Origin of the sequence: Synechococcus sp. MIT S9509 (genome assembly GCF_047303035.1) — a bacterium.
Lineage (GTDB): Bacteria > Cyanobacteriota > Cyanobacteriia > PCC-6307 > Cyanobiaceae > Synechococcus_C.
Genome location: NZ_CP138940.1, coordinates 843,886 through 900,991, shown reverse-complemented (window position 1 = coordinate 900,991; position 57,106 = coordinate 843,886). Strand labels below are relative to the sequence as shown.

The 57,106-nt window shown below is 56.8% G+C and carries 55 protein-coding genes (2 of these 55 running past the window's edge); 34 read left to right on the top strand and 21 right to left on the bottom strand.

Annotated elements, in window-relative coordinates:
* Window positions 1–656: the 5' end (the start) of a type I glutamate--ammonia ligase gene (glnA, locus tag SIB73_RS05020; protein WP_413402429.1), read on the bottom strand. It extends 766 nt beyond the left edge of the window; only the first 656 of its 1,422 coding nucleotides appear in the window; its start codon is at window positions 654–656; its stop codon lies beyond the left edge, outside the window.
* 212 nt (window positions 657–868) lie between these two features.
* Between glnA and SIB73_RS05015 the strand changes: the two genes are divergently transcribed.
* Window positions 869–1,393 (top strand): allophycocyanin subunit beta, encoded by a 525-nt coding sequence (locus SIB73_RS05015; protein ID WP_413402431.1) that lies wholly within the window; start codon window positions 869–871, stop codon window positions 1,391–1,393.
* Between the two features lie 111 nt (window positions 1,394–1,504).
* Complete coding sequence (locus SIB73_RS05010) at window positions 1,505–2,683, top strand: pyridoxal-phosphate-dependent aminotransferase family protein (RefSeq protein WP_413402433.1); 1,179 nt, start codon at window positions 1,505–1,507, stop codon at window positions 2,681–2,683.
* On the opposite strand, the gene SIB73_RS05005 is transcribed toward SIB73_RS05010, so the two are convergent.
* A complete protein-coding gene (locus SIB73_RS05005) occupies window positions 2,625–3,098 on the bottom strand; it encodes a nucleoside deaminase (protein ID WP_413406405.1) in 474 nt (157 codons plus the stop codon). The two genes, SIB73_RS05010 and SIB73_RS05005, sit on opposite strands and share 59 nt — an antisense overlap.
* Before the next feature lie 96 nt (window positions 3,099–3,194).
* On the opposite strand from SIB73_RS05005, the gene SIB73_RS05000 reads away from it, so the two are divergent.
* The gene (locus SIB73_RS05000; RefSeq protein WP_413402435.1) at window positions 3,195–4,643 is read left to right on the top strand and encodes a pyridoxal phosphate-dependent decarboxylase family protein; all 1,449 of its coding nucleotides are present in this window, start codon (window positions 3,195–3,197) and stop codon (window positions 4,641–4,643) included.
* Between the two features lie 90 nt (window positions 4,644–4,733).
* Here SIB73_RS05000 and SIB73_RS04995 read toward each other — a convergent pair whose 3' ends face one another.
* From SIB73_RS04995 to SIB73_RS04980, 4 genes are read right to left on the bottom strand one after another with little or no spacing between them, the layout of a single operon-like run.
* A complete protein-coding gene (locus SIB73_RS04995) occupies window positions 4,734–6,332 on the bottom strand; it encodes a DUF697 domain-containing protein (RefSeq protein WP_413402437.1) in 1,599 nt (532 codons plus the stop codon).
* Window positions 6,329–8,488 carry a transglycosylase domain-containing protein gene (locus SIB73_RS04990; protein ID WP_413402438.1) on the bottom strand — a complete coding sequence of 720 codons (2,160 nt, stop codon included), beginning with the start codon at window positions 8,486–8,488 and terminating at the stop codon, window positions 6,329–6,331. Before SIB73_RS04990 ends, SIB73_RS04995 begins: the two co-directional genes overlap by 4 nt.
* Window positions 8,469–8,975, bottom strand: coding sequence for a signal peptidase II (lspA, locus tag SIB73_RS04985; protein ID WP_413439728.1), 507 nt, complete (start codon window positions 8,973–8,975; stop codon window positions 8,469–8,471). The genes SIB73_RS04990 and lspA overlap by 20 nt, the downstream gene beginning before the upstream one ends.
* Entirely contained in the window at window positions 8,972–9,544 is a 573-nt protein-coding gene (locus SIB73_RS04980) for a biotin transporter BioY (protein WP_413406407.1), read from the bottom strand. Before SIB73_RS04980 ends, lspA begins: the two co-directional genes overlap by 4 nt.
* Before the next feature lie 56 nt (window positions 9,545–9,600).
* On the opposite strand from SIB73_RS04980, the gene SIB73_RS04975 reads away from it, so the two are divergent.
* Complete coding sequence (locus SIB73_RS04975; RefSeq protein WP_413402442.1) at window positions 9,601–9,918, top strand: NAD(P)H dehydrogenase assembly family protein; 318 nt, start codon at window positions 9,601–9,603, stop codon at window positions 9,916–9,918.
* Here the strand turns inward: SIB73_RS04975 and SIB73_RS04970 are convergent, their stop codons facing one another.
* Window positions 9,919–11,199: a M16 family metallopeptidase gene (locus SIB73_RS04970; protein WP_413402444.1), complete on the bottom strand. Its 1,281-nt coding sequence runs from the start codon at window positions 11,197–11,199 to the stop codon at window positions 9,919–9,921.
* Window positions 11,196–12,485 carry a M16 family metallopeptidase gene (locus tag SIB73_RS04965; RefSeq protein WP_413402446.1) on the bottom strand — a complete coding sequence of 430 codons (1,290 nt, stop codon included), beginning with the start codon at window positions 12,483–12,485 and terminating at the stop codon, window positions 11,196–11,198. Before SIB73_RS04965 ends, SIB73_RS04970 begins: the two co-directional genes overlap by 4 nt.
* A gap of 24 nt (window positions 12,486–12,509) precedes the next feature.
* Here SIB73_RS04965 and SIB73_RS04960 point away from each other — a divergent pair, with 24 nt between their 5' ends.
* The 11 genes from SIB73_RS04960 to SIB73_RS04910 all read left to right on the top strand — a co-directional run bounded on the left by SIB73_RS04960 (window position 12,510) and on the right by SIB73_RS04910 (window position 23,308).
* Window positions 12,510–13,244 carry a phycocyanobilin:ferredoxin oxidoreductase gene (locus SIB73_RS04960; protein WP_413402447.1) on the top strand — a complete coding sequence of 245 codons (735 nt, stop codon included), beginning with the start codon at window positions 12,510–12,512 and terminating at the stop codon, window positions 13,242–13,244.
* Window positions 13,245–13,312: 68 nt separating this feature from the next.
* Window positions 13,313–14,152 carry an HlyD family efflux transporter periplasmic adaptor subunit gene (locus tag SIB73_RS04955; RefSeq protein WP_413406409.1) on the top strand — a complete coding sequence of 280 codons (840 nt, stop codon included), beginning with the start codon at window positions 13,313–13,315 and terminating at the stop codon, window positions 14,150–14,152.
* Window positions 14,149–15,321, top strand: coding sequence for an ABC transporter permease DevC (gene devC, locus SIB73_RS04950; protein ID WP_413402449.1), 1,173 nt, complete (start codon window positions 14,149–14,151; stop codon window positions 15,319–15,321). Before SIB73_RS04955 ends, devC begins: the two co-directional genes overlap by 4 nt.
* Window positions 15,322–15,325: 4 nt before the next feature.
* The gene (locus SIB73_RS04945) at window positions 15,326–16,051 is read left to right on the top strand and encodes an ATP-binding cassette domain-containing protein (RefSeq protein ID WP_413402451.1); all 726 of its coding nucleotides are present in this window, start codon (window positions 15,326–15,328) and stop codon (window positions 16,049–16,051) included.
* Between the two features lie 35 nt (window positions 16,052–16,086).
* Window positions 16,087–16,242, top strand: a complete 156-nt coding sequence (locus SIB73_RS04940; RefSeq protein WP_006850288.1) for a hypothetical protein — start codon at window positions 16,087–16,089, stop codon at window positions 16,240–16,242.
* Window positions 16,243–16,332: 90 nt separating this feature from the next.
* A complete protein-coding gene (locus SIB73_RS04935; protein WP_413402453.1) occupies window positions 16,333–17,265 on the top strand; it encodes a glycosyltransferase family 2 protein in 933 nt (310 codons plus the stop codon).
* 135 nt (window positions 17,266–17,400) lie between these two features.
* Window positions 17,401–18,117, top strand: a complete 717-nt coding sequence (gene rpsB / locus SIB73_RS04930; protein ID WP_114992991.1) for a 30S ribosomal protein S2 — start codon at window positions 17,401–17,403, stop codon at window positions 18,115–18,117.
* 87 nt (window positions 18,118–18,204) lie between these two features.
* On the top strand, window positions 18,205–18,864 hold the full coding sequence (tsf, locus tag SIB73_RS04925; protein ID WP_413402455.1) for a translation elongation factor Ts: 660 nt from the start codon (window positions 18,205–18,207) through the stop codon (window positions 18,862–18,864).
* Between the two features lie 2 nt (window positions 18,865–18,866).
* Window positions 18,867–20,021 (top strand): hypothetical protein, encoded by a 1,155-nt coding sequence (locus SIB73_RS04920; protein ID WP_413439727.1) that lies wholly within the window; start codon window positions 18,867–18,869, stop codon window positions 20,019–20,021.
* Complete coding sequence (gene recG / locus SIB73_RS04915; RefSeq protein ID WP_413402458.1) at window positions 19,982–22,519, top strand: ATP-dependent DNA helicase RecG; 2,538 nt, start codon at window positions 19,982–19,984, stop codon at window positions 22,517–22,519. The genes SIB73_RS04920 and recG overlap by 40 nt, the downstream gene beginning before the upstream one ends.
* 60 nt (window positions 22,520–22,579) lie before the next feature.
* A complete protein-coding gene (locus SIB73_RS04910; RefSeq protein ID WP_413406411.1) occupies window positions 22,580–23,308 on the top strand; it encodes a M15 family metallopeptidase in 729 nt (242 codons plus the stop codon).
* Here SIB73_RS04910 and SIB73_RS04905 read toward each other — a convergent pair.
* Window positions 23,281–25,038: an NADPH-dependent assimilatory sulfite reductase hemoprotein subunit gene (locus tag SIB73_RS04905; protein ID WP_413406413.1), complete on the bottom strand. Its 1,758-nt coding sequence runs from the start codon at window positions 25,036–25,038 to the stop codon at window positions 23,281–23,283. The genes SIB73_RS04910 and SIB73_RS04905 overlap by 28 nt on opposite strands.
* A gap of 127 nt (window positions 25,039–25,165) precedes the next feature.
* On the opposite strand from SIB73_RS04905, the gene glyS reads away from it, so the two are divergent.
* A complete protein-coding gene (gene glyS, locus SIB73_RS04900) occupies window positions 25,166–27,325 on the top strand; it encodes a glycine--tRNA ligase subunit beta (protein ID WP_413402460.1) in 2,160 nt (719 codons plus the stop codon).
* A 30-nt stretch (window positions 27,326–27,355) separates the two neighbouring features.
* Here glyS and chlP read toward each other — a convergent pair whose 3' ends face one another.
* A complete protein-coding gene (gene chlP, locus SIB73_RS04895) occupies window positions 27,356–28,729 on the bottom strand; it encodes a geranylgeranyl reductase (protein WP_413402462.1) in 1,374 nt (457 codons plus the stop codon).
* Window positions 28,730–28,836: 107 nt separating this feature from the next.
* Between chlP and SIB73_RS04890 the strand changes: the two genes are divergently transcribed.
* The 7 genes from SIB73_RS04890 to ccsB all read left to right on the top strand — a co-directional run bounded on the left by SIB73_RS04890 (window position 28,837) and on the right by ccsB (window position 35,351).
* Window positions 28,837–29,589, top strand: a complete 753-nt coding sequence (locus tag SIB73_RS04890) for a M15 family metallopeptidase (protein ID WP_413402463.1) — start codon at window positions 28,837–28,839, stop codon at window positions 29,587–29,589.
* 199 nt (window positions 29,590–29,788) lie between these two features.
* On the top strand, window positions 29,789–31,591 hold the full coding sequence (gene typA, locus SIB73_RS04885; protein ID WP_413402465.1) for a translational GTPase TypA: 1,803 nt from the start codon (window positions 29,789–29,791) through the stop codon (window positions 31,589–31,591).
* Window positions 31,588–31,947: a DUF309 domain-containing protein gene (locus tag SIB73_RS04880; RefSeq protein ID WP_413402467.1), complete on the top strand. Its 360-nt coding sequence runs from the start codon at window positions 31,588–31,590 to the stop codon at window positions 31,945–31,947. Before typA ends, SIB73_RS04880 begins: the two co-directional genes overlap by 4 nt.
* Window positions 31,948–32,070: 123 nt before the next feature.
* Window positions 32,071–32,457, top strand: coding sequence for an LptA/OstA family protein (locus SIB73_RS04875; protein ID WP_413406415.1), 387 nt, complete (start codon window positions 32,071–32,073; stop codon window positions 32,455–32,457).
* Window positions 32,454–33,182: an LPS export ABC transporter ATP-binding protein gene (gene lptB, locus SIB73_RS04870; protein ID WP_413402469.1), complete on the top strand. Its 729-nt coding sequence runs from the start codon at window positions 32,454–32,456 to the stop codon at window positions 33,180–33,182. The genes SIB73_RS04875 and lptB overlap by 4 nt, the downstream gene beginning before the upstream one ends.
* Window positions 33,183–33,214: 32 nt before the next feature.
* Complete coding sequence (locus SIB73_RS04865; protein ID WP_413402471.1) at window positions 33,215–34,345, top strand: LptF/LptG family permease; 1,131 nt, start codon at window positions 33,215–33,217, stop codon at window positions 34,343–34,345.
* Between the two features lie 49 nt (window positions 34,346–34,394).
* Window positions 34,395–35,351, top strand: a complete 957-nt coding sequence (ccsB, locus tag SIB73_RS04860; RefSeq protein WP_413402473.1) for a c-type cytochrome biogenesis protein CcsB — start codon at window positions 34,395–34,397, stop codon at window positions 35,349–35,351.
* 757 nt (window positions 35,352–36,108) lie between these two features.
* Here ccsB and SIB73_RS04855 read toward each other — a convergent pair.
* Complete coding sequence (locus SIB73_RS04855; protein WP_413402475.1) at window positions 36,109–36,336, bottom strand: hypothetical protein; 228 nt, start codon at window positions 36,334–36,336, stop codon at window positions 36,109–36,111.
* Window positions 36,337–36,470: 134 nt separating this feature from the next.
* Here SIB73_RS04855 and SIB73_RS04850 point away from each other — a divergent pair, with 134 nt between their 5' ends.
* Window positions 36,471–36,905, top strand: coding sequence for a hypothetical protein (locus tag SIB73_RS04850; protein WP_413402476.1), 435 nt, complete (start codon window positions 36,471–36,473; stop codon window positions 36,903–36,905).
* 245 nt (window positions 36,906–37,150) lie between these two features.
* Window positions 37,151–37,522 carry a tetratricopeptide repeat protein gene (locus SIB73_RS04845; protein ID WP_413402477.1) on the top strand — a complete coding sequence of 124 codons (372 nt, stop codon included), beginning with the start codon at window positions 37,151–37,153 and terminating at the stop codon, window positions 37,520–37,522.
* A 182-nt stretch (window positions 37,523–37,704) separates the two neighbouring features.
* On the opposite strand, the gene SIB73_RS04840 is transcribed toward SIB73_RS04845, so the two are convergent.
* From SIB73_RS04840 to SIB73_RS04815, 6 genes are all read right to left on the bottom strand, one after another.
* The gene (locus tag SIB73_RS04840; protein WP_413402479.1) at window positions 37,705–38,247 is read right to left on the bottom strand and encodes a hypothetical protein; all 543 of its coding nucleotides are present in this window, start codon (window positions 38,245–38,247) and stop codon (window positions 37,705–37,707) included.
* A 622-nt stretch (window positions 38,248–38,869) separates the two neighbouring features.
* Window positions 38,870–39,763, bottom strand: a complete 894-nt coding sequence (locus SIB73_RS04835; protein WP_413402481.1) for a homoserine O-succinyltransferase — start codon at window positions 39,761–39,763, stop codon at window positions 38,870–38,872.
* A 16-nt stretch (window positions 39,764–39,779) separates the two neighbouring features.
* Window positions 39,780–41,108 carry an O-acetylhomoserine aminocarboxypropyltransferase/cysteine synthase family protein gene (locus SIB73_RS04830; RefSeq protein ID WP_413402482.1) on the bottom strand — a complete coding sequence of 443 codons (1,329 nt, stop codon included), beginning with the start codon at window positions 41,106–41,108 and terminating at the stop codon, window positions 39,780–39,782.
* A 51-nt stretch (window positions 41,109–41,159) separates the two neighbouring features.
* On the bottom strand, window positions 41,160–41,837 hold the full coding sequence (locus tag SIB73_RS04825) for a hypothetical protein (RefSeq protein ID WP_413402484.1): 678 nt from the start codon (window positions 41,835–41,837) through the stop codon (window positions 41,160–41,162).
* 118 nt (window positions 41,838–41,955) lie between these two features.
* Window positions 41,956–42,945, bottom strand: coding sequence for a transglycosylase SLT domain-containing protein (locus tag SIB73_RS04820; RefSeq protein ID WP_413402486.1), 990 nt, complete (start codon window positions 42,943–42,945; stop codon window positions 41,956–41,958).
* Complete coding sequence (locus SIB73_RS04815) at window positions 42,942–43,517, bottom strand: DOMON-like domain-containing protein (RefSeq protein ID WP_413402488.1); 576 nt, start codon at window positions 43,515–43,517, stop codon at window positions 42,942–42,944. Before SIB73_RS04815 ends, SIB73_RS04820 begins: the two co-directional genes overlap by 4 nt.
* A 146-nt stretch (window positions 43,518–43,663) precedes the next feature.
* On the opposite strand from SIB73_RS04815, the gene SIB73_RS04810 reads away from it, so the two are divergent.
* Together SIB73_RS04810 and SIB73_RS04805 are read left to right on the top strand one after the other, a co-directional pair.
* Window positions 43,664–44,287, top strand: a complete 624-nt coding sequence (locus SIB73_RS04810) for a hypothetical protein (protein WP_413402490.1) — start codon at window positions 43,664–43,666, stop codon at window positions 44,285–44,287.
* A 66-nt stretch (window positions 44,288–44,353) separates the two neighbouring features.
* On the top strand, window positions 44,354–44,665 hold the full coding sequence (locus SIB73_RS04805; RefSeq protein WP_413402492.1) for a hypothetical protein: 312 nt from the start codon (window positions 44,354–44,356) through the stop codon (window positions 44,663–44,665).
* 298 nt (window positions 44,666–44,963) lie between these two features.
* Here SIB73_RS04805 and SIB73_RS04800 read toward each other — a convergent pair whose 3' ends face one another.
* On the bottom strand, window positions 44,964–46,124 hold the full coding sequence (locus SIB73_RS04800) for a phosphotransferase enzyme family protein (RefSeq protein ID WP_413402494.1): 1,161 nt from the start codon (window positions 46,122–46,124) through the stop codon (window positions 44,964–44,966).
* Window positions 46,125–46,232: 108 nt separating this feature from the next.
* Here SIB73_RS04800 and SIB73_RS04795 point away from each other — a divergent pair, with 108 nt between their 5' ends.
* Both SIB73_RS04795 and SIB73_RS04790 read left to right on the top strand, forming a co-directional pair.
* On the top strand, window positions 46,233–47,378 hold the full coding sequence (locus SIB73_RS04795) for a metallophosphoesterase family protein (RefSeq protein ID WP_413402496.1): 1,146 nt from the start codon (window positions 46,233–46,235) through the stop codon (window positions 47,376–47,378).
* Window positions 47,369–50,023 (top strand): AAA family ATPase, encoded by a 2,655-nt coding sequence (locus tag SIB73_RS04790; RefSeq protein ID WP_413402498.1) that lies wholly within the window; start codon window positions 47,369–47,371, stop codon window positions 50,021–50,023. The genes SIB73_RS04795 and SIB73_RS04790 overlap by 10 nt, the downstream gene beginning before the upstream one ends.
* A gap of 33 nt (window positions 50,024–50,056) precedes the next feature.
* On the opposite strand, the gene SIB73_RS04785 is transcribed toward SIB73_RS04790, so the two are convergent.
* Window positions 50,057–51,598 (bottom strand): hypothetical protein, encoded by a 1,542-nt coding sequence (locus SIB73_RS04785; protein WP_413402500.1) that lies wholly within the window; start codon window positions 51,596–51,598, stop codon window positions 50,057–50,059.
* Between the two features lie 389 nt (window positions 51,599–51,987).
* On the opposite strand from SIB73_RS04785, the gene SIB73_RS04780 reads away from it, so the two are divergent.
* Complete coding sequence (locus SIB73_RS04780; RefSeq protein ID WP_413402501.1) at window positions 51,988–52,245, top strand: hypothetical protein; 258 nt, start codon at window positions 51,988–51,990, stop codon at window positions 52,243–52,245.
* On the opposite strand, the gene SIB73_RS04775 is transcribed toward SIB73_RS04780, so the two are convergent.
* On the bottom strand, window positions 52,239–52,538 hold the full coding sequence (locus SIB73_RS04775) for a SemiSWEET family sugar transporter (RefSeq protein WP_413402503.1): 300 nt from the start codon (window positions 52,536–52,538) through the stop codon (window positions 52,239–52,241). The genes SIB73_RS04780 and SIB73_RS04775 overlap by 7 nt on opposite strands.
* Before the next feature lie 662 nt (window positions 52,539–53,200).
* Between SIB73_RS04775 and stpA the strand changes: the two genes are divergently transcribed.
* From stpA to arsS, 3 genes are all read left to right on the top strand, one after another.
* Window positions 53,201–54,415: a glucosylglycerol 3-phosphatase gene (stpA, locus tag SIB73_RS04770; RefSeq protein ID WP_413406417.1), complete on the top strand. Its 1,215-nt coding sequence runs from the start codon at window positions 53,201–53,203 to the stop codon at window positions 54,413–54,415.
* A 136-nt stretch (window positions 54,416–54,551) separates the two neighbouring features.
* Window positions 54,552–55,313 (top strand): hypothetical protein, encoded by a 762-nt coding sequence (locus SIB73_RS04765; RefSeq protein WP_413402504.1) that lies wholly within the window; start codon window positions 54,552–54,554, stop codon window positions 55,311–55,313.
* A gap of 58 nt (window positions 55,314–55,371) precedes the next feature.
* Entirely contained in the window at window positions 55,372–56,325 is a 954-nt protein-coding gene (gene arsS, locus SIB73_RS04760) for an arsenosugar biosynthesis radical SAM (seleno)protein ArsS (protein ID WP_413402505.1), read from the top strand.
* Here the strand turns inward: arsS and SIB73_RS04755 are convergent.
* The gene (locus SIB73_RS04755; protein ID WP_413402507.1) at window positions 56,318–56,578 is read right to left on the bottom strand and encodes a cell division protein SepF; all 261 of its coding nucleotides are present in this window, start codon (window positions 56,576–56,578) and stop codon (window positions 56,318–56,320) included. The genes arsS and SIB73_RS04755 overlap by 8 nt on opposite strands.
* A 55-nt stretch (window positions 56,579–56,633) precedes the next feature.
* On the opposite strand from SIB73_RS04755, the gene SIB73_RS04750 reads away from it, so the two are divergent.
* Window positions 56,634–57,106, top strand: partial view of a hypothetical protein gene (locus tag SIB73_RS04750; RefSeq protein ID WP_413402508.1) — the 5' portion only. Its footprint extends 22 nt past the window's final position; only the first 473 of its 495 coding nucleotides appear in the window; it begins with the start codon at window positions 56,634–56,636; the stop codon falls past the right edge of the window.

The following is a 57,106-nucleotide window of genomic DNA, read 5'->3' as shown; positions in this document are numbered from 1 at the left end:
GCACCAGCAACCTCGTGGTGATGTTTCTCGATGGGGATGCCCAGCTGCGCCATCATCAGCAGCATTTCCGAGCGGATGTCCTGGGCGGTGTCGTTCGGGGCGACGGGGAAGTACCCTTCCTTCTCCTGAATCTTGTAGGCAAGGTTGCCGCCTTCCTCGATCCGGCCTGTGTTCCAGCCGGCTTCGATGGTGTCAACGATGTAGAACGAGCCTCCTTCCGCGGAGTTGTACCGCACATCATCGAACAGGAAAAATTCCGGTTCCGGGCCGAAAAACGCCGTGTCGGCAAGCCCCGTGCTGGCAAGGTAAGCCAGTGCCTTCTGAGCAAGAGCCCTGGGGCAGCGGTCGTAGGGGTCGCCTGTGCGGGGATCCTGAATCGAGCAGATCATGCTCAGGGTTTTGTGCCTGTAGAAGGGGTCGATCCAGGCCGTTGCAGGATCGGGCACCATGGCCATGTCTGAGGCATTGATCGCCTTCCAGCCGCGGATGGATGAACCATCGAAAGCCAGTCCCTCCGTGAAGGATTCAGGTTCAATGAGGTCCTGGCAGACAGTGAGGTGCTGCCACTTGCCGTGCAGGTCCGTGAACTTGAGGTCGATCAGCTCGATCCCTTCATCCTTGATCTGACGAAGCACGTCCTGCGCGGTTTTGGCCATGGCTGGGAGTGGATCCCGTAAATCGCGTCGACCGTAGATATCGATCCGCAGCTGTTTTGTATCAACGGGCACCTTTTTGCCTTCCGTCTCGTTTACGGCACCTGTGCAGCCTCTAGGTAACCGTTTCTGTCAGAATGCTGTGATCGCCTTTGCTGGAGCAGGTTTCAACGCGTTGTCGGTGTTACCTTCCAACCAAAGTGGACAAGGCTTGCATGCGCGATGCCATCACCGGAGTGATCGGTCAGTACGACCAGTTGGGTCGCTACCTCGATCGTTTAGCGATCGATCGCATCGAGAACTACCTCCAAGAGGCGGAGGTTCGTGTCATGGCGGTGGAGATCATCAACCGTGAAGCCTCTGAACTGGTTCGTGAAGCCAGTCAAAGACTGTTTCAAGCGGATCCGGAACTTCTGCTCCCCGGCGGTAACGCCTACACGACACGTCGACTGGCTGCCTGTCTCAGGGACATGGATTATTTCCTTCGCTACGCCAGCTATTCCCTGATCGCCGGAGACAGCACCATCCTCAACGAGCGGGTGCTGAATGGACTGGATGACACGTACAAGAGCCTCGGTGTTCCAACCGGCCCCACCGTCAGAAGCATGGTGCTGCTGGCTGACGTTCTCTGTGAACGGCTTTTCAACGAGGGCGTAAGTCAGGATCGCTGCGTCATCGTGCGCCAGCCTTTCGAGCACATGGCCTCCGGTCTGTCCGCCAGCGACGTGCGTCAGCGCTGATTGAAAGTCTCCGAATCATTTCAAGCGGCGTCGGAGTGTCCGTGCAAGTCCAATTTTTGCTCTGTTGATGCGTAGGCTGATCGCCATTGATTTTCGGTACGGGCTTCACCGATGACACACCCTCACCTTTCGGTTGACCCGTGCCATCGATCCTCCATCGGTCCGATTGACACACCCGATCGTCTGTTGCTGGGTCCAGGCCCCTCCAACGCGCATCCCACGGTTCTCCAGGCTCTCGCACGCACACCGATCGGTCATCTGGATCCGCTTTATGTGGAACTCATGGGCGAGGTGCAGGAGCTGCTCCGGTACGCCTGGCAGACCGACAACCGCCTGACGCTGCCGATGAGCGGTACGGGCAGCTCCGCAATGGAAGCCACTCTCGCCAACACCGTTGAACCGGGAGACACGGTTCTGGTGGCGGTGAAGGGGTACTTCGGCAATCGCCTGATGGATATGGCCGGGCGTTACCGAGCCAACGTTCAGGTGATTGAGAAGCCCTGGGGTGAGGCTTTCACTCTTGATGAAATCGAGTCAGGCATCAAGAAATACAAGCCAACGATCCTGGCGATGGTTCATGCCGAAACTTCCACCGGCATCTGCCAGCCGATGGAGGGTGTGGGTGATCTCTGCCGCGAGCATGACTGCCTGCTTCTGCTTGACACAGTGACCTCACTGGGAGGAGTGCCTCTGTACCTGGATGCCTGGAAGGTGGATCTGGCCTACAGCTGCAGCCAGAAAGGACTCAGCTGCCCTCCAGGCCTCGGTCCGTTCACAATGGGTTCCCGTGCTGAAGCCAAGCTGGCTGCCCGCAAAGACAAGGTTCCGAACTGGTACTTGGATGTCTCATTGCTGAACCAGTACTGGGGCAGTGACCGTGTTTATCACCACACAGCTCCTGTGAACATGAACTTCGGGATGCGCGAAGCGCTGCGTCTTCTTGCCGAGGAAGGTCTTGAAAACGCCTGGGCCCGCCATCGCAGCAACGCGGAAGCTCTCTGGACCGGCCTTGAGTCGCTCGGCCTGGAAATGCATGTGCCCGAGGAGTTGCGTTTGCCGACTCTCACCACGGTTCGCATTCCAGCGGATGTGGATGGCAAGGCCTTCTCCACCTATCTCCTCAACACCCATGGCATCGAAGTCGGCGGGGGTCTGGGTGTGCTCGCCGGCAAGATCTGGCGGATCGGCCTCATGGGTTACAACTCCACCCCTGACAATGTCGACCGTTTGCTCAATCTCTTTGAGACGGAGCTGCCGCGTTTCCGCCAGAACGCAGCCGTCGCTGCCTGAACCACCGCCCCAGCAGAGCTGACGCTTCGAGCTCCATTACGCCCCCCTTCACCTGCATGTGATGGTGTGCGCTGGGGTGCTTCGACAGGTCAATCGTGCTTCCCAGGCCACCGCGTTTGGGATCGTGCGCCCCATAGATCACCTGACCAACGCGGGCCTGCACCAGAGCCCCTGCGCACATCGGACAGGGTTCCAGTGTCACGATCAGTGTGCACTGATTCAGTCTCCAGTCACCGAGGATCAAGGATGCCTGGCGCAGAGCCACGAGTTCAGCATGACCCAGTGGATCTGAAGCGAACTCGCGTCGGTTGCTGCCGTGGCCGATGCATCGTCCATCCGCATCCAGAATCACTGCGCTGACAGGGATTTCTCCCGACTCACCGAGGCGCTCAGCACGCTGAAGCAGGCGTTGCATCCAGGCATGGATCTCTGCGTTATCCAGCTCGACCGGTGTCTGTCGCACGCTCGCCCCAATCGTGCAGAGGCGTCCAATGTGCCACCGCAGGTGAGAATGACTGTTCCTTCCGCTCCCTCCTTGTTCGGATCCTCCAGGACTTCATCGGCGCCAGCGACTGCGACGGAACTGTCCGCATTTGCCTCGTCAGAGGCACTTGATCCCCAGTTGCAGCGTTTTCTGGAGGATGCCAGCGCTCGCCTGTGTGAATGGCTCGGGTCAGCCTCCAAACGTTCGCCGCTGCCAGCTCTGCGGTTGCTCCCCGACGCCTTCCCAGAGACGCAGGGTGTGGGTGCGGACCGGCTTCTGGATGATCTTCAGCAGTTGATGGATGGTTCTTATCAACCCAACCATCCAGGCGCCCTCGCCCATCTGGATCCACCTCCGAACACAGCCTCGATCGCTGCCGAACTGATCTGTGCCGGACTCAACAACAATCTGCTGGCTGAGGAACTGTCACCGAGTCTCAGTCAACTGGAGCGTCAGCTCTGCAGCTGGTTCGCTGCCCGCTTTGAATTGCCCGATGGCTCCGGTGGTGTTGCGGCGAGCGGTGGCTCCCTCAGCAACCTCACAGCCCTGGTGACCGCCCGACATCGGATGGGCCTGGATCATGATCCCGGTGCGGTGATTCTGATCAGTGATGACGCCCATGTCTCACTGGGGAAGGCGGCCAGAGTCATGGGGCTCAGGCCCGATGGCATTCGACGCGTGCGCGTTGATTCTCAGGGATGCATGCTTCTTGCGAATCTCCAGGAGAATCTTCAGGAGCTGACGCGGCAAAACAGGCCCTGCATCGCTGTGGTCGCGACAGCGGGCACGACGGTGCGAGGAGCGATCGACCCCATTCCAGCTCTGGCTCAGTTCTGCAGGGATAAGGGCCTGTGGCTCCATGTGGACGGAGCGATCGGTGCGGTTTTTGCTCTCTGTCCCGGCACCTCGCACCTGATGGCTGGCCTGGGCCAGGCCGATTCGATCACGGTGAACCCTCAGAAGCTGCTCGGAATCGCCAAGACGTCGTCGTTGCTCCTGGTGCGTGATCAGTCGGCTCTTCAGGAGACCTTTCACACCGGGCTCCCCTATATGGAGCCCTCCTTTGCTGTTGCTCATGGCGGGGAACTGGGCCTCCAGGGGAGTCGTCCAGCTGAGATCCTCAAGCTCTGGCTCGGGTTGCGCCAACTGGGTGATCAGGGGATCAACGCTGTGCTGGAGAAGGCTTTGCTGAGGCGTCAGCGACTGGAAAAGGGTCTTGATCCGTCTGCTCTGGAGATCACATCAGGCCCCCTGCATCTGCTTGCCTGTGCTCCGCTTGGAGCGGATCCGACGCGTTGCGATCAATGGTCAGCGGCTCTGCGACAACGGCTGCTTGATCGGCAGATCATGGTCTCCAGACCCCTTCATCAAGGACGGCATCGCATCAAAGTCGTGCTGGGTAACCCCCACACCTCCAATGCGCTCATCGACCAACTGGCAGCCGATCTGAATGACTGTTCAGGGGAGGTGGCGTGATGCCTGCAGCTCAGAACAAGCGAGGTCGATGGGTTGCCATCGTCACGGGAGCGATGTCGGTGTTGATCGGTGTGTTGTATCTCGGGCTGATCACGGTGCTCGATAGCCGCGGTCCGATGCGTCCTCCCCCGCCCGAGGCCCTGGCCGGGGCGGAAGTCGTTTCTTGGCCTCCTGCTGGAGGGGCTCCACCACCCGCCGCAGTGCCGCCTGCAGAAAGTCCTGCAGGGAGCGATCCCTCCGGTTGAGCTCGTAGTGGTGCTGAACCACGTCCTGCACTCCACCGTCGCCCCAGTCCTGATCTTGCTGGAAATAGGTCATGAAACTGTCACCCGCAATTCTGGTCAGCCAGCCGGCGGCCACACCCTGCACCGCCCGACCGAGTAGCAGGGTCGGCAGGTTCACACTCAGCGCGGTCCCGATCAGAGCCACTCCTCCCTTGACCAGGCCTAGGCCGGCCAGGGTCCTGCCCACAGAAATCGCCAGCTCCTGGGCTCTGGTTCGGGTCAACTGGATGCCGTAGACCGCCCCCACCTCCATCACCATCTGGGCATTCACCGCTGCTGTGCCCAGTAAATCGATACCGGGCAGTGGCGTTGCGGCGACGACACCGGCACTGACCCATGTGTAGCGATCGATGATTCTGCTGGCTTCTTCAGTGCGCTGCCGGTCGAGCAGATCCCGACCGGCGGAGCCAAGATCTCTGCATTGCAGGAGGATGTTGTCTGCCAGCAGTTCCTCTCCATCGGCATGGAGCACGGCGGCCAGCCGTGTGACCAGAAGGCCGATTTCAGCCGGTGGCTGAACGGGATGCTTACCCGGGCGTGGCAGTGACTGGGGGCGTGCACTGGCGGGAATGACATCCTCGGGTTGCAACCATTCACGGCAGCGTTGTCGCAACAGCTGAAGCAATCTGCGTTCCTCCTCTTCACCTCGCAGATCGCATTTGTTGAGCACCAGCACGAGTCGTTTGCCCAGTCCAGAAAGGCTCTGAACCACGTCCAGTTCGCTTTTGCGCAGATCGCCATCCACCACCACGATCATCAGATCCGCTCTGCTGGCTTGGCGTCGTGCCTCTTGCTCACGTCCCCTCCCCTCCTGTCCCGCTTCCAGGATTCCAGGGGTGTCCACGAGCAGCACCCCGCGCTTGAGACCTTTGAGTCGGAGTCGGTAACTGCGGCTTTCGCTGGTGGAGCCCATGGCGGCACCCACATCGCCGACGATCTCCTTGAGCAGGGCACGGATCAGAGAGGTTTTCCCGCTGGAGCCGGTGCCGAAGACCACAAGCACAAGATCACCGCGTTCCAGTTCTCTGGCGACCCGTTGCCGTTCCTGCAGAAGAGATTGACGTGCCACGTCGTCCTGCAAGCGTTCCAGCAGGCGATCCACGCTGGACAGGCTCTGTTCGGCTGCATCTCTGCTGCTCGTCGGTGCCGGCCTGTTCTGGGTCGATGACGCGTCCTGACGGTGGCGCTGTGTTCGCCACTGACGCAGCCATGGCAGGCCGACCTGAATCACGACCGCCGCAAGCAGGATTGTTCCGATCAGCAGCACGGGGCCGACCATCCAGGGCGGCAGCCAGTAACTCAGATCCCACAGCAGGTTACGAATCCCCTGCAACACCAGGCCAATCACCATGAGGGCGACCAGGCCAACGACACCAAACAGGATCCAGCGTGTCGCCCCCTTCATCCTCCGTTGAGTCCTCCACGTCCCGCCGCGCGGATGATGTCAGCCCAGAGGGAAGCCGCAAGGGCACTGGAGCTGGAGGAAGGACTGTTGTCGTCGTTGCCGAGCCAGATGCCCAGCACCCAGTGCCGAGATGGCTCATAGCCCACAAACAGCAGATCTCTTCCATCATTCGTGGTTCCCGTCTTTCCTCCCTCCTTGCCTCCGAGGGATGCAGCTGCGCCGGTTCCGCCGCGCACCACAGCGCGCAACAAGCTCTGCATCTGGACCGCGCTTTCGCTGCGCACAGCCTGACGCCCGGGGTTCACGCCACGCTGATCGTCGCCGGCAAGACTTCCGCAGCCACGCAGCCTGTCGTCGCGACACGTTTCCGCATCGAGCAGTCGACGAATCGTGTTGGGCGGCTTCCATTCCCCTTTGTTGAGCACGGCTGCGTAGGCGCCGGTCAGTTCGATCAGGCGCACTTCGCTCTGACCGAGTGCCAGACCGGGAACCGGATCCAGCGGTGTGGTGATGCCGAGGGCTCTGGCCTGGCGCACGACCTGTTCAAGCCCCACGCGTTGCGCCAGCCGCAGAGCCGCGGTGTTGCTGCTGGAGGCAAAGGCGCTCGTCAGGCTGAGACGGCCCCTGCAGCTGCTTTCAAATCGCTGGCCTCTCCAGCTCAGTGAACTGCAGTCAATGGTTTCGTTGGGTTTGATTCCCTTCTCCAAAGCAGCCAGATAAGTCATCAGCTTGAAGGTGCTTCCAGGCTGTCTCAGGGCCATGGAGGCACGGTTGAACTGACTGAAGCGGTAGTCACGTCCACCGGCGATCGCCAGCACGCCACCACTGCGGCTGTCGATCACCACCGCTGCTCCTTCGCTCACACCCAGACCAGCGGCGTTGCCGATCAAACTGCGCAGTTGTCGTTCCACCACGGCCTGCAGCACCGGATCAAGATGAGTTTCGATCAGGAAATTGCCTTCTGCGGCCACCTCCGGACCCACCAGTGCTGTGAGGTCCCTGCGCACCTGATCGGTGTAAAAGGGGGCTGATCGGGTCAGAGCGGTCCGGCTGCAGGCGCTTGGAGCCAACTGAATGGGTTGGCGTCTCGCCAGACGAGCGGCATCGAGTGAAAGCCGACCGGAATCGGCCATCTTGTTGATCACACGGTTGCGGGCTTCAAGGGCCCGCTGGGGATGCCGGCAGGGGTCGTGACCGTTGGGTGACGGCAACAGCCCCACGAGCAGAGCGGCCTGTTCAACACTCAGATCCGCCGCCGACTGGTCAAAGAAAGTCTGAGCAGCGTCTTCGAAACCCCATCCCACCCCGAGGTAGACCCTGTTGAGATAGCTCAGCAGCAGCTGCCTCTTGCTGAAACGGTTTTCAAGCTGCAGCGCCACCAGCAGCTCGCGCCATTTCCGTCCCAGAGTGTCGCCTTCACCAACGAGGTTGGGGTAGAGACTTCGGGCCAGTTGCTGGGTGAGGCTGCTGCCACCTTCAAGAACCCTTCCTCCGGTGAGGTTGGCGGCGAACGCCCGCACGGTGCCGACTGGATCAACTCCTGGATGCCACCAGAAACGGTTGTCCTCGCTGCTGAGCAAGGCATCGATCAACAACGGCGAAAACGCTGCGACGCTGCTCAGTTCCATGTGTCGACTTGAATCGACCGAGTTGAGCGGTTTGTTATTGCCGTCGTAGATGGCAAGAGGACCACGAACGCTGGCAAGTCGTCCACGCACCGGCACTGTGAAGGCGGCCACACCCAGCACAAGTCCTGCGGCGCCAATCAGGCACAGAATGCCGACCCCTGTGCTGCGCTTGATTCGCTGATGCCTTCGATGGGCAGGGTGCTCAAAGTCAATCCAGGGGTTATCCGGATCCTGGCTTGGGGAAAAGCTGATCCGATCGCCGTCCTGCAGCTCCAGCTGTTGCACGCGACGTCCTCGCCACCACAGACCGTTGGTGGAGCCTTGATCCTTGAGGATCCAGCGGCGTCCTTGCTTCTGCAGAAGCCCATGGTGCCTGCTGACAGCTGGATGGTTGATGCGGATCTCCATGTCCGCGTCGCGACCAATCCGATAGCCCTCGCCGTGAAGAGCCACAACGCGCTCGGAACAATCCTGCTGATGAATCCTCAGCAGGGCCAGTCCCTGTTGATCAGCCTTCGCTCTGCTCATGTCGGTTGCCGAAGGCGTCAATGACGAAGCAGAGCACTGCCAGATTGATGGCGACATCCGCCCAGTTGAAGATCGGGAACTGGATCGGCACGAGTTCAAGAAAGTCGGTCACATGACCGAGCCGCCAGCGGTCGATGCCGTTGCCGATCGTGCCTCCGAGCAAAAAGCCGAGGGCCAGTCCCATCCAGAGGCCTCTCCGGGGCTCCCGCCAGACCCAGACACTGACACCGATGGCTACAACGAGGCTTAGACCTCCCAGAAGTGTTGAGGAGTCTCTGAACAGACTGAAAGCAGCACCGGTGTTGCGCACCAGGGTCAGCTGCAGCAATCCGGGAACAAAGGGAATCGCCTCTCCTTGCACGAGTGTGTTTCTGGCCCAGTGCTTGCTGAGTTGATCAAGCACCACCATGAACACGCTCAGAGCGACGACACTGCCGCGCCTCATGGTGAGGACAGGACGAGAACTATCGGCTTGCTTCCGGCTCATTCCACCCAGAGCACACGCCGGGTGACGCGTGCGATCAGTCCAGCTGAGCAACACAGAGCCAGCTGTGCGGCCAGTGGGCCGAGGCTGTAGCTGAAGACAAGTTCAATCAGAGGTTCATTCCAGCGATTCAGGGCAGCACCGAGAACAAGGTTGAGCAGACCGCAGACCTGGATGGTCAGCAGACCGGCTGTGGCTGCGAGAGTCAGTCTGACAACGTCGTTCATTCCGCTCTGCTGGGCCAGTCGACCGGTCAGCCAGGCGGCTGGGACGAATCCAGCCAGATATCCGAACCCGGGATTCAGCACGTAGGAAAAACCACCACCTCCGTGGAACACAGGCAGGTCCACCAGGCCGATGGTCAGATAAGCCACTGAAGCGATCACGCCTGCGCGCGGACCTGCGACGAGGGCACAGACAAGCAGTGCTGGAACCTGCCAGGTGCTTGGCAGACCCAGCACGGCCGGTGGAAACTCAGGCAGAGGCAGAAGCAGGGCAGTCGGAATCAGGCTCCCGACGAGGATCAGAAGCAATCCGGCGAGAGCGCCGCTCCAGGTGGCCAGAGCCCGCACGGGCAATCGTCAGCTCGCACCATCCTGCTGTAAGAGAGATGTATTGCCCAGCCGAGATGTCCGTTTCCATTGGTGACCAGGTGCGACTCGTGCGCCCTCAGAACTTTCTGAAGACAGCTGATCCGATGCCGATGCTCAGACCTCCCGATCTTGTGGCCCATGGTGAGATCGGCCGGGTCACGGCACTTCAGCCGGCGAAAACGGTGGCTGTGCGCTTTGCCAGAGGCACATTTCTGCTCTCGATCGAGCAGCTCACCCTTGTGAACGACGATCGGAACAATGCCTCGAATCAAAACGCTCCATCTGATTCGGATGCCTTCTCGAACTCCGATGCTGCATCGCAGAAGCATGTTTCTGAAGATTCACCGGACTGATCAAGGTGCTGCCACCGCAGCGAAAGTGCTCCGGCTCCATTGCTTCTCCAGCGATTCCAGGGTTGCCTCGGGACCGCACAAACTGAGTTGTGGACTGTGCAGATGGCGGCGTGCCGCATCATGCAAATCACTGGCCCGCAGTTGATCCAGCTGATTCAGGCAGCTCTGGTCATGAACATCAGGCAGATTCAGGCCACGCAGTTGCGCCCGTCTCTCAGCCCTCTGACCAGTGGTCTGGGAGCCATGAGCCAGCTGCCCCCTGAACTTGGCTTTGGCCAGTTTGAGATCAACCTCGGAAATATTGCCCTCCACCAGTTCGCTCCAGCTGTCGATCAGGAGCTCAAGCGAAAGTTCCGCCCTCTCCACCCCGGTCGAGGCATGCATCACGAAGGGTGCCGCCCCAGCGCGTGCCGGGTGATGGACACCCACGTCGTAAGCGACGCCATGCTCCTCTCGAAGACGGCGGAACAACAGGCTTGACATTCCCGATCCCAGGTGTGCCTGCAGCAGCCTCAGTGCCAGATCATCAGGGTGACCATGGGGCAGAGCGGCCTGGCCGAGCATCAGCACCACCTGTTCGGTGGGCAGGACCTGCAGCCCTAACGAGGGCTTTTCACCTGAAACCAGATCAGGCGACTGTTTGATCGGAGTCTCTGCGTCGCCGGAGCCTGATTCTGTTCTGCTGTGTCCGAGCCACTGCTCCATCCGCTCCAGTGCTCGATCAGGAATGGTGCCTGACAGCGCCAGAACCGAACCCCGCTTTTCAAGACCTGACGCAAGGACAGCAAGCTCGGGTTTCCGAAGCTGTTCAAGGTCAACGCCAACTCCCAGCGGATCGTGCCCGTAGGGCCCCTGGCCATAGGCCAGATGTCTCCAGCCGTCAAAAGCGCGATGGAAGGGATCCTCTTTTTGTCTCTGCAGAGCCTGCAGGCTCAGGTCTCTTTCCAGCTCGATCTGTCCTTCGTCCAGATGTGGCTGGCGCAGCATCCAGCCAAGAGCAGGCAAGAGGCGATCGGCATCGATGTCGCGGCACTTGAGACTGATCAGGATCCCATCTTCGTGGGTGTCACACCGAAGACCGGCGCCGCACCCCTCAACGAGATCGGCCAGCTGCAGATGGTCCACAGGACCGCAACCCCGGCTGAGCACCGAACCCAGAAGCTGATGCCCGCCTCGCTGCCCGAGAGGGTCTGCACTGCTTCCCCGCCGGATCCAGAGCTTGGCGGAGAGCACCCCGGTCGTGGTCACCGGATCAAGGACGAGTTCACAGCTGCCGCTCAAGCGTTGTCCTCCGATCTGGCAATCAGGGTGAAGCTTCGCTCGGGTTGCAGCAGGGGCATGACCTGTTCCCGCAACGTTGAAGCATCCCAGTGCATCAGATCCTGAAGTGGAGCCAGAAGGTCACGATGCCGCCCCCAGAGTGTCTGTGATCCGGCACTGGCGGCCACAGCTCCGGGTGCCTCGAGACTGAATCGATGGCCATTCCCCACCAGCTGCATTGCGCGGTTGAATTCTGCATCTGTGATCGCTGTTGTCAGGCTGTTGACCAGTATTTGGTGGATTTCAAGCTCCACGCGTTCGATCTGATCGTCGGGACAACAGGCCTCAAGCATCACCAAACTGCCCTGTTCAAGCGTGGTGACATCCATGTCGATGGATTCAACGATCTGAAGTTCCTCCCGCAATCTCTGCACAAGCCGGCTGCGCCGACCCTCCGAAAGGATTGTGGTGGCCAGATCCACTCCGGCGATAGCCAGCTGATCATCAGCAGAGGCGATCGGCCAGACCATCATCAGCCGTGCAGCCTCAAGCCGTGGAAAGGTTCGGAATTCCCGTCCGCTGTGAAAGCTCAGTGATGGTTTGGCTGTCTTGTCTCGAGCTGAGTCCGTCAGCTTGGCCAGCGCCGACAAGGGGCTGTTGAGCATGTGATCGATCAGACCCTTCTCGATGGTTCCGGCCACCGACAGGCAGCAGTTGGCCCCCTGGTATCGACGCTGGTGGTAGCTCCGCATCCCCTCAGGCTCCATCTCCCGCAGGCTGTTCTCCCAGCCGAGGATCGGTCTTCCGTAGCAATGGGGGGCACAGCAGAGTTCCAGAAGGGTCTGCAACACCTGGTCATCGGGCTGATCCCGGTACTGGGCGATTTCCTCAAGCACTACATCGCGTTCCATTGAGAAACAGTCCTGTTCGAGAGCAGGATCAAGAACGAGATCCAGAAGCAGATCAAGCGCTTCCTTCGATTCCTCGAAGGGCACAAGCACGTGATAGTGCACGTCATCAAAACCTGTGGCTGCGTTGCTGCTGCCTCCCAGCGCTTCAATCCTTCGGTCGAATTCCCCTGGACCCAGCCTTCTGCTTCCTTTGAACACCATGTGTTCAAGAAAGTGAGCGAGGCCTTCCTCACCGCTTCTTTCCCAGGCACTACCGCCTCGGCACCAGAAATCAAGGCAGGTGAGTGCCGCATCGGGGATGTTGGCAGTCACAAGGTTGCTGCCGTTGTGAAGAGTGCGGTGTTCGAGCACCGGACCGGATGGGATCGCAGTCAGGGTCCCGTGGCAAAGTCCCATTCTGTGCAATTACGGATCGGATTGATGCCTGCGTCCCCGAGCGGTCAGGAGATGCATCCGCTGGTGATGGCTATGGCTGCTCGCATCCGTCAGTGCAGAGACGGCTTTCCGGAGCTCAATCCACTCACGTTGTCGGGTGATCTGGAGGAGATCATCGGCACGCTTGATGGTGAGGCCCTGTTCATCCGCAATGAAGTGCATTCCTGCCGTGGACTGCGCAAACTTCATCTGGAGATCGCTCGTCTTGGGCTCGGACTCCAGATTCTTCATTGTGTGTTCTTTCCTGATCCCCGATTCGATCTGCCGGTGTTCGGCGCTGACATCGTCGCCAGCCCTGCGGGAATCTCCGCCGCCATCATCGATCTGTCCCCGGTCGGTGATCAGCTGCCTGATCGCATCAGACGCGGCCTCGAGGCCACTGTGATTCCCGCTTTCGAACAGGTGCGTGAACTTCCCACCTGGGCGACCATTTTTTCTCCATTTGTGAGATTCATCCGTCCCGTGAATCAACAGGAAGAGGATTGGTTCGTGGAATTGGTCGACGGTTACCTCCAGGTGCTGGGTGATGCCGTGCAGGCTGCAGAGCCCGATGACCCCGGGGATCCTTCTACTCTGAGCCGATATCAAGGTCAGGTTTCCTATTGCCGGCAACAGAAACGCAACGACAAAACGCGGCGGGTTCTGGAGAAAGCCTTCGGGACGGAGTGGGCGGATCGGTACATCGAGGAGCTGTTATTCGACGAGCCACCCAGCCCCTGAAATCATCTGTTCGCGTCTGGGTCGGCGCCGGATTGCTGGCGGTTCTCACCATTGCCGGTGGCGTGTTGATGCTGCGGCGTTCGCAGCCCCCTGCGCCTCCTGCCGCCTCGGAGCAGGTCACGACACGTCAGCAGGAATCTGTGGCTGCCCTGGGAAGTCTCAGACCTGCAGGGGATGTGCGTCGTCTGGCTGCGCCGGTGAGCGGGTTGGGTGGCACTCCGAGGGTTGCGTCACTGCTGGTCAAGGAGGGCGACCCCGTGGCCAGAGGGCAGGTGCTCGCTGTGTTCGACAACAGGCCGAAGATTGAAGCGGATCTCGCCGCAACCGACGCCAAAATCCTCTCCGCTGACACGGAAATACCGCTGAAGCGAAGAGAGGTTGCTCGTTACGCCCAGGCCGCTCGGCAGGGTGCGACGAAGGTTGTGTTGCTCGAGGAAAAACAGAATGAACTCACCATGCTTGAGCGAAAAAGGGTTGAGCTGATCGCCGAGCGCGGAAAGCTTGAAGCGGATCTGAGCGACAGCGTGCTCCGTTCTCCGATTGATGGCACCGTTCTCAAGGTCACTGCCCGGGTGGGTGAGCGTCCTGATGCCGAGGGTGTCATTGAGGTTGGAGCCAGTCAGTCGATGGAGGCTCTGATCGAGGTCTATGAGTCAGACATCAATCGCATCAAGGTTGGAGAATCCGTTGTCTTGATCAGTGAGAACGGCGGTTTTGAAGGGGATCTTCAGGGAACGGTTGAGCGCATCAGTCCCCAGGTCCGTCAGCGTCAGGTGTTGTCCACGGATCCGACCGGTGATGCCGATGCCCGGATCATTGAGGTGATCGTGACGCTCGATCCTGGTTCCATTCAGCGTGTCTCCAGGCTGTCGGGTCTGAAGGTGATCGCCAGATTCGGTTCCTCATGATCGGTCGTTGGCTGAGCAGGCGAGGGATACCCCTGGCCTCGCTGATGCTGATTCGACAGCCCGTTCGTCTGGCTGTGGCACTGGCCGGCATCAGTTTTGCGGGAATTCTGATGTTCATGCAGCTCGGATTCCGCGACGGGCTCTTTGATGCCAGCGTCACGGTCCATCGCCTTTTTGACGCCGACATCGTTCTGATCAGTCCACGTTCAACCAGTTCGGTCAGCATGGCCGGCTTCCCCCGTCGTCGGCTGGTGCAGGCCATGGCCTTGCCTGAGGTGGAGGGAATCACTCCTGTTCACTGGAATCTGCTGCTCTGGCGCAACCCAAAGACCCGTGGCACACGATCGATTCTTGCCCTTGGCTTTGAACCGGGTGATCCCCTGTTTGTCGACCCGTCTCTGGCGCCCAAGGCCGAGGTTCTGACTCAGAAAGGTCGTGTTCTGTTCGACGAGAAATCGCGTCCCGAGTTTGGACCTGTTGCCGAATGGTTTCGTGACGGTCGAACGGTCGAAAGTGAGATTTCCGGCAAGAGGGTGCGTGTGGCCGGCCTGATCGAGCTTGGCAGCTCTTTCGGAGCAGACGGCAATCTGCTAACCAGCAGCGAAACTTTCCTCGATCTTCTGCCCAACACTCCACCCGGAAGCATCGAGGTTGGACTGGTGCGGCTCCAGCAGGGCACCGATGCTGATGCGGTGGCTGAGAAACTCAACGCCTTGCTTCCCGAGGATGTCACCGTTCTCACCAAGCAGGGTTTCATCGACTTCGAACAGAATTACTGGCGCACAAGCACATCGATCGGATTCATTTTCACCCTGGGTGCCGCCATGGGTTTTGTCGTTGGCTGCGTGATCGTTTATCAGGTGCTCTATTCCGATGTCAGTGATCACCTTCCCGAATACGCCACGCTGATGGCCATGGGCTACAAGCTCAGAACGCTTCTGGGTGTGGTTGTGCGGGAAGGATTGCTGCTGGCGCTTTTTGGATATCTGCCTGCCTATGCCGCCGGTCAGGGTCTCTATCTGCTGGTGAGAAGCGCCACGGCGCTTCCCGTCGCCATGGATTTCAGTCGTGCTGCGACGGTATTCACCATGATTCTCGTGATGTGCATGGCCTCTGCAGGTCTGGCCATGCGCCGCCTGGTGGATGCTGATCCGGCGGAGATCTTCTGAGGCTATGACGGTTCTTTCGCATTCAGCTCAACATCAGGGTTCCGGTCTAGTCAGCACGGTGAGCATTCAAGATCTCAGCCACTGGTATGGAACTGGAGCCACCCGCCGACAGGTTCTCCAGTCGGTCGATCTTCAGATCGCAGCCGGTGAAGTGGTGCTGCTGACCGGTCCATCAGGTTGTGGCAAAACGACTCTGCTGACTCTGATCGGGGCGCTTCGCCAGGTGCAGCAGGGAGATGTGCGTGTCTTTGGACAGCAACTCAGGGGAGCGGGCCGTGGTCAGCGACAGCAACTGCGTCGCAGGATCGGCATGATCTTTCAGGGTCATAATTTGCTGCGCTGTCTCACGGCTGAGCAGAACGTGCAGATGGGAGCTGATCTTCTGGAAGGTTTCAGCTATCGCGGTCGCCGTGATCAGGCAAGGGAGTGGCTCAGGTCCGTGGGGCTTGACGATCACCTCGGCAAGCTTCCTCAGGATCTCTCGGGAGGCCAGAAACAACGCGTTGCCATTGCCCGTGCTCTGGCCGCCAGGCCCCAGTTGCTGCTTGCTGATGAGCCGACTGCAGCTCTGGACAGCAGTACCGGACGGGAGGTTGTCGAACTGCTCAAGCGCCTTGCGCGTGAACAATCCTGCTCTGTGCTGATGGTCACCCATGATCCGCGCATTCTTGATGTTGCCGACCGCCTGGTGAAAATGGAGGATGGCCGTCTGCTTCAGTCCATTGAGTAAGTTGGGTTGAACTTCAAGAAGCCCCGGACTCCCGAATGGCCAAGCGCAGAAACCTCAAGAAGGAAAAGCAAGAGCGCAATCGCGCCTATGCGCGCAAATTCAAGAAGCGCAAGATGCGCAACGACGGCCGCGGTGAAGGTGCCGGCAACGGTGTGACAGGCACTGCCAACAATGGTGGTGCAGCCGACTGATCTCTTTGCAAACAGTTTGATCTAAGGGAGCTCAGAGCTCCCTTTTTTCTTGCCTTTAGGCTTGCTTATTACGTCTCATCGTGCTGGCGGATGTTCATCAGCGTCGTTATTCCCACCTACAACCGACGCGACATCCTCGCAAAGTGTCTGCGTTCTCTGGAGACCCAGAAACCCTGTTTCGAGTTCGACGACTATGAGGTTGTGGTGGTGGATGACGGATCCACCGATGGCACGCCTGACTGGCTCAGATCATCCGCCGAAACGTTTCCCAGGGTCCGACTGATTGAGCAGTGCCATGGCGGACCTGCTGAGGGACGCAACCGTGGTGTAACCCATGCCCGTGGTGACGTGATCGTTTTCATCGACAGCGATCTGGTCGTGACGCCGACATTCCTGGCCAGTCATGCGCAGGCTCTGTCCAGACAATGGCAACGGTCCGGCAATCGCCTTTGCTTCACCTACGGCGCTGTGATCAACACAGCTGATTTCGAGAATCCAACCGGTGAGCGGCACAAGTTGCGTGATCTGTCCTGGGCTTATTTCGCGACCGGCAATGTCGCGATCGATCGACAGGTGCTGGAGCACTCCGGCCTGTTCGATACAGGATTCAGGTTGTATGGCTGGGAGGATCTCGAGCTGGGTGAACGGCTTCGGCAGATGGGCGTGCAGCTGGTGCGCTGCCCTGAAGCCGTTGGTTATCACTGGCATCCTGCGTTCCGACTGGCCCAGATCCCTGATCTGATCAGAGTCGAGCGCGAGCGCGCCCGAATGGGTCTTGTGTTCTACAGAAAACATCCCAGTCGCAGGGTGCGCATGATCATCCAGTTCACCTGGATGCATCGCCTGCTCTGGGGGCTGCTGACTCTGGGGGGATTGCTCAACGAACACACGCTGCGGCCTCTGCTGGCCTGGTTGATCCGAATGGGTCAACCATCTCTGGCGCTCGAGCTTCTGAGACTTCCGCTCAACCGGATCGGAGTGGAGGCGCTGTATCGAGAAGCGCGTCAGGCAGGGCTGTCCTGAGCCGGCGCTTTGTTAAATTCAGCGGGCCCTTTCAAACCGCACACCTGTCTGTTTCGGGTGCTGGATGTGATCTGAACCTCGGTTCACCACACCATCCCTGACAGGTGGAGGCGAACCCGAAACCTCTACACAACCATGGCTGTCGTCACTCTCGCCGAGATGATGGAAGCTGGTGCCCATTTCGGTCACCAGACCCGTCGCTGGAATCCCAAGATGTCGCGCTACATCTACTGCGCGCGCAACGGAGTTCACATCATCGACCTCGTGCAGACTGCTGTCTGCATGAACAACGCCTACAAATGGACCCGCACCGCGGCCAGAAGCGGCAAGCGTTTCCTGTTCGTCGGCACCAAGAAACAGGCTTCTGAAGTGGTGGCCCATGAAGCGGCACGCTGTGGCGCGTCCTACGTGAACCAGCGCTGGCTGGGCGGAATGCTCACCAACTGGACCACGATGAAGGCCCGGATCGACCGCCTCAAGGATCTTGAGCGGATGGAGTCCAGCGGTGCAATCGCCATGCGTCCCAAGAAGGAAGCCGCTGTGCTGCGTCGGGAGCTGGACCGTCTTCAGAAGTACCTCGGTGGTCTGAAGAACATGCGTCGCCTCCCCGATGTGGTGGTGCTTGTCGATCAGCGTCGCGAGACCAACGCTGTCCTTGAGGCGCGCAAACTGGATATCCCCCTGGTGTCCATGCTTGACACCAACTGCGACCCCGATCTCTGCGAGGTTCCCATTCCCTGCAATGACGATGCTGTGCGTTCCGTGCAGCTGGTGCTGAGCCGCCTCGCTGATGCCATCAACGAAGGCCGCCACGGTTCCAACGAGCAGCGTGGCGCCGACAACCAAGGTTGATCCGCATTAGCCGCTAAGTTCACGCCGCCCTCCCGCCAGAGCGGGAAGGCGGATCTTTTAGTCCCAACTCCTCCTCCAACACATCTGATGGCTGCTGTCGTATCCGCCAAGCTCGTCAAGGAACTCCGCGACAAGACCGGCGCTGGAATGATGGACTGCAAGAAAGCCCTTGCAGCAACCGATGGTGATGCCGACAAAGCCGTTGAATGGCTTCGTCAGAAAGGGATCGCCAGTGCGGAAAAGAAATCAGGTCGCACTGCCGCTGAAGGTGCCATCGGCAGTTACATCCATACCGGTGCCCGTGTTGGTGTGCTGATCGAAATCAACTGTGAAACCGATTTCGTCGCGCGTGGCGACATGTTCCAGGAATTACTCCGCGATGTCTCCATGCAGGTCGCTGCCTGTCCAGGTGTTGAGTACGTCACCACTGACGAGATTCCCGCTGAAATCCGTGAGCGTGAGAAATCAATCGAGATGGGTCGCGATGACCTTGAAGGCAAGCCAGAGCAGATGAAGGAAAAGATTGTTGAGGGTCGCATCAACAAGCGTCTCAAGGAACTGGCCCTGATGGAACAGCCCTTCATCAAGGACAGCTCTCTGACCGTTGCCGAGCTTGTGAAACAGACTGCGGGCAAGATCGGCGAAAACGTCAAAGTGCGTCGATTCACCCGCTACACCCTCGGTGAAGGCATTGAGATCGAAGAGTCAGACTTCGCCGCTGAAGTTGCCTCCATGTCAAAAGGCTGATCTTGACTGGATTGCCTGGGAGTCGCCACGCGCATGATCCAGGCGTGCAGCTTGCACGTCTGGAAGAACGTTGTCACTCTCTGGCTCCGCATCTCTACAGAGAGCAGGCCCAGTATCTGGAACGGGTGAGACGGATTCTGCCCACCGCTGTCAAAGCGGCGATCCGCCACCTGCTCTGTTCTCTTTCCACTTTGCAGCGCGCCTCGCTTTCAGACCGACAGGCCGTGTTGCAGCAGCGCATTGACGCACTTGTTCAGCGTGCGTCATCGATGATCACGATCGAGCAGCTGCTGGTTCTGGCCCTTCGCCTTCAGGATGAGGAGAGGCGCTCTCTCATTCAGCAGTTTCAGACCCTCGCAAACCGTGGCTCCGGCGGAGAGGACCCGTCTGAGAGTGAGACTCCACCTCCCGGAATTGAGCTGGGACTGGATCTTCCGCTGGAACGCTCTGATCTGCTGGAAGGCTTGTTCCCGGTGAATTCGCCCCCCGCGGATGATGGTTCTGTTGATCATTCCGAAGCGACGGACTCTTCGTCACTGACGTCAGCAGACCAAGGTTCCGAGATGTCCGAGCTGGAGATTCTGCGCTCGCTGTTCGTGATGGCCGGTGAATCACTGGATCAGGGCGAGTCTTCCCAGGAGTTGCCGAACCGCCTGGAAACGGCCGTTTTCGGTCCGCACCAGGCGGCTCAATCAAGTGATCAGCTGATGCCTGCGACAGCCAGCGGCCTGTTGAGTTGGATGGATTCACTGGATTCCGCCCTGATCCGCAGGCTGCGCAATGTCTCCCATGCCGTGAATGTTGAGCTGATGCGGGCAGGGGTCACGCGCAGCCTGCTTCCCATTCAGCTGCTGGATGCGGTGAACGCTGGTCAGCTGCCATCCCACTCGGCGCCCTCCAATGTGCTGAAGCTGACGCTGCCTCTGGCGATGGTCGTGGATGATCAGGCGATGGACACTGCCTGCGTCCTGCTGCGTCCGTCAGAGCTTGAGTTCGATGACCATGCACTGAGACGCGGTCGCAGCAGGATTCGATTGCAACGTCGTGAACTAAGCACTTTGCTGCAGAAGGAGCGACACTGGCAGCATCGCGCCAGTGTCCGAGAGGTCCAGAACGATTGGTGGCCCAACCAGCCGGAGACTCCTCCACTCAGTTGAACGCCGGTCTGGACCATCAGGCCCTCGAGCGATTTCGGTTGTGGATCCGACCTCTGCAGCAGGCGTTGTCACTCGAGGTGGATCGTGGGTTCAGCAATCTTCAGGGCCGCAATGAGCGCTTTCACAGCTTCATGCAGCGCGAGCTTGCAACTCCTCCGCAGATTCCTTTGCCGGAGGATGTTCGACCTCGACTTCAGTCTCTGGCGGAGGGATTCGCCGAGTATGCCTCTCTGGATGATTCAGCCCGCCGCCGACAGGTCACGGTGCTGCGGCAGTGGCTTCATGCCCTGCGCCAGCGTCTGGAGCCATCCGCGCCAATGGCCCCACCGCGTCTGAAGGTTGCCCAACGATCCTCGTCGTCCGCTGCATCAACTTCCGCGGCATCCTCTCTCAACAGTCCTCTGGCTCAGGTGAAAGGCATTGGGCCGAAACTTGCAGAACGCCTGGCCAGCCTTGGGCTGCTGCTGGTCCGCGACCTGATCCTTCACTACCCCAGGGACTACGTCGATTATTCGGCTCTTCGACGCATTGATGCCCTGGTGCCGGGTGAAACCGCCACGATCGTGGCCACGGTGCGACGCTGCCATGGCTTCACCAGTCCCCGTAATCCCAACCTTTCGATCATCGAGCTGCAGCTGCAGGATCCGACTGGCCGGATCAAGGTGACCCGTTTCCTGGCCGGCAAGCGGTTCAGCAATCCTTCCTACCTGCATGGCCAGACCCGCCAGTACCCCAACGGCGCCACGGTGGCCGTCAGTGGTCTTGTCAAAAGCGGGCCTTATGGAATCAGTTTTCAGGACCCACTGATTGAGGTGATGGAGAGTGCTCAGGCACCATTGCGATCCAGCCGCATCGGTCGGCTTCTTCCCGTTTATCCCCTCACGGAGGGCCTGACTGCGGATCGATTCCGCTCTCTGATTGATCGTGTTCTGCCATCGGTGCAGCTCTGGCCGGAGCCTCTTCCCAGGGTCCGCCGCGAGGCTCGCCAGCTGCTCAGTCGCGACAAGGCATTGGTGGCGATACACCGACCTGAGTCCTCCGAGCAACTACAGCAGGCTCGGCATCGGCTCGTGTTTGATGAGTTTCTGCTCCTGCAGCTCGGTCTGATGCAACGCCGCGCCGCGTTGAAGCAGCGCTCAGCACCTCTCCTGAGCAGCGGCAGCGCAGCAGATCGCAATGGTTTGCTGGGTCGGTTTCTCACCATGCTGCCGTTTGCATTCACTGCAGCGCAGCAGCGGGTGTTCGCGGAGATCGAGGCGGATCTGAATCGGCAGGAACCAATGGCTCGACTGGTCCAGGGGGATGTGGGCAGCGGCAAGACGGTCGTTGCCGTTGCAGCTCTGTTGAAGGCCATTCAGGCCGGATGGCAGGGGGCAATGATGGCTCCCACTGAGGTGCTTGCCGAGCAGCACTACCGCAGTCTCTGCGGCTGGATGCCGACGCTGCATGTCACAGTCGAGCTGTTGACGGGGTCGACACCTCAGAAGCATCGGCGCCGCATCCTTGCTGACGTTGCTTCCGGTGCTTGCAAGATTCTGGTTGGAACCCATGCTCTGCTGGAAGACCCTGTGGCCTTCGGTCGACTGGGGCTGGTGGTGGTCGACGAACAGCATCGGTTCGGCGTACGTCAGCGCAATCGCTTGCTCGGCAAAGGCCTTCAGCCGCATCTGCTCACCATGACGGCCACGCCGATTCCCCGGACCCTGGCGCTCTCTCTGCATGGCGATCTGGATGTGAGTCAGATCGATGAATTGCCGCCTGGACGCACACCGATCCGTACCGCCATGATCACCGGCTCGAATCGTGATGAGGCCTACGACCTGATCCGATCGGAAGTGGAGAAAGGCCAACGGGCGTATGTGGTGCTGCCACTCGTGGAGGAGTCCGAAAAGATGGATCTGCGTTCGGCTGTGGATGTGCACCGACAGCTGGCCGACGAGGTGTTTCCCGATCTGCAGGTGGGTCTGCTGCATGGGCGTCTTGCCAGTGCGGACAAACAGGCTGTGATCAGAGCCTTCGCAGCAGGCGAGACCGACGTGCTGGTTTCGACCACCGTTGTGGAAGTGGGCGTTGATGTGCCTGAGGCCAGTGTGATGGTCATCGACCATGCCGATCGGTTCGGCCTTGCGCAGCTTCATCAGTTGCGCGGGCGCGTCGGGCGAGGCGCCGCGGCCTCCCACTGTCTGCTGATCAACGACAGCCGCAACCCTCTCGCCCGTCAGCGCCTGGAGGTGCTGGTGCGTTCCAATGATGGTTTTGAAATCGCTGAGATGGACCTGCGACTGCGCGGCCCTGGTCAGGTGCTTGGCACCCGCCAGTCAGGTCTGCCGGATCTGGCTCTCGCCAGCCTCGCCGATGATGGCTCGGTTCTGGAGGAGGCGCGCGAAGAGGCGGCTGACATCCTGCGTGAGGATCCTGAGCTCAGGGATCACCTCATTCTCAGCCGGCTTCTCGATGAGCAGCGCAGCCGGGTGACATCGGCGGCTCAGCTCAACTGAATCGCAGCAGCCGGCGGGTGTGACACCCCATACGATGGCTTGTCTGCCTCCTCAGATCGGATGCGTCGTCCCTGGAGCGATGTGGTGATCGATGACTGTGGTGAACCGCTTGTCCCGCTCAAGCCTTTCTTTCTGTGCCTTGAGCCCCATCCCTATGCCCGTGTGGGCGCTCCGTACGGGGAGAATGCCGATCCCTATCGGCTGCGTTCAGGTGTTCTGAAGCGTCTTGTTGCGGCGCAATCCCTTCTCTGCGCTTGCAGAGACCCTGAGGTCGGTGAACTGCAGCTCGCGATCTTCGATGCCTGGAGACCGATCCGTGTGCAGGCTTTCATGGTGAACCACTCCATCAGGGAGCAGTGCCGTTCGCTCGGTTTTGAACCATCAGATCCGCTGATGCAGGCGGCTCTTGAGCAGGTCAGGAAAGATGTGGCGCGATTCTGGGCTCCACCGAGTCCTGATCCCTGCACCCCACCGCCTCACAGCACCGGCGCTGCTGTTGATCTCACTTTCGCGGACAGCTTCGGAGCAGTGCTGGAGATGGGAGGTGACATCGATGCAATCGGGGATCAGTCCATTCCTGATCACCATGCCGAAGAGGCTGAGTCGAATCCCGACAGCGAAGCTGCCCTCTGGCACGGGCGTCGATGTCTGCTCAACGAGGTGATGACCAAGGCTGGTTTTGCCAGACATCCGAATGAATGGTGGCATTTCAGCCACGGCGACCAGCTCTGGGCATGGAAAGGCCAGAGAGATGGGGCGATCTACGCCTCCGTTCCCAGGAGTTGTTGAACCAACTCGTCACCGAGTCGGTTGACATGAGCTCCGAAACTGCGCCGGACACCGCACTGTTTCCAGTTGATCAGAAGAGGCTCGAGCGTTGATTCCAGTTGATCAAGGGGCATTTTCTGCAGGAAAGGCCTGGCGAGTACCTGAAGGTTCGGGGTTCCGCCCAGCCAGAGCTGGTACTGATTCAGGCCACTGCCCACCAGCGCCAGTTCAGCCATGTAGGGCCGCGCGCATCCATTCGGACATCCAGTCATGCGCACCAGCACCGACTGATTGATTCCCAGCTTCTGCAGCAACGCATCCAGACGGTCGAGAACGTCGGGGAGAATTCTTTCGGCCTCGGTGATCGCCAGCCCGCATGTCGGCAGCGCGGGGCAGGCAATTGCGTGGCGTGCCAGGGGTGCTGGTTCTCCGGGAAGTTCAAATCCAAGTTCGGCGAGTTCACCCTTGATCGAAGTCTTCTGGGCGGTCCCGATGTTGCAGAGCAGCAGATCCTGATTGGCCGTCAGCCGCACCTCAAGCTGGTAGGTCTGCACAATTCTGCGCAGCCCCTTCTTGATTGCACCCTCCAGTCGACCGCACATCATCGGAAGTCCGACAAACCACAGCCCTTTCTTCTGACGGTGCCATCCCAGATAGTCCTGGAGCTTGGCGACCGGTTCCTGGCGGATGCCCTTCAGTTCACCTCTGAAGTAGTTCTTGCGCAGTGTTGATCTGAACCAGGAGATCCCCCGCTGATGCAGCAGGTATTTCATGCGGGCGTGCTTGCGGACTTCCCGGTCGCCATGGTCCCGTTGCAGGGCCATGATCGCCTGCAGCAGATCAAAGATCTCCTCAGCCTTGACGTAGCCGAGCACATCGGCCGTTCTTGCGAAGGTGTCCTCCTGGTTATGGGTTCGCCCCATCCCGCCGCCGACGTAGACATTGCAGCCTTTCAGGGCTCCTGAGGCATCCGCGAAGGCCACAAGACCGATGTCCTGGGTCAGCAGATCAACGGAATTGTCACCAGGCACGGTGACCGCAACCTTGAATTTGCGAGGCAGGTAGGTGTCGCCATAGAGCGGTTCTGCTCCGCTGCCGGAAAAGACACCACCCTTCTGCTGGCGGGTGCGCGCCTTTCGCACCGTTGTGGCTGGCTGGAAGCGATAGCTGTGGTCGCCGTCAATCCACATGTCGAGGTAGGACCCCTCAGCGGCTTCAGGGCTGAGCAGATCAGCGATCTGATCAGCTAGTGCCCTCGCTGCTGGGTAGGCACCCTTTTCAAACGGTGCCGGGGGTGCCATCACGTTGCGGTTGATATCACCGCAGGCGGCCAGGGTTGAGCCCAGGTTGGTGATGATTGTTCCGATCACGGTCTTCAGATCACCTTTCGGCACCCCGTGCATCTGAAAGGCCTGACGAGTCGTGGCCCGCAGCGTGCCGTCGCCATAGCGATCAGAAAGGTCATCGAGTGCTGCGAACAGATCAGCCGGCACCCGACCGCCAGGATTGCGCAGTCGCAGCATCATCTGCCAGCAGCGCACCTTGTCCGTTTTGCGCAGTTCGCGGTGGTTCTGCTGATAGCTGCCGTGAAACTTCAGCAGCTGAACGGCATCCTCACTGAAACGAATGTCGTCGTTCAGCAGTTCGGACTGCAGCGGTTCGCGCAGGTGACCGCTGTAAAGCTTTCTTTTCTCAGCTTTCGACAGGGCCGTGTCAATGGACTCCGTGCGCGCTGCAGGCCCATCCAGCACAGGAGACACGATGGCCTCAGGCGCATTGGAGGTCGCTGTCAGTCCGTCGCTCACGCGTGCATCGTTGTTGCATTTGAAACTAGCGAAGCGGCGTCTCATAAAGTCGCCACCTGTATTGGCACGTTGAGTGGCAAACACGTTTCTGCTCGAGATCGGCACCGAGGAATTACCGGCCGATTTCGTGCGCTCAGCGCTTCAGCAGCTGGAGCGGCGTGTCCGCACGGATCTGAAGGAGCTGCGTCTCGACCACGGACACCTCTCCGTGACTGGAACACCACGTCGTTTGCTTGTTCAGATCAGCGATCTCATCGATTCACAGCCTGATCTGGAGGAGGATCGCAAGGGCCCCCCGGTGTCCCAGGCGCTGGTTGAAGGCCAGCCAGGTCCTGCCGCCATCGGTTTCGCGAAGCGTTGCGGTGTGGATCCTGCGCAGCTCGAAAGCCGTGACACACCCAAGGGTCCCTGTCTGTTTGCTCGGGTCTGCACCCCGGGTCAGCGGAGCTCCGTACTGTTGCAGGACTTCATCCCCCAGTGGATCGACTGTCTTCAGGGCCGTCGATTCATGCGCTGGGGAAGTGGAGAGCAGCGTTTCAGTCGGCCTGTGCGTTGGCTTGTCGCGTTGCTGGGTGAGGACCTGATCCCTGTGACGCTCCATTCCTCCGACCCCATCGTGCGCAGTGGTCGTCAGAGTCGCGGCCATCGTCTTCACGACTCGCTCGCTCAGTTGAACTCTGCGGATGAACTTCCGGGACTTCTGGCAGAGGCAGGTGTGATGGTGGATCGCGATCAGCGTTCCGAACTCATCCGCCGTTCCATTGCTGCTGAGGCAGTTGCCTGCGGAGGCGAGGCCGACTGTCCCGACAGTCTGTTTCAGGAGCTTGTGGACCTGGTGGAGGCCCCTCTTGTGCTGAAGGGCGAAATCGCAGATCGATATCTGGATCTGCCGCCGGAAGTGATTGTCACGGTGATGCAGTCGCATCAGCGGTATGTGCCGCTCAGGCAACCAAAGGCCACTGCCGATCCTCTCCAGCTCGAGGCCCGCAATGTGTTGCGTTCGGATTTCCTGCTCGTGGGCAATGGATTGCAGGATGCTTCCGAAACAATTGTCAGCGGGAATCAGCGTGTGCTCAGCGCCCGCCTGGCGGATGCGGAGTTTTTCCTCAATGTTGACCGGCGTCAGCCCAGTGAGCAGCGACGCGAGGAGCTCGATCGCGTCACCTTCGCCGAAGGTCTCGGCAGCCTCCTCGATCGCACCGAGAGGATCAGCTGGATGCTGGATCAGCTTGTTCAGCTGCTTCGGTCCAGCGACTCGCTGGCGGAGCACGCTCGCCGTGCGGCGCGTCTCTGCAAAAACGACCTTGTCAGTCAGATGGTGGGTGAATTCCCTGAGCTCCAGGGTCTGATGGGCGGCAAATATCTGCTCGAGGAGGGTGAGCACCGTGATGTTGCCTTGGCAGTGGCTGAGCACTATCAACCCGCTGGTGCGGGAGACGCGCCCCCCTGCAGCGATGCCGGTGCCCTGCTTGCACTGGCCGAGCGCCTTGAGCTTCTGCTCAGTATTTTCTCCAAGGGTCAGCGACCGACGGGCTCTTCCGACCCCTACGCGCTTCGCCGAGCCGGCAACGGGATCGTTCAGATCCTCTGGGACAGGGGCTGGCGTCTGCCACTGCAGACTCTGCTGAGCCGGGCTTCATCACACTGGTCAGGTTTATTTCCCGCATTTCAGTTCGACCCCGCGTCCCTCGCGGAGGATCTGGGCCAGCTGTTGTGCCAGAGGATGGTGTCTCAGTTCGAAGAGGACGGCTTTCCAGCCGACCTTGTGCAGGCCGTGAGCGGAGCGAGTGTCAGCAGTTCACGTCTGCTGGAGGATCCGGTTGATGCGCGTGTGAGGCTTCTGCTGCTTCGGGATCTGCGGACAGGCGGTCGCCTTCAGGCCGTTCAGGCTGTGGTTCAACGAGCCTCAAAACTTGCTGAGAAAGGCAACCTCGATACCACTCAGCTGGATGCGGAGCCAGTGATCGACGCTTCGTTGTTCGATTCCCCCAGTGAAACTGATCTGCTCAAGCAGTTACAGACCCTCAGCCCGCTTGCGCAGGCCTGTGATTATGAAGGTCTGGCTTCAGAACTTCAGGGTGCAGCCCGAGCCCTTGAAGCCTTCTTCGACGGTGAGAACAGTGTGATGGTGATGACTGACAACGATGCCGTCAGGCGCAACCGTCTGAATCTGCTGGGCGTATTGCGCAATCAGGCTTCGGTTTTGGCGCGTTTTGAGAACATCCAGGCGTGAACGATGGATTGAGCTCAGCAGCTGATGGAGTCAGCTGCTGGTGACTTTTGAGCGCTCTTCACTGCTTGAAGTGGAGTCTTCGCCGGACTGCGATTTGATCGCCTGGGCCGCTTCCTCAGCCAGGAAGTCACCATCGGAGCGTCCTACAGCTGATGGCACGGACCCGTAGTTGGATGGAGCAAGGGCCTGACCTCGCAACAGGCTTCCAACAGTTCGAAGGGTGAGTTTGACCTGTTGCCAGGGATTCATCATCACCACTCGCTTGTACAGATAGCTGTCAAAGGTGAGTTTCTGCACATCACGGTCATCGCACATCTCCACGAAGGCTTCCCTGGCGGCATCGTTCCGGTAGAAAATCCTCTGGAGAATGTCGAGCACCGCATACGTGGCGCCGTACTTCCGGTCCCAGCGCTTCAGGTAGGTCGACTTGATCTGCTTCTCAGTGGGAATTCGGCTTCCATTCGCTGAGATCTCCACGATGGCTTCCGCACACATCCGCCCACTCTTGGCAGCGAAGTAAATCCCCTCGCCGGAGCTCTTGGTGACATAGCCCGCGGCATCGCCCACCAGTGCCATACGACCCACGACGCGTCTTGGACGGGGGTGTTCGGGGATGGGATGGGCTTCGACCTTGATGACCTCCCCTTTGAACAAACGTTTGCGCGCACGTTCACGGATTCCTTTCTGCAGGCCTTTGATCAGCGACTGGTTCTGCTGCATCGTTCCTGTACCCACAGCCACGTGGTCGAACTTGGGGAAGACCCATGCATAGAAGTCAGGGGAGACATCGGTGCCGACATACATCTCGGCGAGATCCTCGTAGTAGGTCATCTCCTCAGCAGGAAGCTTGATGCGTTCCTGGAAAGCGATGGCCACGTTGTAATCGCCGGCATCCATGGCCTTGGCAACGCGGGAATTGGCACCGTCCGCGCCAATGATCAGATCCACTTCAAGGGTTTTCATCTCTCCTGTGGGACCACCGTCACTGAAGTCGGCGTAATGCAGGGTGTAGGGCCCCTGTCGATTGGTACCGGTGTCAATCCTCTGTACGAGCGCGTTCACGAGTGTCGCTCCGAGATCGGCGGAGCGGTTGCGCAGAAAGGCGTCGAAAACCTCGCGTCGACACATGCCGATGTAGGCATCGTTGTCGTAGCCAAGCGGATCAAGCCTGATGTCCACCTCCTTGTTGGAGGGGGAAATCATCTTCATATTGCGGACTTTTCGATCAATGATCGATTCGGGCAGCTCGAATTCCTCAACCATGCAGAGGGGGATGGCGCCTCCGCATGGCTTGGCGTTGTCGAGTTTGCGTTCGAACAACCATGTGCTGATGCCGGCTTTTGCTAGCACTTCGGCCGCGCATGATCCGCTCGGACCTCCTCCGATGACGGCAACTCTCAGCATCTCAGCACACTCCGCTGGACTCTAAATCGAAGCTACACCGCGAACTGTTCTTTCGCTGCCAGCACTGGCGCACCCCCTTACGATCGAAACAACTTTGAAGTGTTCTTTTGTCCCGGGCTGTCGTCACCCGCAGCAGGAAGCGTGACAGCAGCCGCGATGACATCCCCATCGCACGCCGCAGACGTTCTTCCCAACCCAGGCGGGGGAGTGGGTTGGGGCTTCTGCTCAGCTGCGGAGCTCTGTTCTCTCTGTCTCTCGCGGCAGTTCTGTTCGTTCCGGAACTTCTTCCTGATCGGACCAGAATCCAGGTGATTGAGGGCATTGACGAACAGCCTGGTCAGGATGGCCGCCTCCTGGGCCATTTCCCCTACCCGGAGGCCCTTGTGGATCAACTGGTGCCGGTGGAGGCTGGCATTGAATTGCATCGAGATGCAGCACTGTCCCTCGATGCGATGCGTCGGGCGGCCGCAGCTGATGGGGTTGACCTGAGATTGCTGAGCGGTTATCGCTCTCAGGAGCTGCAGAAAAGTATTTTTTTCGACGTCAAATCCGAGCGCAATCAAACAGCTGCGGAGCGCGCCAAGGTGTCGGCTCCTCCTGGTTATTCCGAACACAGCACCGGCTATGCGGTCGATCTCGGAGATGGGGCCGATCCGGCAACGAATCTGTCCGCTGCGTTTGAGCGAACCGCCGCTTTCAGCTGGCTTCAGGATCATGCCGCCAGCTATCACTTCACCCTCTCCTTTCCTGCTGTGAATTCGCAGGGTGTCAGTTACGAGCCGTGGCACTGGCGTTTTGAAGGGTCAGCGGATGCCTTGCGCAGGTTCGAGCCTGCACGCCGACTCGCCAATGGCGGCTGATCGACTTCAATGTCTCTGACTGCAACGCCGCTGATCGCTCTGTTGATCAGGCCAGGTGATTTGCACCGCTGAGCGGATTCTGATCCGCTTCTTTCTTGAGCCAGACCGTCCACATCGACCCGAAACGATCTCACGTTGAGATATGGTGCGTCGTCTGCGCCTGCGGGCGTCCAGAGACATTCCGCCCCCTACTGACCCTATGAGCGCCCAGCAAAAGGCGATTCGCAACATCGCGATCATCGCCCACGTTGACCATGGAAAAACGACCCTGGTCGACTCACTGCTGGCCCAGTCAGGCATTTTCCGTGACAACGAGGCAGTTCCCACCTGCGTCATGGATTCCAACGACCTGGAACGTGAGCGCGGAATCACCATTCTTTCCAAAAACACGGCTGTCACTTACAACGACACCCGCATCAATATTGTTGACACCCCTGGTCACGCTGATTTCGGCGGTGAGGTTGAGCGGGTGCTCGGCATGGTGGACGGTTGCCTTCTGATCGTTGATGCCAATGAAGGTCCCATGCCTCAGACCCGTTTTGTGCTGAAAAAAGCGCTGGAGCAGGGTCTGCGTCCCATCGTGTTCGTCAACAAGATCGACCGTGCTCGGGTTGATCCTGAGACGGCTGTCGACAAGGTGCTGGATCTGTTTCTGGAGCTGGGCGCCGACGATGACCAATGTGATTTCCCCTATCTGTTCGGAAGTGGCCTCGGAGGTTTCGCCAAGCCAGACATGAAAACCGAGAGCGACACCATGCGTCCGCTCTTCGATGCGATCCTCCGCCATGTTCCGCCCCCGGTCGGGGATGCCACCAAGCCTCTGCAGCTTCAGATCACCACCCTCGATTATTCCGATTTCCTTGGACGGATCATCATCGGCCGTGTGCACAACGGTGTGATCAAGCAGGGGCAGAATGCCGTTCTGATCAAGGATGACGGCAACCTCAAGAAGGGCCGGATCAGCAAACTGCTCGGTTTTGAAGGTCTGCAGCGCGTTGAAATCGCTGAAGCGAGTGCCGGTGATCTGGTGGCCGTGGCCGGTTTCGACGAGGTCAACATCGGCGAAACGATCGCCTGTCCGGATGAACCCAAGGCACTGCCTTTGATCAAGGTTGATGAGCCGACCCTGCAGATGACCTTCGTGGTCAACGACTCACCCTTCGCCGGAAAGGAAGGCAAGTTCGTGACCAGCCGTCAGGTGCGCGACCGTCTCCAGCGAGAACTACTCACCAACGTGGCCCTGCGGGTTGAAGACACGGATTCTCCCGATCGTTTTGCAGTGAGTGGTCGCGGTGAACTTCACCTAGGCATCCTCATTGAAACCATGCGTCGCGAAGGGTACGAATTCCAGGTGTCTCAGCCTCAGGTGATTTTCAGGACCATCGATGGCACACCCTGCGAGCCTGTCGAGACTTTGGTGATGGACGTGCCCGAAGCCGCTGTTGGCAGCTGTATCGAAAAGCTGGGAACCCGCAAGGCTGAAATGCAGAACATGGAAACCAGTTCCGATGGCCGCACCCAACTGGAATTCGTGGTGCCCTCCCGTGGCCTGATCGGTTTCCGCGGTGAATTCATCCGCGCCACCCGCGGTGAAGGAATCATGAGCCATTCCTTCTTTGAATATCGGCCGATGACGGGTGAATTCGATACCCGCCGCAACGGCGTGCTGATCGCATTCGAAGAGGGCACCGCCACCTTCTACGCCCTCAAGAACGCCGAAGATCGCGGTCAGTTCTTCATCGCTCCTGGAACCAAGGTCTACAAGGGCATGATCATCGGCGAGAACAATCGCCCTCAGGATCTCGAGATCAATGTCTGCAAGTCGAAGCAGCTCACCAACATGCGATCCGCTGGTGCTGAGGAGCTCGACACCCTCCAGGCTCCCGTGCAGATGACCCTGGAGCGCGCGCTCGAATACATCGGCCCAGGCGAAATGCTTGAAGTGACTCCTGAGTCGATTCGCTTGCGCAAACTGCCTGCGAAGAAGATGGCCAAACGTTGAGCGCGGTCGACGATCCCCGTTTCCCCGAGGCTCTTGAACTGTTCAATTCCGGAGCCTGGTACGAAGCACATGATGCTTTCGAAGAGATCTGGCATGAGCAGATCGATCCCGAGCGAAAGCTGATTCAGGCGTTCGTTCAGATCGCTGTGGCTCATGTTCACCTTGAACGCGGCAACACCAACGGTGCAACCATCCTTCTTGGTGAGGGTATAGGGCGACTTCGCCCTTCTCTGCCCAGTGCTCTGGGGCTTGATCTCACAGCGTTGCACACGGCTGTGGCCGACCGTCTGGATGCCCTCCAGTCCGGCTCTGACCCGGAGGTCCTACCGCCACCGCGGCTGCTTGCTGCTGAGTGATTCGTGGGACCATGGCTCATCCCTTTCACCGCACCACGACCGATCGTGTTTCCATCGTTTCAGCGATCGAAGATCCTGCTTCGCAGTTCCGTGATCTGGTGTGCAGGGCTTGCTCTAGCCCTTATCTCACCATCTCTGGCACAGGAGGTCGTTGCACCCCTTGAGACTCCAACCACCGACGACGGCCTGATCACCATTGAATCCGACAGCCAGACGGCTGACAACGTCACGGGTGTGGTCACCGCGATCGGCAATGTCCGCATCGTCTATCCCACCCGCGGAATGGTCGCCACGTCACGTCAGGCCCAGTACTTCAGCCGCGAAGGTCGCCTGGTGCTCAGCGGCGATGTCGATGTTGTTCAGGAGGATGGCAACACACTGAGGGCCGAGCGTGTGACCTACGACCTTGAGGACGAACGGGCTGTGGCTCTTCCGCAGAGTGGAGGGCAGGTTCGGGCAACCATGATCCTTCGCCCAGATCAGCCTGCGCAGACACCACTGACACCATGAGTCTCAGTCTCAATCGGGTTTCTCTCGCCCTGGGAGGTCGCCCTCTGGTCAAAGACCTCACGCTGACGCTCGAACCGGGCGAAGTGATCGGCCTGCTGGGCCCGAACGGAGCCGGTAAAACAACAAGTTTCAATCTCGTGATCGGTCTGCTCAAGCCTGATCAGGGAGAGGTCCTGATGGATGGACATCCAGTCGCCAGCCTCTCGATGCCTCAGAGGGCAAGGCTCGGGATCGGCTATCTGCCTCAGGAACCGAGTGTTTTCAGGCAGTTGACTGTGAGGGAGAACCTGGAACTTGTGCTGTCCCAGACCGGTCTGGCCAAAGCCCAGGCACGAGAACGCCTGCATCAACTGATTGACGATTTCCATCTGCAGCCGTTTCTGAATCGCAAAGGATTTCAGCTTTCCGGAGGTGAACGTCGCCGTTGCGAGGTGGCCCGCGCGTTGGCGGTTGGCCTTGAGGGACCGCGATACCTGCTGCTGGACGAGCCGTTCGCCGGTGTGGATCCACTTGCTGTCGCCGACCTGCAGCAACTGATTCAGGCACTGCGTCAACGGGGAATGGGAATTCTGATCACCGATCACAATGTGAGGGAAACACTGGCCATCACCGACAGGGCCTACATCCTCACGGATGGCAGTGTTTTGGCTTCCGGACTCTCGGATCAGGTGGCGTCGGATCCACTGGTGCGCCTTCACTACCTCGGAGAGGGTTTCCAGCTGTGATCGCGAATGCAACGCAACGGATTCATGCGCTCATGCGCAGGATTCCGCTTCTTGATCGCTGGCTTCTCAGTGAGCTGATCGGCCCCCTTGTGTTTGCGGTCGCCCTGTTCACGGTGCTTTCACTGTCGGTTGGGGTTCTGTTCGAACTGGTTCGTCAGATCGTTGAATCCAATCTCCCTGTGCTGATCGCCGTTCAGGTGCTGTTGCAACGACTGCCCAGCTTTCTGGTGCTTTCCTTCCCGATGGCCACCCTGCTTGCCACATTGCTTGCTTACGGCCGTCTCTCCACCAACAGTGAACTCACGGCACTGCGCAGCGTAGGAGTGACAGCCACTCGCATGATCATTCCCGCACTGGTGCTGGCTTTGTTGATGTCAGGTCTCACGTTTCTGTTCAACGACGTGCTTGTACCGCGCAGCAATCGTTCCGCTGAGGTGACCTTGCGAAGGGCTCTCGGCAAGGCGATCGCAACCGAGAAAGGTGACAACATCATCTATCCCCGTTTTGGACGGGTCGAGGAGCCTGATGGCTCATCCAGCAAGGGTCTGCTCCAGCTTTTCTACGCGAGCCGGTTTCAGAACGGAACGATGACCCGAGTCACTTTGCTCGATTTCTCAAGGGTCGGTTTCACCCAGATGTTGCTCGCTGAAAGAGGTCAGTGGAATGAGCAGGAAGCGAAGTGGGAATTTTTCAACGGTCAGATCCTGACGCTGACGCCGTCTGGGAGCACAACGTCGGCTGATTTCGACCGTTACATGTACCCATTCTCCACGGCACCGATCAGGATTGCCAAGCTGCCGAAGGATGCCAACAACATGACAGTGGCTGAAGCTCTGCAGGCTGAGCAGCTGCTTGAGAACGCCGGTGATGTCAAGGGAGCGAGAAAACTGCAGGTTCGGATTCAGGAGAAATTCACGCTGCCAATGGCGTGTCTTGTCTTCGGCCTGATCGGAGCGAGTCTGGGTGCCAAACCGAACAACCGAACCAGTCGCAGCCAGGGATTTGGAATCAGTGTCGTGATGATCCTTGTGTATTACCTGCTTGGTTTCAGTTTCAGTTCACTGGGCGTGAAGGGCACCCTTCCACCTCTGCTGGCTGCATGGAGTCCTGTGCTGATCTCCCTTGCTGGTGGTGGTTTTCTGCTCAGGCAGGCCAGTCGATGAGTCAGAACGCCACAATTAACGTCAGTGAGTCTTCTTCCTGAGGTTTTTGATGGGGTTTTCCGGTCTGGAAGCGATCGTTTCGGAACCCGTCCTGCTTCTGGGTCTGATGGCCTTTGCCTTTCTTCTGGTGGCTCTCCCCTGGAGTTTCTGGGCTCTGTCCAATGGACGAAGCTCCAGCGGAGTGCGTTCGCTGATCGCTCTCTCCAATCTGTTGCTCACAGCTCAGCTCGTCCTGCGCTGGTGGCAATCCGGACATTTTCCGATCAGCAATCTTTACGAATCGCTTTGCTTCCTGGCCTGGGCCTGCACGCTCACCCAGCTCCTGGTTGAGCGCAACTGGTCATCGCCTCTGGTTGCCGCTGCAGCCACACCGATGGGACTTGGCTGTATCGCTTTTGCGAGTTTTGCCCTTCCTGATCAGCTGCAGCAAGCTTCTCCTCTTGTACCAGCTTTGCGCAGCAGTTGGCTGGTGATGCATGTGAGTGTGATCATGGTCAGCTATGCGGCTCTCATGGTGGGGTCGCTGCTGTCGGTTGCCGTGCTGTTGACGGACCGTGGTGAAGAGCTCGAGCTTCGCAGCAGTTCCATTGGAACAGGTGCGTATCGGAAGACCAGAGTTCTGGCTGCTGAAGGCAGCGTTGCCGTCCAGAATCCCCCTGAAATTCAGCTGTCATCAATCCATTTCAGTCGCACTGAACAGCTCGACAGCCTGAGCTATCGCACAATCACTGTGGGGTTTCTATTACTCACTGTTGGCATCATCAGCGGTGCCGTCTGGGCGAATGAAGCCTGGGGAAGTTGGTGGAGCTGGGATCCAAAGGAAACCTGGGCTCTGATCTGTTGGCTTGTGTATGCCGCCTATCTCCATACCCGTCTCAGTCGTGGATGGCAAGGACGGAGGCCAGCATTGGTTGCTGCTTCTGGATTGGTGGTGATTGTCGTGTGTTACATCGGAGTAAATTTGTTGGGTATCGGTTTGCACAGTTATGGCTGGTTCTTTGAATAAATTTCAATATTGAATTATTCTTTGTTACTGCGTCGGAGGCGTGTGTTCAACTCTTATATAGCGCCACAATCAGCTGGCAGGCTGATTCACTATTTATGAATAAATATTGAAAAATACCTAGGCAAATTCGAACAATTTGTTGCAAGATGTGTGCAAAGTTGTGGCGAATTAAATGAATATCGTTGGTAGTACTGTGTCCTCATTGCGACGAATTTTAAAGGCGCACTCTTCGGTTGAAATATATTTGAAATCCATTCTCGTTATGGGAAGTTTTTATTGTAAGTAAAGTTGTGCTTGATTTTAATGATTATGTACATTTAATTTCTCTTCATTTCTTTGTCAGTCTTTCTCAGCTTCGGCCAAGGCTGTAAACCACTCTCTTAATTGTTTCGGTGTCTTGATACCTATCCTGGTAAGACCCTTGACAAGTTGTTTACAGTCACGAGGGCTCAAAAAAATCTCCGTTTCAATCTGCACAAGCTCTTCATACAGATTTCTCTGTTCATCAGTGAGATCCTTATACTAGTGCCAGTCGGTGAGCACTCATCCACCCCGTACTGCTAGCAGTATTAACTTTTCTGTTTGAACTGTCTTCCCCCATTCGTACCAAAATCAGCATGGACAATAATTGTTCTGCTTCAGGCCTAGGAAGATTGTACGCAATTTTGATCTCACCACTCATGAATCGCTCCCAGGGATGAAAATTGAATGTTATCGAATTTACTTGCTACTGAATTGATTCTGCCTTAGGCAGCATTCACTTTTGATCAAAATAGTGAATTAAATAAACATCAATAAATTGACCTGCTCTATCTTGCCCCTCTAAGTAAACTTCTTTCCATCGGCCAAAAGAACCCATTTCAATGATTCGATTGAATTCACGTAGTGCATCTGCATAGTTCGCCAATGCAACGACTTCAATTAACAGGTTGCCGTCATTGATATTGATGATGTAGCAGCCACCAGTCGGTCTTGAATTGGCCATGGCTTTCAGGCAATCAATTGTTCATTGACTTGAAAGGAATCAATTCGTTTCCCCAGGAGGTTCCTTGCAGCGTATACATTACAATAGGGGAAGTCTTGATGGCCAATCCAATACAGTTTTAATCGCTGCAAATTATGATTGAAAATAACAAGCTTCAGTCTTTTGATTTTGTTTTTTCACAACAAAAATTCTGCTTGATGCGAGAGAGTGTGGACGAACAAAATTATGTTCTTTATATGGAGGATAATGATAAGTGGGCAGAAATGAACAGGAAAGGTTATTTAGAGGATGGTGATCTTGAGGCTGTGAAAATGATTGATGATATTTCAAGGAAAATTATTGAACGCGACGAATGGCTTCCTGACTCAATGATGCCGACCAAGCCTTTCGCTTATTACGAAGAGGGCCATATTTATTCTTTCCTGAATCAGCGGATTGAACAAACAGTGGAGGTGGAGGCCTCTTGCTTGGACGAAGCCTCGAGTGTTATGTTCGGAGATGGTGAATATGATCCAAATGATTGGAAATTAATATTGATAGATCATCAGCAAATTACGCAAGCAAAATAAGTTAAGCTTTTAAATTATTCAGATAAATTTTGCGAATTGACTTAGATGAAAAAGTTTTTTTGATTGCAACTATTGCCAATTTGATTGGAGGCAATCACTGATCCAAATCAGTTACGTAAGACTTGCCATAGTGCCGTTTTCGGCAAAGCTTTTACAATTTATTTTTATACTCTTATTTTGCCTTTTTCTTTTATACCCCCCACCCACCCCCACCCCTTTTTTTCGCTGTCTCAATTGAAACTTCCTTGGCACTTGGACTGGAAAAGTCTCAATCTGGTGATTATCGTGGTGCTGTGATTGAATTCAATAAGGTGATTGCAATTGATCCCGATAATGCATCTGCATACCAATATCGTGGTGTTGCCAAAGCAAAGTATGGTGATTTTGAGGGTTCCATCGTTGATTACAGTAAGTCGATAGAACTTGATTCAAACAGAACTGAATCCTATGGAAGTCGTGGTATTGCCAAAGCGCGTTCAGGAGATGTAGCTTCGGCCATACATGATTTTGACGTGGCTATTCAGCTGAACTCTGAAGATGGCTCAGCTTACTTCAACCGTGCAATGGCAATGGAAATGGAAATGGTTAATGACATACAGAATGCTTGCCTTGATTAGAAACAATCAATAAAATTAGGGAATAAAGGATCGAAGGTTTTTCTGAGAAAATACTGTGGATAGATAAATGCAATTATATGTGGTGGATTGGTATATTGGTGAAAGTAATGAGTGAAAAGATTGCAGTTAGTATATACAGCACTGATAAAAATTAAATTGTTTGATTAATTTAAATGATTGATTTAATTGCTCTTAAAGAGGTCTGACGCCATATCTCGAAAACCCGACAAGTTGCTACCAGGCTGACGCTTGTTAGGACGTAGTGAATTTCCCGGCCGTAGAGCATCCGGAGCAAAATTAACGAGAACTGGAACTGGTTTGTTCAATTCCGCTTCGGCAAGCTCTGCGGCAATCGCTTCGGCCGTCGTTAATGAAGGTCTGCTGGGAACTGTTGTCTCTGGAGTACCGTTTTCAATTTTTTCAGCTTCAGGTAGCGTTATTTGGTCATCTTGAGGTGACTGTTTTTCTGAGGCTTGATCACCTGTGGTCTTGGAATCCGCCACGACGGCTTCAACTTCAGGGATTTCGTTTATTTTTGCAGCTGCGGCTGGCTGCAGCGGGCGCAACAGCACCACTCCCACAGCCAGAAGTAGCAGCGACACTGCCGTAGCTGGAATTCCAAGATTACGGCCCTGGAAGTTCCAGAGAATTGAGGAGCCCGTTAAACCAAGCACACCTGCAATTGCAAGCAGAGGGCCAAGGAATTTCGTAAGTGTTTTAATCATAAGAAGATTATGGCGAATCCAATCCAGCGGGCGTGGGTTGGACTGAAGGTAAAGCCATTGATTATCCTGGCCTCGCGACTCCCGTGTTTACTCGCAAAATTTACTTCATATTTGATGTTGAATCGATCCGTGTATAAAAGTGATCATTGATTCACTCTATCTGAGACCCAGTCCGTGTATTTGTTGTTATGACGCTACCAGCACACTGTTCCTGAAGCATGGCACCGAACTTTTCAATCAATGGATTCAGGATTAGGATCATAATTTTTTTGTTTTGACGAGGGATTTGTTTTGATTCCTGCCCCTCGAAATGCCAACAACTGAATATCTTTTTAATTGAATTGAATTCATTTGCTTCAGCTTAGAAGCCGCGTTTGGTTTGTTCACGGATGTGTAATCGCATTTTCTGGTACTGCAGGATTGCCCGTTCTTCGCTTAGATGTGGAAACAGTGCCTTCGCTTCCTGTGGATTGATCGGTTCCAACAACCAGTCATCCTCCTGCTCAGGCCAAACATCCTGGGCTGATGGTTCCCAATTTTTATGCGACGGAAGCCATCCGAACCATCGTCGACGCCAGCGACTGAGTATTTCAAGAGGATGCATTGATGACTGTGGTCTTGATTACGCTTGAAAACTGACACGTTGATAGCAAAACCATAACCATTGTTGAAAGAGAAGATTCCTATGGGATCTCCAGAGCGTCTGGGGGTGATCTGCATCAAAGTTCAGTGGTGGTGGAACGTCACCACGTGCCTTGTCTCGTTCCATTTCCGCAAGGATTCTGTCCACGTTGTATTCAGGATGGCCCAGATGCATCAGCTGTCGCTGATCCGGTGTCTCGAAAATTGTGTACCCAACTGATTCTCCATGAGCGAGCAACCTTAGTTTTCCCTGCCGTTGGGCCGCCTCCATGGCAGTGTCCGGAAGTGTTGCGTAGCGACTCTGCGGGCAGAGGAACTGGTCATTCTGAGTACCCATCAACGAGTGACCTGGTACAAGACTGCGCATTGGAAACACCCCAAACAGTTTCTGTTGAAGTGGCACTTTGCGGACTCCAGATAGATAAGCCAAAGCAAATCCAGCCCAGCACAGTCCAAGGGTGCTGGCACAGCTCACACGTGCTTCCTCAACCAGCTTCGAGAATTCCGGCCAATACGTGACGTCTTCAAATTCAAGATGTTCAACAGGAGCACCCGTGATGATCAGTCCATCCAGGGGACCATTGTCATTGGCCTCATCCCAGCTCTTGTAAAGGCCGTCAAGGTGGGAACGATCCCAGCTTTTGTAGGCATGGGTTTGCAGCCGAATCCAAATCGGTTCGATCTGAAGCACCGACAGTCCCAGTGGATGCAACAGATTGAATTCATACTGTTTTCCCAGGGGCATGATGTTCAGAATTCCGATCCTCAATGGTCGGATGTCCTGACGTTCTGCCTGTTCAGGTTTGATCCAGGAAATTCGATTCCGCTCAACGGCTGTGATCTTGTGGTAGTTGGCCGGGAGGATCAGAGCCATGTCAAACCCTCTCCGATCACGCCCCGGATGTCAGCGCCTGATCGAAGTCGGCCTTGATGTCATCGATGTGTTCAAGACCCACCGACACCCTGACCATCGTTGGCGTCACACCCGCAGAAGCCTGTTCACTTTCACTGAGCTGCTGGTGAGTGGTAGATGCCGGATGAATCACCAGCGTCTTCGCATCTCCAACATTGGCCAGATGACTCGCCAGTTTCAGGCTGTCAATGAAGCGCACTGCGTCGTCATAGCCGCCCTTGAGCGAGAACATCAACATGCACCCCATGCCTCGGTCTGTGAGGTATTTCTTGGCCGCTTGGTGATAAGGATCACCCGGCAATCCCGGATAGCTGACGCTGGTCACTTTTGGATGCTGCTGCAGCCACTGGGCCAGTTCCATCGCGTTCTGCGCATGGCGCTCAACGCGCAGGCTGAGTGTTTCGAGACCCTGAAGCAGAAGGAAGCTGTTGAAGGGACTCACAGCCGGACCCCAGTCACGCAGGCCTTCGACCCGTGCTCGCAGAGCGAAGGCAATATTTCGGGTATCGGGCAACCCCAGCATCTTGCAGATGTCACTGCCGAATCCGAACGCGTCCCAGTGGACAAGGCCGTGATAGGCAGCACTTGGCTGGCTCATCAACGGAAATTTGCCGTTGCCCCAGTTGAAGGTGCCAGCATCCACAATCACACCGCCCAAACTGGTTCCGTGGCCACCGATCCATTTGGTTGCACTCTCCACAACCACGTCCGCACCATGCTCGATCGGTCGCAGCAAGGCACCGCAGGCTCCGAGCGTGTTGTCCACGATCAGCGGGATGCCACGCTCCCTGGCCAGGGAGGAGAGTCCCTCGAAATCAGGGATGTTGAAGCGTGGGTTGCCCATGGCTTCCACGTAGATGGCCTTGGTGCTGTCATCGATCTGTGCAGCAAAACTGGCGACGTCATCACCTTCGGCAAATCGAACGTTGATCCCAAGCCTGGGGAACTGAACCTTGAACTGGTTGTAGGTGCCTCCATAGAGGAATGAGGTGGACACAAAATTGTCCCCGGCCTGCATGCAGTTCGTGATGGCCAGGAACTGTGCCGACTGTCCGGAGGCTGTGGCGAGCGCTGCGATTCCTCCCTCAAGTGCTGCCACCCGCTTTTCGAAGACATCCGTCGTCGGGTTCATCAATCGGGTGTAAATGTTCCCGAACTCCTTCAGACCGAAGAGATTGGCGCCATGTTCAGCGTCGTTGAAGACGTAGGAGCTGGTCTGGTAGATCGGTACCGCCCTTGCATTCGTAGTTGGATCAGGGACCTGTCCCGCGTGAAGTTGCAGGGTCTCAAAGCGCTGATCCGTCACAGAGATGGCAGGGAAGTCACCCTTTTCTAGCTGCGCGGCGAACGCGCGACCTCAGTCAGCGCCGGGTTCAGGCTTGTCGGTCTCGGCCAGGGATGGAAGGGTCTGTCGCAGCAGTGGAGTCAACTGCTCGCGAACCTCGGCGCGGAACGTGTTGACGTTTTCGCCAAGAAGAATGGGATAGGGCTGATCTCCGCTCTGTTCGCGCAGGTGGCGCCACTTGCTGTTTTCCTTCTCCTTCAGGTCCGTGAGCGCCGCCTGAAAGTCATGGGTTTTCAGCTGCATGCCTTCGTCGGAAAGTCCCGCCGCCTGTTCAGCCATCAGTTCCCTGAAGGCATCAAAGTTTTTGGCCTTGATCGTGTCTGGAAGACCAAGAACGGGTTGGTAATGATCGAGCAGCCGCAGCTCCTCCTCCAGAAGAATCGGCCAGGCTCCCTGAGCTCCATCGGCCAAAGCCATTTCGGATTGAGCTGCAGTCATTGCGTCCAGGTGGAAACGCAGCCAGCGGTAATAAGACTTGTCCTGGGTGTTCTTTTTGACCGCTGCCTTGCCCGTTGCCAAAACCGGCAGAGCCGCTTCGGCTTTGCGCAGAAACAGACGATCCTCACGTTCCAGGTTCATGGCTCCCCAGCGCTGTCGGTACTCCCAGAGTTCGGCGTAGCGATTCACATCCTCAGCAGACCAGCCGAGACCGGCCAGTTCATCGGCGCGATGGGTGAGTTCTTTGGCCACGCAGCTTGTTCAGTCGTGATGCACGAAGCGTAGAGGCCGGACGCGGAAAGATCAGGTTGGAGGGTGAACCAGCAGTTTCCTCAGGCGGATTCATCACTTGCTTTCAAGGCAGGTCGACTCATGTCGGCGGCGCACCATGGGGGTTCTTCTGCAGATAGTCATTGACACCAATGGGCTGCTGTTGCTCATAGCCCTCATGCAACCAGAGGTCACCGGATGATGAGGCGTAATGGATCTGCCACTGGTGAAGACTCCGATAGGCCTGTGGATTTTTCTTCAGAAGCGCCGCGTAGTGCAGGACCGCTTTGCCGTAATGGTCACTGTTGTTGTATCCCCACAAGCCACTGCGGATGTCCTTGAGACCTCCTCGTCGCACCAGGTAGCGCGCTGCAGCATGGATGGCATCCCATGGATCATGGATATTGCCGCCATTACCGATGCCTGGCTCAGACCAGGTGGTCGGTAGAAACTGCATCGGCCCCTGAGCATTGGCCACTGACACGCCGTCGATCCGTCCCATGCCGGTTTCCACAAGATTTACAGCAGCCAGAACAGTCCAGTCGATTCCTGTTGCTGCAGAGGCACTGCGGTAAGCCTTCAGCAATTGAGCTGCGGGAGCAGGAGTCCTGATTCTCCAGGCGGGCAGTGTGGATGAGGCGGGACCTCGGTGCATCGCCAGAAATGCCTTACGGGCTGCAATGTGCTGGTCATAAACCCAGTGCCAGTTCGGATCCAGTTGGGCGCGAACCTCCTGACTCAGAACGTCTCGCTTGGACAGAACCCTGTAGATCACCTGTTGCTGATGGGCCAGTGCTGCAAGGTTCTGTTCATCCAGCTGAGGGTTGATCAGAGCAGTCTCGACCTTGGTGATCAGGGCAGCGAGTTCACCTGGTTCTTTCGGTACCAGCGGGTAGTGCCGTCCATTCGGTGCAACGGGGAGGCCTGCCTGGTTTGGAAGATCCGGAATGATTACGCTGGCCGCGGTCTGATCTCCAGCAGCCTCTGTGGAATCGATCGTTTTGCAGGCCACTGTGATCGGGCTGAGCAGAACTGAAATGCTCAGCAGACCTCGGATCCAGATTCTGGTGTTTGAAAGATCGCTGTTCACGAATGCAGAAATCCCCTTCGATCGTGGAAGTCCGGTTTGTCTGCCGGATGGTTCAAAGCCCAGTAACTCAGACAGCCACTGTTCTCTTCCAGAACCATTGACAGGGCAATGTCAGGAATCGCTGTGAGCTCCAACCATGGTTTGAGTGAAATCTGAATGGTGCAGCGGCAGCCAGCACCATCCATGCTGAAGTTCACCACAGGTTGCTTCGCCTGCGGTTCCGCCATGCCGCCGCTGCGGTATCCGCTGAACCTGTAAAGGTTCCAGTCTCCATTGGGCGAGGCATTCATTTCCCAGTATTCCTGCGAATCAGGTCGAGCAAGAAACGCCTCGAAGCAGGTATGCATCCAGAGGTTGTCGTGTCTCATCGCTGGGTTCTCTGCCTTGCTGCCCCTGAAGGAAATGCCATCGAGGGAGCCTCCGGACTGCTTCGAGCAAAGGCTGAAGCTCAGCTCAAGAGCAGCATCTTCTCTCCAAACAAACTCCGCCGTGGCAAGAACTGCCGGACTTTGGTCCAGGTCAAAGGGAATCAGTGGGCACACCTGCCTCACCATCACAGGGTGTCGTCCCATTGCCTAAATCCAGATCCAGGCTGTTCTGGGCAGAGATCTGTGCCTGATTGCGTGCTTCGTCGTCACTGATGAGTGGTGAAGTCCGGCCTGTCGAGATCCACAGGTTAGAAGCACAATCAGAATGGTTCCAGGGGCAGCTGCAACACATGAGCCTGAGAGAACGGTTTGCCGATCTGTTGATCCGAGCCGCCCGTCGCATCGCTCCCTCCGTGCACTCTGAGGAATTCACGGAGCTTCCTCAACAGCTGGCATCACTGGAGGCTGTCGACCCATCCCCTGCTTCGACTTCAGTGGATGCTGCTGATCTGCCTTCGGTGGAACCACTGTCACTGGATCAACGTGTGATCAGTCGTTCGGTGAAAACCCTCAAAGCCGAAGCCATCAGCTCTCTGGCCACGCTGCATGCCGCGCACCTTGTTGGTGCTTCCGTTTGGGACGAGCGGCGAATAGCAGCAAGGATCAATGCCGCCTCCGGGATCAAAGCTGCCAGTCCTGAAGTGCTCGCAGAAATTGAAGGACTCGCCGTCACCTGGCAAAACGATCTTTCCGCCATCACCAACGCTCTCCAGCAGGTTGCCGCCATCAGTTGCCCGGAAGCGCCGATCTCTCAGGACCTTCGGCTTGAGGGAGAAGAGCAGGCCCTTGCAGCTGATCTCATCGAAACCTGTTCGGTGGAGCTCACACGCCATCAGCTGGAACTGGCCAACCCTCAGGAAGACGATGATCAACAGGAGGAGACCGATGGACAGGGATCCAATGATCAGAATTGATCTGGAGATTCAGCGCTCAGGCCAAACTCTTGGCTGGACAAGCTCTTCAAATCCCCTTGCAATGTGATGCCCAGCAAGAACAACATGATGCCAACAAATGATACTGAACTGCATGCTCGATTACGATGCTATGAGCAAGCCCGCAACCGGTTGATTGCAGCTGCTGTAGAGGATGTTCTTGAACATTGCTCGGATCAAGATCGTATCCGACTGAATTTCATTCCCGATGTAGAGAGTCAGGGATCCGATGTTCCGATTCCTGAATTCAATGAAAAAGCCGACCAGTATGTAGATTTGATTGTTCAGCAAGCAATCGCCACGATCTCCATCCTGATCTGCAAGCAGTTCAATATCACTGTTTTGAAGCCTGAAGCCTGAAGCCTGAAGCCTGCCGGCTATTGAATTGTTCAAGAAGCACACGCTGCAGATAACATTTCAGTTTGTGTTGCAGCTCCCTTTGGGTTCTCGGTTTTTAAGAAGTCATTCGTTCATAAGAATACTTGGCTTTGCTGGTTATCTGATCTTTATTTTTTAATGTGTTCGCTGCAGCAGAGTGGTGTCCTGCTGCAATTTAATGCTGTTAAAGACTGACGAACAATTGGGAGATGGCATGCTTTATATTCATGCTGGAAATAATCCTTTCCCTGGGTTGATTTGCTTCAGATCTTCACACTTGTCATTGTGCTGTTTCGCATTCTCGAAAAAGATCTTCAATCAGACTTTTCAATTCTGTCCACTGATTCTCAATTGATCTGGTGAGCGCAAGCTGAACCTCAGCGCGATCGAGGTTGTGTTGCGGCCTTGTTGTACGGAAGTAGCGATCTCCGGACAGGTGATCTGTGAGAAAGCGGATTCCAAGCTCAAGAGGAATCAGGCGAATGCAGTCAGGCAGGTAGCGGAAATCTTCTGGTGTTAAAAACGACCTGCCTATGGATAGATATCCTTCGAGGATCGCTCGACAAAGGTTCAGGTCAAAGCTGACATTCTTGGTGTCAAGTGTTTCCTCCCCCAATCTGTTGCAGCAGGAACGCAGACAATCACCGATGTCGTAATGAATCAATCCTGGTTTGACCGTGTCGAGATCGATGAGACCAACGGCCTGGCCTGAGGCATCGTCAATCATGACGTTGTTGATCTTCGGATCTCCGTGGATCGGTCTTCTTTTCAGTTCACCTCTTGCACAGGCCTGCTCAAGAACATCGATCCCATTCCTGCGGTCCTTGATGAAAGAGACCGCTTCAGCGATGCGACGGCAGCTCTGATCAGCCGATCCGGAGAGCACAAGGTCGAATTCGGCAAGGTATGCCGGCGCGATATGAAAATTCTCAAGCGTGTCTGCCAGTTCGTCAGTGGCCAGATCACTGATCAGGTGATGAAACATGCCCAGGCCGTAGCCCAGCTCACGGGCATGCTGGTCGTCCTGAATCACATCCGTTGTGGTGGCGGCACCGATATGGGTGATGGATCGCCAGAACTCACCCTGATGCTCCACCCAGTGCCCATCGGCATCCAGTGTCGGCAGAACTTTGGGAACCTCCCAGCGTCGACCCAGCAGTTCCGGTGGTTTTTGCGCCAGACGCTGCTCAACGTGACTGCCCAGTTTCAGCAGGTTGCCCATCACCAGTTCGGGTTGTTCGAACACTTCCGTGTTCAGACGCTGCATCACGAATGCTGATCGTGACGCGCTGCAATTCAGCGTCACCAGAAACGTGTCATTGACATTCCCGGAGCCGAGCTTGCTGATTCCATCGATCTGCTCTGATGGATGGAACAGGCCTGCAATGGTCTCCAGAATCGAATTGGAGCTGGAGAACGGGAGCGTCACGTTTAATCGCATGGGTCTCACGACGAAACATGCCGTTTCCCTTGGTGTTTGCCATCAATGAGTGTGCGGAAAATCAGGCGGGAAGGCGGCAGCATGGTGAGCGTTGTCTGAACGGCACGGGTGGCACGCATCCTTCACACCGCTGACTGGCAGATCGGCAAGCCCTATCGCTGGATCGACAATTCCCAGAAACAGGCACGGTTGCAGCAGGAGCGAGTTGATGCTGTTCTGAGGATCGCTGAAGTGGCCAGCCAGGAACAGGTGGACATCGTGGTTGTTGCCGGTGACCTGTTCGACTCGAGCACAGTGGCTGCGGCCATGGTCATGGAGGTGCTGGAAGCGATCGGATCGATTCCAGCACCTGTGGTTGTGATACCCGGCAACCATGATCACGGCGGTTCCGGAGGCATCTGGAGGCGCGAGGATCTGCGCTCACAGATGCAGCAGCGTGCCGGCAATCTCCGATTGCTGCTGAATCCCGAGCCTGTCGATGTTTCTGGAATCACTCTGCTGCCATGTCCTCTGCAACGACAGCGGGACAGCCAAAGTCCATCGCTCTGGCTCGATCAGCTCGACTGGACGGCCCTTGATCCGGTGAAACCGAGAGTGGTTGTGGCCCATGGCTCGGTTCAGGGTTTTGGTGGTGAGGGCCAGGTCAACCAGCTTTGCCTCGATTCCCTGCCTCGTGATCAAGTCGATTACATCGCCCTCGGTGACTGGCATGCGCTGATGGAGGTTGATTGCAGAACCTGGTACAGCGGCACACCTGAACCCGATCGCTTCCCAACCGGACCCGATGACCTGAGGTCTCAGGTTCTGGTGATTGATGTGGAGAGAGCCCAGCCTCCAAGGGTCATGGTGAAACCCACTGGTCGCCTCCGTTGGCACCGGATCACCCTCACGCTCAACGGCGATGCCGATCTGCTGCGTCTGGAACAACAGCTTGATCAGTGTGTCGGCAGCCGTGTCGGTCGGGACCTCATTCGGCTTGAGCTCAACGGACAACTCGGCCTTCAGGGCCATCTCCAGCTTGAGGAACGTTTGGAGCTCCTCGCACAACAGCTTCTTCACCTGCGCTTGCGCGGCAAGCTGCACCGCCAACCAACAGCACAGGAGAGGGATGCGCTGTTGCTGCGTATGGACAGTCCTCTGGTCAGCACGATCGCTGCAGATCTTCAGGACGAGCTGCTGAGCAATGCTGATCCCCTGGTTGAGCAGGCTCTGATCGAGTTGCACCGTCTTTGCGCTTCTGATCGATGCGCCTGATTCGTTGCCGACTGGAAAGCATGCGCCGGCATCGAGCTCTCGAGGTGTCCTTCGCCCCTGGTCTGACCTTGATTGGTGGTGCCAATGAATCCGGTAAGAGCTCGCTTGTGGAGGCGATGCATCGGACATTGTTTCTGCGTGCCTCCGCCACCGGTGCCGCAGTTCGTGATCTGCGCTCCGCCACCCATGCGGGACACCCCCAGGTGGAGATCGACTTCGACGCGGCTGGCCATCGTTGGTCACTGTTGAAATGCTTCAGCGGCGCAGGCGGGACCTGCCGCCTCAGCCGAGCCGGTCAGCAGGTGCTGCTCGGTGGCGATGCCGAAGATCAACTCGCCGCTCTTCTTGGTGTTGAGGAGATCATCGGCAGCCGCCAGGTGAACCGGGTTCTACCCACCCGCTGGGCTCACCTCTGGGTGATGCAAGGCCTGGCCGGTCGCAATCTGCTGGATCTCAGCGCCGAGCATTACGACCTCAAGGGATTGATCACTGCTCTTGAGGGACAGGCTGAGCAATCACTTCAGTCCCCGATCGATCAGCAGGTCTTCAACCAGCTTGAACAACTGGTGGCTTCCAGCCTCACCAGTCGTGGTGTGAAACAGAACAGTGAACTCTGGAAACGACGCCAGGAAGTTCAGCAGGCTTCAGATCGACAGTCCGAGGCACAGGAGCGACTGCTCAGTTACGAGACAGCCTGCAGCGAACTGGATGCCAACGAGCAGGCTCTTGATCAGCTTGATTCTCAAGCACCGAATCTGCAGAGGAAGCGCCGGCAGCTTCTGGCACTCAAGGATCTGCAACAACAGCTTGCTCCACTGAGTCTTCAGCGGACTCAGTGGCAACAGCAATTCAGTGCTTTGAGTCGTCTGGTTCAGGAGATGACGGCTGCTGAAACGGCGATGAAGTCGCTTCGACAGCAGCTCAAGGTCATGAACGAGTCTGCGCAGACCATATCCAGCGCTCTCCTTGATCAACGACAGGCATGCCAACAGCTCGATTGCAAACGTCAGGCGCTTGAGGAGCGTGGCCACGCCCTTAGGCGTCGTCAGGATCAGGAACGGCTTGAACAACGCATCCAGAACCTGCGTCTGCAAAAGGAACAACGCGTCAAATTCGAACATCAACAGTCTCTGCTCAGACAACAGCTGACGGCATTGCCGGGTCGCGATCCCGCCGATCTGTCCTCCCTGAAGGCTCAGCAGTCACAGCTTCGTGAGCTGGACATCCGTCTGCAGAGCATGGCGTCAAAGGTCGAACTGCAATGCTCCGATAGGACTGTCCGCGTGGATGGAGAACCACTAGGACCAGGAGACGTTGTGCAAAAAACGGGTGCATTTCGTCTGCAGGTCGGTGAAGGGGTCAGCCTGCTTGTCAGCCCCGGAGAGGGAACAGGTCTTCCATCACTGCAGGCTGAAAGGACCCGATCTCAGGCTCTGTTGGAGCAGAACCTCAAGCTCTGGGGTGTCGACAGCATTGAAGCTGCAGAGGCTCAGTTGCAGATGCGCGCGGAGCTTCAACAGCAGCTTGCTGTTCTTGATGCACGTCTTCGCCAGCTCATGGAACAGCAGCAGAGCAACCTGAAGGGGGATCAGGATCTCGATCACCTCGAGCAGCAGCTCGCTGAACTGCGACACCATCAGCTTGATCCTGAGATTGCCGCTGAAGATGACTTGACTCGGGCGTTGAACGATTGCCGTATCGCCTATCAAACGGTTCAGGAAAGGATCCGCTCACGGCGTGCTGACTATGAGCGCGCTGAACGTGACCAGAAGGGTGCTGTCGGGAAGCTTCAGGATCTGCAGATTCGGCTTGAGCGCCATGAGGCCCAGCATGTCCAGCAGCATCAACAACGACAAGAGATCGAGTCGCGGCACGGCTCAGCGAACTCAATCAACGTTGAACTCAAGAAGGTGACTCGTCAGTGTGAGCTGTTGCAGAACCAACTGCTGGCACTCAGACACGACTGTGGCATCGCGTCCGGCGCCGACGTGGAGGCATCACTGGCTGAGCTGGATGATCAGGAGCTGAGGCTCAATCGTCTGCGCACGGAACTGAACCGTGAACGAGGCTCCCTTCTCGAGCGCTGCGAGAGTCTTGGAAGTCGTGAACTTCACGCAGAGCTTGAGGAAGCCTGCACACGTCTAGCTCTGGCTCAGCAGGCAGAGGCACAGGAAACTCTTGTGGTTGACTCACGGGTGCTGCTTCTCAGGCGGTTCCAGCAAGCGCGTGCCGATCTTTCACGTCGCTACTCATCACCATTGCGGGCAAGCATCAACCGTTTCATCGCTCCTTTTCTGCAGCAGCCCGGAGACAGCTCCGAGCTTTGCCTGGATGCCAGCGATGGCCTGAAGGATCTGCGGCTTCAACGTTCAGGTCAAAGCCTCGAGTTTTCTCAGCTCAGTGGAGGACTCAAGGAACAGTTGAATGCCGCTGTCCGGCTTGCGATCGCCGAGGCTTTGCGTCATGGGCATGACGGCTGCCTTCCACTGCTGTTTGATGACGCCTTCACGAACAGCGACCCTTCACGACTTGAAGCGGTTGGCAGCATGCTCAGGCTGGCTGTTGACCAGGGTCTGCAGGTGGTGATTCTGAGTTGTGACCCGGATCCCTACCGAGCCATCGCCGATTCGGTGATCGATCTCTAGGGGCATTGATGTGCAGACGACGGTTCGCCTGACTCAGAGTGCGTTTTCGATCACATTCATGGCTTTGAGGTAGGCCGGCGGTTCATCGGCTGTCTCCGGTTCTTCAATGCCGTTGTCGTCGCGGATCAAACGGCGGGCGTTATCAGCAATGACGGCGTTCACGAGCAGATCCATCGCTTCAGGCTGCTCGAGATTCTGGAGCGCATCGGCATATCTTCGGCTGTGGGTGGGCCGCACTGATTCCTGGCAGTAGTTGGACAACTCCCGGCTTTCCGTCATCACTGAAAACGCCACGTCCTTGGTGGTCGAATTCCCATAGATGGCCATGTAGAGCAGATTCACCATCGAAGCGTCATGCACGGGGACGGCGTATTTGCGCACGATCTGTGGCCAGTAGCGCAAGGACTTGAGACCTTCAAGGCCACCTTTGCGCAGTCCTGCCTGTTCGCACCAGTTCTCCAACTCCTCCATCGATTGCGGGCATCGATTCTCGGCTCGCATGTGCTCCGCCAGAACCTGTCCAGCCTGGAAATTGCGGGTGGGTGTTCCGGAAACCGGCAGCATCATGCTGCCGCGCACGTCCGCCACCATTGCAGTGAGTTGAGCAAAGGTGTGATCGCGCACTTTTTCCATATCTCCGCCGCGGACGAGTGCCGCTTCGATCCGCTGGACGCCATAACCCAGTTCCGTCAGCGCGAAGGGCTGGCGGTTGTAGAGACGTTGTCGATTACGTCTGGCCATGGACACGGTGGCTGCCTGATCCAGGCACTGGTCGAGCAGAAGCGTCAGCAGTGTTGGCAACACGCCGGGATTGTCCTGGTGGTAGGCGTAACCGAACCCTGCGAAGACCGATGACATGTTCTTCGCTGCCTTGATGTACTGACCCTCGATGTTGTGAACACCCGCTGAGACCTGAATGTTGGGTGACAGTCGATCCAGCATCCTTGCGCCCAGCAGAGCGGTGAGTGCGTTGGGATGACAGAAGTTGGCCGTGAAGCTGTCGAGTGGATTGCGCAGGGCGCCGTGACGGTGAAAACCGGAGAAAAACCCGAGGCTGGGCACCTTTTCGCAGAGCACATACGACTCGTTGGCGATGTTGTCGTGGCTGAACGATCCAGCCAGACAGGCCAGAACCACGTGCTGACGGCCCAGTTGATCCCGCAGTTGGATCGCCTCGATCAGGTCGTCCTCAACATGATTGCTGTTGGCACTGAGCACCACCAGTTCACAGCGCTTGAGCAGGTCAGCAAGAGTGTTGGGTTGACGCCCACCCTCGGTTTGATGGCTGCCCATCCGTTCCATCACGGCCACATGGTTCGGATCCATGCCTTCGATAGCTGATTGAGTGAACGCGCCGAGAAGCTCGCGTTCAGGACGAGGTGCCAGCAGAAGATTGTCCTCATCCTTCTGCTGCATGGCGCAGTTGTAAGCGAGGGAAGCCGGATAAAGCCCAACGCTGTAGAAACCGACCTTTCCGGTCTCCAACTCCCAGACCCGCTGCCGCACCTGATCCCGGTCGAGGCTGGGTGGAAAGAATCCATTTGAGTTCAACAATGCTGCAGTGCTGAGACTCATCGCTTTGACTGGGAGGACTGGGTGAAAGAGGGTTGGGGATATTGAGTGGCAGCTGAATCAAACTGCTGGATCAGGCTGTTCAACCTCACCCACCCATTATCTGCTTTCAGGTCCCCAGGGTTTCGTCAAAGCCCAGTGGATGGATTTCTACCGAAGAGATGCGACAGACGAAAGCGAACACTTGAAGATCAAATGAATCAATTGATTTGGCTGAAATGATGCATATGATTGATGCACCAAGTGCTCAAAGTGAAGACTTTCTCTGCAGCAATGAGTGGCCAGCCTGAGATGAGCAGACGCAGGGAGTACTTCGATGTTGCTTGATGATGAACGTGGCAATGGTTATTGACTTCATGTAGAATTGTTTGATCACATTCTTATCGTGCGTAATGAATAGTCTCGAAATGGAGAATGAGATCCGTGCGCTACTCAGCAGGGCTGATATCGGACGTTTGGAAGGACTTCTGGTTGATTCTGCGGATTGGGGTGTCAATATCAGAATGACTCTTAATGATCAGTTCGTCGAAGTTGATCTGATTAAAAACTGGGATGGTTTCGAGATGATTTTGCTTGATGAGCAAAACAGGAATTCCGTGCAGATCGATGAAATACAGGACATTCTTCAAGTTCTAAGTCTTCATTATTGAGTGTTTTCAGGAAGATTGTCTGAATTGTTTTCGAAAACAATTTTCATGGCCAATATGGTCAGATTCAATGCAAGTGTAAATGCATTTGCAATCATTACCGGCTTCGCTTCCACATGATATCCGTAGATCACCCAGCAAAGACAGCCGGTACTGAAGGTGAGTAACAAGGCGTAGGAAACATCTTTTGCTGAACGGGTCTTCCAGGTTTTAACGACCTGCGGCAGAAATGCGATTGTTGAAAGCGTTGCTGCAGCAAAGCCAAATACCTCAGAGGAGTTTAAATCCAATACCATTCGAGTGATTTGAATCGTTCAAGGAACCTTTTGACCATAGCCGCGGCTTCAACAGTCTGAGATTTGATGCTCAGCGCTGATATCAGGAGCATTACAACATTCAATCTGATCTTGTCTGTTGCCATGCCGATTTCTTTCGTATCAACCCACTCGGGAAGTGCCTGTTCTGGTCAATAGTCAAGTACCTCCTGATGATGGATCGCTCCAGAAGCTGGATGAAAGGGGTTCAATCCTTTTGCCTCCAGTTGAGAATCACTGCAACAAGATCTTCACATCAGCGCAGTGAATGTTGACGAATCAGTGGTTGTTGTTCGCTGACATGACCTTTTCCATTGCTTCCTGTTCCCTCCACTCGTGAGCCTGAAAAGTCGCGATTCACGAGGGTGTTTCATCAACGACTGCATCCTGACCGCTCCCTCGCCGGCGATCTCTGGTGTGTTGCTGAGTGCTCCTTCCCTATCCAGCTTTGTGATTGACCACGTTCTTGTCCTGAGATTGATCCGAGTTCCTTTTTGGTGATTCAGTCTGAAATCCAATGCATCAGACACCGGTCTTTTACAGAAGGGTCATGGCTGGTGGCAGACCAGTGAATGTCGTCTGCTCCAAGCGGATTGGCGATTCATCCAGAGCATGGGAAGGTGAGAACCAAGACCACGACAGCCATGGTTCGGATGGATCTCGCTTCACTGCATCATGAACTCATCACCAGTTCTGACCTGCTGATTGTTCAGGATCTCGATGGGGTCTGCATGCCTCTGGTGAAGGACCCACTGACCCGGAGTCTTGCAGCTGATTATGTTCACGCCGCTGGCCGTTTACGAGGCAGTTTCTTCGTTCTGACCAATGGTGAACACGAAGGTCACCGTGGAGTGAATCGTCTGGTTGAAACTGCACTTGGTGACCCCGCCATTGCTCGAAGAGAAGGTCTTTATCTGCCAGGCCTTGCCGCTGGTGGAGTACAGCTGCAGGATGAATTCGGGACCATCACGCACCCTGGTGTCAGTGAGGCTGAAATGCACTTCCTGGCGTCGGTTCCTGCGCGGATGAAGGATCTGATGTCGTCGATGCTTCCTCCCTTGATGCCTGAACTGGGCGAAGTGGAGCTTGCTGACGAGGTTGAAAAGGCTGTTCTTGACACGCAGGTGTCGCCAACAATCAACCTCAACAGCCTGTTCAGCAGACTCCCGGGCGATGTCGACCGACAGCGTCAGCTGCAGTCAATGCTCCAGTTGCTCATGCAGCAACTCATGACGATGGCCGTGGCTGAAGGTCTTCAGGACTCGTTTTTTCTGCACGTCGCGCCGAACCTCGGCCGAGATGCCGGCGGCTGTGAACTGCTTAAACCCTCCACGGAATCGGATGTCGGCAGCACCGACATTCAGTTCATGCTGCGTGGAGCAATCAAGGAAGTGGGTTTGCTGGTTCTGATCAATCGCCATATTGCAGCGCGCACCGGCAAGGCACCTTTCGGGGATGACTTCAACGTCAGAACCGCACCCCAGGATCATGAAGCGCTTCTTGCCCTCTGTAGAAACCGAATTCCTTCTGATCAGATGCCCCACCTTGTCGGTGTCGGTGACACGGTCACTTCGACGATCAACCCCTCTGGAGATGGTTGGTTGAGAGGTGGCAGCGATCGGGGCTTTCTCACTCTTCTTCAGGAACTCGGACGCAGCTATGGACATCAGAACAGGGTGGTTCTGGTCGACAGCAGCGGTGGTGAGGTGGACCGCCCATCGCTGAGGAATGGAACCCTTGAAGGGATCAGTGACCCAGAGGATCCTCTTCAATTTGATGTCTGTGTTCCGGGCGGCCCTGATGCCTATGTGACCTGGTTCAACGGCCTGGCAGCAGCTCGAAACGGGCTGCCACTCTGATCAACCCCAATCAAAACAAACCAAACGACCCGGAGCCTGTTGATGCCAGATTCCGTCAGCAGAAAATCAGCGTCTGGAGTTGGTGACTGCCGCGATGCGTTTGCCTCTGCAGACTTGATCAATCAGCTCTTCTGCAATGCGAACACTGCTCTCACTGCCGATGCTGCTGGCTTCAGCTGTCCCAGTGGCGCTGGTCCAGGCAGAACCTTTGCAGCAATCCGCACGATGTGCGGTGCCTGCACCGGGTCAGTACCTGATCGTGAGTCAGGGTCTGCGTGGTGATCAACCACTGGGCCGCCTTCAACTGGAGGAATGGTTCCCAGACGGAGCCGTCAGTGGAACCCGTTTTCTGAGGGTTGGTCGCACCTACAGCGAAACGCAATATCAAGGGCGTTGGCAGTCAGAGAGCGATTGCGGTCTGTCTGTGACCAGAGATGAGTCCGGTAGCGCAAGCAAGGTTTTGCTCACTTCAGCTGGATTGCCTCGTTACGGACTCAGTGATCGAACAGGTGATGTTGTGAGGGAGCGATGGATTCCGCAGCCGGATCGGCGCTGTGACCCGGAGACCATGAACGGCAGCTTCCTCAGCCAGCAAAGCGGTACCACCTTTGCTGATTCTTCATGGAAAGCGAATGCTGTGATTCAGCGAGAGAGCTGGACAGGGTGGCGCATGGTCGGTCTCGCGATTTCTTCCTACGACGGGATCGGAGAAGTGGCTGCTTACCAGGGCCAATTCACTCAGGTTGACAACTGCATCGGCCAGATTCGTCAGCAGGATGATCGCGGTGTGACTTACGCCTACGCAGCGATTCTGCGTTCGGATGGTCTGGGGTACGCCTATCTCCAGACACAAGGTGATGATCTGACCGTTGCCACTGTTGAAAAATCGCTTCCCTAGCTCTGTGGTCGTTTCGCCAGAATTTCCACAGATCATCGCCTCGGATCCCCTCAAGACGTTGACTTCAACCTTTCCAGAAACCCTGAGTTTCCCTCCTGTTCGTCGAGGCAGATTGGAAACCCTGCAGGTCAATCTCGGATATCGCTGCAATCAGACCTGCAGTCACTGTCATGTGAATGCCGGTCCATGGAGGAAGGAAATGATGACCAGGGAAATGATTGAGTTGATCCCTGAGGTGCTTGACCGCTTAAACCTCCATTGTCTGGATCTCACCGGTGGTGCACCGGAACTGCATCCTCAGTTTCGAGACCTTGTTGTGTCCGCCAGGTCTCTTGGCGTTGATGTGATCGATCGCTGCAACCTCACAATCCTCAGCGAGCCAGGACATGAGGATCTGGCGGAATTTCTGGCGGCAATGGGTGTGAGGGTGGTTGCGTCGCTTCCCTGCTACGAGCAGGAGAGGGTGGATCTGCAGCGAGGTCAGGGTGTCTATGAGCGAAGCATCGCAGGGCTGAAGCAGCTGAACCGGCTTGGGTATGGCCAACCCGGATCACCCTTGCAACTGGATCTGGTGTTCAACCCTTCCGGTCCTTCTCTCCCCCCGGCTCAGGAGCCACTTGAAGCTCAGTACAGGGAGGCCTTGGCATCAAGTCATGGGATTTCCTTCTCACACCTGCTCACGATCACCAATATGCCGATTCAGCGTTTTGCCAGGGATCTGCTTCACCAGGGCAAGCTTGAGCCCTATCAGCAGATTCTGCGTGAGGCCCATCGGCCGGAAAACATTCAATCGGTGATGTGTCGCAGCCTGATCAGCGTGAGCTGGACGGGAGCTCTTTATGACTGTGATTTCAATCAGCAGCTGAATCTTGCCTCCGACTCCGGACCGCGAACGCTTGTTGATCTGCTCAGCGCAGCGGATGGTTTGAAGGACCTACCAATCGCTGTTGCTGACCATTGTTTCGGATGTACAGCTGGCAACGGGTCCAGCTGTGGTGGCTCTCTCACTTGAGCGAGACCTGAACCCCTGCCGGCGTGAACAGAAACACATGGTCCCCGAGGCGATGTTCCAGACCATCAATGGCAGTGATTCCACCGGACACGAAATCAGCAGTGCGCTGTGCCAGTGCCTTGTCCATGGATGTGAGATCGAGCACCACCGTTTTTTGACTGCGAACAGCCAGAACAGCCTGCATCCCTTCCGCCACCCCTTGCGGACGGATCACAAGCATCTCCTGTGATTGCTTGCGAGTGGATTGATTCATTACTCTCAGGCTGGCGAGGCTGGAGAAAAGTCGCAGTAACCGTCACCATGCAGTGATGACTAAATCCTCCTCATCTGATTCAGCGCCAGCTCACTGCGGCAGTAAGCCCAAGCGTTTGGCCATTGGAATTGCGCCACTTGGCACCGTGTCGATCGGCATCGTGCCGATGGGCGTGATTTGTATCGGCATCGTTCCCATGGGGGTGGTTTCCATCGGCGTTGTCGCCATGGGCGTGATCAATCTTTCGATTGTGGGCATGGGTCTGCTGGCGATCGGTGCCAACACCATGGGGGTCTGGACGGTTGGACCGATGAGCATGGGGCTGGTTCAGATCGGAGCTCGCGGCGGTCACGACAGCGAGAGCCATAACCACAAGAGTCACCATCACAACAGCCACTCTCAATCAGACTCAGAGGATGACCCTCGCTTCATGGCTTTTCCCACCAAAGCTGAAGCCGAAGCTCAGGCCAGGCAGATCGGCTGCGAAGGGGTCCATCAGATGGGTAGTCACTGGATGGCCTGTGGTGA

Bases quoted from the DNA above. Each gene is read 5' to 3' on its own strand.
- SIB73_RS04785 (WP_413402500.1), bottom strand. From the start codon at position 51,598: ATGAGTCTCAGCACTGCAGCATTGTTGAACTCAAATGGATTCTTTCCA.
- devC (WP_413402449.1), top strand. From the start codon at position 14,149: ATGATCGGTCGTTGGCTGAGCAGGCGAGGGATACCCCTGGCCTCGCTG.
- SIB73_RS04945 (WP_413402451.1), top strand. From the start codon at position 15,326: ATGACGGTTCTTTCGCATTCAGCTCAACATCAGGGTTCCGGTCTAGTC.
- SIB73_RS04975 (WP_413402442.1), top strand. From the start codon at position 9,601: ATGTCCGTTTCCATTGGTGACCAGGTGCGACTCGTGCGCCCTCAGAAC.
- lspA (WP_413439728.1), bottom strand. From the start codon at position 8,975: ATGAGCCGGAAGCAAGCCGATAGTTCTCGTCCTGTCCTCACCATGAGG.
- SIB73_RS04955 (WP_413406409.1), top strand. From the start codon at position 13,313: ATGCTGCGGCGTTCGCAGCCCCCTGCGCCTCCTGCCGCCTCGGAGCAG.
- SIB73_RS04835 (WP_413402481.1), bottom strand. From the start codon at position 39,763: ATGGCTCTGATCCTCCCGGCCAACTACCACAAGATCACAGCCGTTGAG.
- SIB73_RS04780 (WP_413402501.1), top strand. From the start codon at position 51,988: ATGAATAGTCTCGAAATGGAGAATGAGATCCGTGCGCTACTCAGCAGG.
- chlP (WP_413402462.1), bottom strand. From the start codon at position 28,729: ATGCTGAGAGTTGCCGTCATCGGAGGAGGTCCGAGCGGATCATGCGCG.
- SIB73_RS04865 (WP_413402471.1), top strand. From the start codon at position 33,215: ATGCGCAGGATTCCGCTTCTTGATCGCTGGCTTCTCAGTGAGCTGATC.
- SIB73_RS04805 (WP_413402492.1), top strand. From the start codon at position 44,354: ATGCCCAGCAAGAACAACATGATGCCAACAAATGATACTGAACTGCAT.
- SIB73_RS05005 (WP_413406405.1), bottom strand. From the start codon at position 3,098: ATGCAACGCCTGCTTCAGCGTGCTGAGCGCCTCGGTGAGTCGGGAGAA.
- SIB73_RS05000 (WP_413402435.1), top strand. From the start codon at position 3,195: ATGACTGTTCCTTCCGCTCCCTCCTTGTTCGGATCCTCCAGGACTTCA.
- SIB73_RS04855 (WP_413402475.1), bottom strand. From the start codon at position 36,336: ATGGCCAATTCAAGACCGACTGGTGGCTGCTACATCATCAATATCAAT.
- SIB73_RS04815 (WP_413402488.1), bottom strand. From the start codon at position 43,517: ATGGGACGACACCCTGTGATGGTGAGGCAGGTGTGCCCACTGATTCCC.
- SIB73_RS04775 (WP_413402503.1), bottom strand. From the start codon at position 52,538: ATGGTATTGGATTTAAACTCCTCTGAGGTATTTGGCTTTGCTGCAGCA.
- SIB73_RS04755 (WP_413402507.1), bottom strand. From the start codon at position 56,578: ATGAATCAATCCACTCGCAAGCAATCACAGGAGATGCTTGTGATCCGT.
- SIB73_RS04995 (WP_413402437.1), bottom strand. From the start codon at position 6,332: ATGAAGGGGGCGACACGCTGGATCCTGTTTGGTGTCGTTGGCCTGGTC.
- tsf (WP_413402455.1), top strand. From the start codon at position 18,205: ATGGCTGCTGTCGTATCCGCCAAGCTCGTCAAGGAACTCCGCGACAAG.
- SIB73_RS04910 (WP_413406411.1), top strand. From the start codon at position 22,580: ATGCGTCGTCCCTGGAGCGATGTGGTGATCGATGACTGTGGTGAACCG.
- SIB73_RS05010 (WP_413402433.1), top strand. From the start codon at position 1,505: ATGACACACCCTCACCTTTCGGTTGACCCGTGCCATCGATCCTCCATC.
- lptB (WP_413402469.1), top strand. From the start codon at position 32,454: ATGAGTCTCAGTCTCAATCGGGTTTCTCTCGCCCTGGGAGGTCGCCCT.
- SIB73_RS04850 (WP_413402476.1), top strand. From the start codon at position 36,471: ATGATTGAAAATAACAAGCTTCAGTCTTTTGATTTTGTTTTTTCACAA.
- SIB73_RS04935 (WP_413402453.1), top strand. From the start codon at position 16,333: ATGTTCATCAGCGTCGTTATTCCCACCTACAACCGACGCGACATCCTC.
- ccsB (WP_413402473.1), top strand. From the start codon at position 34,395: ATGGGGTTTTCCGGTCTGGAAGCGATCGTTTCGGAACCCGTCCTGCTT.
- SIB73_RS04965 (WP_413402446.1), bottom strand. From the start codon at position 12,485: ATGGGACTTTGCCACGGGACCCTGACTGCGATCCCATCCGGTCCGGTG.
- SIB73_RS04940 (WP_006850288.1), top strand. From the start codon at position 16,087: ATGGCCAAGCGCAGAAACCTCAAGAAGGAAAAGCAAGAGCGCAATCGC.
- SIB73_RS04840 (WP_413402479.1), bottom strand. From the start codon at position 38,247: ATGATTAAAACACTTACGAAATTCCTTGGCCCTCTGCTTGCAATTGCA.
- stpA (WP_413406417.1), top strand. From the start codon at position 53,201: ATGGTTCGGATGGATCTCGCTTCACTGCATCATGAACTCATCACCAGT.
- rpsB (WP_114992991.1), top strand. From the start codon at position 17,401: ATGGCTGTCGTCACTCTCGCCGAGATGATGGAAGCTGGTGCCCATTTC.
- SIB73_RS05015 (WP_413402431.1), top strand. From the start codon at position 869: ATGCGCGATGCCATCACCGGAGTGATCGGTCAGTACGACCAGTTGGGT.
- SIB73_RS04960 (WP_413402447.1), top strand. From the start codon at position 12,510: ATGCCTGCGTCCCCGAGCGGTCAGGAGATGCATCCGCTGGTGATGGCT.
- SIB73_RS04810 (WP_413402490.1), top strand. From the start codon at position 43,664: ATGAGCCTGAGAGAACGGTTTGCCGATCTGTTGATCCGAGCCGCCCGT.
- typA (WP_413402465.1), top strand. From the start codon at position 29,789: ATGAGCGCCCAGCAAAAGGCGATTCGCAACATCGCGATCATCGCCCAC.
- SIB73_RS04800 (WP_413402494.1), bottom strand. From the start codon at position 46,124: ATGCGATTAAACGTGACGCTCCCGTTCTCCAGCTCCAATTCGATTCTG.
- SIB73_RS04790 (WP_413402498.1), top strand. From the start codon at position 47,369: ATGCGCCTGATTCGTTGCCGACTGGAAAGCATGCGCCGGCATCGAGCT.
- SIB73_RS04765 (WP_413402504.1), top strand. From the start codon at position 54,552: ATGCGAACACTGCTCTCACTGCCGATGCTGCTGGCTTCAGCTGTCCCA.
- SIB73_RS04990 (WP_413402438.1), bottom strand. From the start codon at position 8,488: ATGAGCAGAGCGAAGGCTGATCAACAGGGACTGGCCCTGCTGAGGATT.